Source organism: Pantoea sp. 22096 (genome assembly GCF_052045955.1).
In the GTDB taxonomy this organism is placed as follows: Bacteria; Pseudomonadota; Gammaproteobacteria; order Enterobacterales; family Enterobacteriaceae; genus Pantoea; species Pantoea alfalfae.
In genome coordinates this window covers 57,672-114,588 of record NZ_JBQEPW010000005.1, presented here as the reverse complement: position 1 = coordinate 114,588, position 56,917 = coordinate 57,672, and the positions used below count along the sequence as shown (strand labels likewise).

General features: G+C 55.5%; 54 protein-coding genes (1 of these 54 running past the window's edge). 21 read left to right on the top strand and 33 right to left on the bottom strand.

Annotated elements, in window-relative coordinates; genetic code table 11:
- Positions 1-59 precede the first annotated feature (59 nt).
- The 3 genes from secM to mutT all read left to right on the top strand — a co-directional run bounded on the left by secM (position 60) and on the right by mutT (position 3,896).
- Positions 60-566 (top strand): secA translation cis-regulator SecM, encoded by a 507-nt coding sequence (gene secM, locus ACTJKZ_RS16640; RefSeq protein ID WP_440829873.1) that lies wholly within the window; start codon positions 60-62, stop codon positions 564-566.
- 74 nt (positions 567-640) lie between these two features.
- Positions 641-3,346: a preprotein translocase subunit SecA gene (gene secA, locus ACTJKZ_RS16635; RefSeq protein WP_161731614.1), complete on the top strand. Its 2,706-nt coding sequence runs from the start codon at positions 641-643 to the stop codon at positions 3,344-3,346.
- Positions 3,347-3,500: 154 nt separating this feature from the next.
- A complete protein-coding gene (gene mutT / locus ACTJKZ_RS16630) occupies positions 3,501-3,896 on the top strand; it encodes an 8-oxo-dGTP diphosphatase MutT (RefSeq protein WP_161731611.1) in 396 nt (131 codons plus the stop codon).
- Between the two features lie 27 nt (positions 3,897-3,923).
- On the opposite strand, the gene yacG is transcribed toward mutT, so the two are convergent.
- From yacG to coaE, 3 genes are read right to left on the bottom strand one after another with little or no spacing between them, the layout of a single operon-like run.
- Positions 3,924-4,121: a DNA gyrase inhibitor YacG gene (yacG, locus tag ACTJKZ_RS16625; protein ID WP_161731609.1), complete on the bottom strand. Its 198-nt coding sequence runs from the start codon at positions 4,119-4,121 to the stop codon at positions 3,924-3,926.
- A gap of 8 nt (positions 4,122-4,129) precedes the next feature.
- On the bottom strand, positions 4,130-4,873 hold the full coding sequence (gene zapD / locus ACTJKZ_RS16620; protein WP_161731607.1) for a cell division protein ZapD: 744 nt from the start codon (positions 4,871-4,873) through the stop codon (positions 4,130-4,132).
- Positions 4,874-4,877: 4 nt separating this feature from the next.
- Entirely contained in the window at positions 4,878-5,486 is a 609-nt protein-coding gene (coaE, locus tag ACTJKZ_RS16615; protein ID WP_161731605.1) for a dephospho-CoA kinase, read from the bottom strand.
- 234 nt (positions 5,487-5,720) lie between these two features.
- Here coaE and ACTJKZ_RS16610 point away from each other — a divergent pair, with 234 nt between their 5' ends.
- Positions 5,721-6,761 carry a GMP reductase gene (locus ACTJKZ_RS16610; protein ID WP_161731603.1) on the top strand — a complete coding sequence of 347 codons (1,041 nt, stop codon included), beginning with the start codon at positions 5,721-5,723 and terminating at the stop codon, positions 6,759-6,761.
- A 25-nt stretch (positions 6,762-6,786) separates the two neighbouring features.
- On the opposite strand, the gene hofC is transcribed toward ACTJKZ_RS16610, so the two are convergent.
- The 4 genes from hofC to nadC all read right to left on the bottom strand — a co-directional run bounded on the left by hofC (position 6,787) and on the right by nadC (position 10,877).
- The gene (gene hofC / locus ACTJKZ_RS16605; RefSeq protein WP_161731601.1) at positions 6,787-7,986 is read right to left on the bottom strand and encodes a protein transport protein HofC; all 1,200 of its coding nucleotides are present in this window, start codon (positions 7,984-7,986) and stop codon (positions 6,787-6,789) included.
- Positions 7,979-9,364 (bottom strand): type II secretion system protein GspE, encoded by a 1,386-nt coding sequence (gene gspE / locus ACTJKZ_RS16600; RefSeq protein ID WP_161731599.1) that lies wholly within the window; start codon positions 9,362-9,364, stop codon positions 7,979-7,981. Before gspE ends, hofC begins: the two co-directional genes overlap by 8 nt.
- Complete coding sequence (gene ppdD / locus ACTJKZ_RS16595) at positions 9,351-9,806, bottom strand: prepilin peptidase-dependent pilin (protein WP_285086439.1); 456 nt, start codon at positions 9,804-9,806, stop codon at positions 9,351-9,353. The genes gspE and ppdD overlap by 14 nt, the downstream gene beginning before the upstream one ends.
- A gap of 174 nt (positions 9,807-9,980) precedes the next feature.
- Positions 9,981-10,877, bottom strand: a complete 897-nt coding sequence (gene nadC / locus ACTJKZ_RS16590) for a carboxylating nicotinate-nucleotide diphosphorylase (RefSeq protein ID WP_285088445.1) — start codon at positions 10,875-10,877, stop codon at positions 9,981-9,983.
- 197 nt (positions 10,878-11,074) lie between these two features.
- Here nadC and ampD point away from each other — a divergent pair, with 197 nt between their 5' ends.
- On the top strand, positions 11,075-11,626 hold the full coding sequence (gene ampD, locus ACTJKZ_RS16585; RefSeq protein WP_161731595.1) for a 1,6-anhydro-N-acetylmuramyl-L-alanine amidase AmpD: 552 nt from the start codon (positions 11,075-11,077) through the stop codon (positions 11,624-11,626).
- A gap of 16 nt (positions 11,627-11,642) precedes the next feature.
- A complete protein-coding gene (gene ampE, locus ACTJKZ_RS16580) occupies positions 11,643-12,497 on the top strand; it encodes a beta-lactamase regulator AmpE (RefSeq protein WP_161731593.1) in 855 nt (284 codons plus the stop codon).
- Here ampE and ACTJKZ_RS16575 read toward each other — a convergent pair.
- From ACTJKZ_RS16575 to aroP, 4 genes are all read right to left on the bottom strand, one after another.
- Positions 12,479-13,438: a glycoside hydrolase family 43 protein gene (locus tag ACTJKZ_RS16575; protein WP_161731591.1), complete on the bottom strand. Its 960-nt coding sequence runs from the start codon at positions 13,436-13,438 to the stop codon at positions 12,479-12,481. The genes ampE and ACTJKZ_RS16575 overlap by 19 nt on opposite strands.
- On the bottom strand, positions 13,435-14,847 hold the full coding sequence (locus tag ACTJKZ_RS16570; RefSeq protein WP_440829854.1) for a glycoside-pentoside-hexuronide (GPH):cation symporter: 1,413 nt from the start codon (positions 14,845-14,847) through the stop codon (positions 13,435-13,437). Before ACTJKZ_RS16570 ends, ACTJKZ_RS16575 begins: the two co-directional genes overlap by 4 nt.
- A gap of 177 nt (positions 14,848-15,024) precedes the next feature.
- Positions 15,025-15,270, bottom strand: a complete 246-nt coding sequence (locus ACTJKZ_RS16565) for a hypothetical protein (protein WP_222924547.1) — start codon at positions 15,268-15,270, stop codon at positions 15,025-15,027.
- A gap of 124 nt (positions 15,271-15,394) precedes the next feature.
- Positions 15,395-16,750: an aromatic amino acid transporter AroP gene (gene aroP, locus ACTJKZ_RS16560; protein WP_161731585.1), complete on the bottom strand. Its 1,356-nt coding sequence runs from the start codon at positions 16,748-16,750 to the stop codon at positions 15,395-15,397.
- A gap of 515 nt (positions 16,751-17,265) precedes the next feature.
- Here aroP and pdhR point away from each other — a divergent pair.
- The 4 genes from pdhR to lpdA all read left to right on the top strand — a co-directional run bounded on the left by pdhR (position 17,266) and on the right by lpdA (position 24,302).
- Positions 17,266-18,030 (top strand): pyruvate dehydrogenase complex transcriptional repressor PdhR, encoded by a 765-nt coding sequence (pdhR, locus tag ACTJKZ_RS16555; RefSeq protein ID WP_033731582.1) that lies wholly within the window; start codon positions 17,266-17,268, stop codon positions 18,028-18,030.
- A gap of 101 nt (positions 18,031-18,131) precedes the next feature.
- Positions 18,132-20,798, top strand: coding sequence for a pyruvate dehydrogenase (acetyl-transferring), homodimeric type (gene aceE, locus ACTJKZ_RS16550; protein ID WP_161731583.1), 2,667 nt, complete (start codon positions 18,132-18,134; stop codon positions 20,796-20,798).
- A 14-nt stretch (positions 20,799-20,812) separates the two neighbouring features.
- Positions 20,813-22,717 carry a pyruvate dehydrogenase complex dihydrolipoyllysine-residue acetyltransferase gene (gene aceF, locus ACTJKZ_RS16545; RefSeq protein ID WP_161731581.1) on the top strand — a complete coding sequence of 635 codons (1,905 nt, stop codon included), beginning with the start codon at positions 20,813-20,815 and terminating at the stop codon, positions 22,715-22,717.
- A 160-nt stretch (positions 22,718-22,877) separates the two neighbouring features.
- Positions 22,878-24,302, top strand: coding sequence for a dihydrolipoyl dehydrogenase (lpdA, locus tag ACTJKZ_RS16540; protein ID WP_010253950.1), 1,425 nt, complete (start codon positions 22,878-22,880; stop codon positions 24,300-24,302).
- Between the two features lie 261 nt (positions 24,303-24,563).
- Here the strand turns inward: lpdA and ACTJKZ_RS16535 are convergent, their stop codons facing one another.
- Both ACTJKZ_RS16535 and ACTJKZ_RS16530 read right to left on the bottom strand, forming a co-directional pair.
- A complete protein-coding gene (locus ACTJKZ_RS16535; RefSeq protein ID WP_222924545.1) occupies positions 24,564-25,199 on the bottom strand; it encodes a hypothetical protein in 636 nt (211 codons plus the stop codon).
- A gap of 142 nt (positions 25,200-25,341) precedes the next feature.
- Entirely contained in the window at positions 25,342-26,241 is a 900-nt protein-coding gene (locus ACTJKZ_RS16530) for a LysR family transcriptional regulator (RefSeq protein ID WP_253421093.1), read from the bottom strand.
- A gap of 105 nt (positions 26,242-26,346) precedes the next feature.
- On the opposite strand from ACTJKZ_RS16530, the gene ACTJKZ_RS16525 reads away from it, so the two are divergent.
- The 4 genes from ACTJKZ_RS16525 to yacL all read left to right on the top strand — a co-directional run bounded on the left by ACTJKZ_RS16525 (position 26,347) and on the right by yacL (position 31,390).
- Complete coding sequence (locus ACTJKZ_RS16525; RefSeq protein WP_010253965.1) at positions 26,347-26,856, top strand: phenolic acid decarboxylase; 510 nt, start codon at positions 26,347-26,349, stop codon at positions 26,854-26,856.
- 86 nt (positions 26,857-26,942) lie between these two features.
- On the top strand, positions 26,943-27,800 hold the full coding sequence (locus ACTJKZ_RS16520; RefSeq protein WP_440829853.1) for an MBL fold metallo-hydrolase: 858 nt from the start codon (positions 26,943-26,945) through the stop codon (positions 27,798-27,800).
- 424 nt (positions 27,801-28,224) lie between these two features.
- The gene (gene acnB, locus ACTJKZ_RS16515) at positions 28,225-30,822 is read left to right on the top strand and encodes a bifunctional aconitate hydratase 2/2-methylisocitrate dehydratase (RefSeq protein WP_161731573.1); all 2,598 of its coding nucleotides are present in this window, start codon (positions 28,225-28,227) and stop codon (positions 30,820-30,822) included.
- Between the two features lie 190 nt (positions 30,823-31,012).
- Complete coding sequence (yacL, locus tag ACTJKZ_RS16510) at positions 31,013-31,390, top strand: protein YacL (RefSeq protein ID WP_013356797.1); 378 nt, start codon at positions 31,013-31,015, stop codon at positions 31,388-31,390.
- A 48-nt stretch (positions 31,391-31,438) separates the two neighbouring features.
- Here the strand turns inward: yacL and ACTJKZ_RS16505 are convergent, their stop codons facing one another.
- From ACTJKZ_RS16505 to ACTJKZ_RS16485, 5 genes are all read right to left on the bottom strand, one after another.
- The gene (locus tag ACTJKZ_RS16505; RefSeq protein WP_202604838.1) at positions 31,439-32,110 is read right to left on the bottom strand and encodes an SDR family NAD(P)-dependent oxidoreductase; all 672 of its coding nucleotides are present in this window, start codon (positions 32,108-32,110) and stop codon (positions 31,439-31,441) included.
- 8 nt (positions 32,111-32,118) lie between these two features.
- The gene (locus tag ACTJKZ_RS16500) at positions 32,119-33,315 is read right to left on the bottom strand and encodes a sialidase family protein (RefSeq protein ID WP_222924544.1); all 1,197 of its coding nucleotides are present in this window, start codon (positions 33,313-33,315) and stop codon (positions 32,119-32,121) included.
- 1 nt (position 33,316) lies between these two features.
- A complete protein-coding gene (locus ACTJKZ_RS16495; RefSeq protein ID WP_161731567.1) occupies positions 33,317-34,732 on the bottom strand; it encodes a sodium:solute symporter family protein in 1,416 nt (471 codons plus the stop codon).
- 79 nt (positions 34,733-34,811) lie between these two features.
- Positions 34,812-35,696 carry a dihydrodipicolinate synthase family protein gene (locus tag ACTJKZ_RS16490; RefSeq protein ID WP_253421097.1) on the bottom strand — a complete coding sequence of 295 codons (885 nt, stop codon included), beginning with the start codon at positions 35,694-35,696 and terminating at the stop codon, positions 34,812-34,814.
- Between the two features lie 11 nt (positions 35,697-35,707).
- Positions 35,708-36,856, bottom strand: a complete 1,149-nt coding sequence (locus tag ACTJKZ_RS16485) for an iron-containing alcohol dehydrogenase (RefSeq protein ID WP_161731563.1) — start codon at positions 36,854-36,856, stop codon at positions 35,708-35,710.
- Between the two features lie 187 nt (positions 36,857-37,043).
- Here ACTJKZ_RS16485 and dtnK point away from each other — a divergent pair, with 187 nt between their 5' ends.
- From dtnK to ACTJKZ_RS16470, 3 genes are read left to right on the top strand one after another with little or no spacing between them, the layout of a single operon-like run.
- On the top strand, positions 37,044-38,303 hold the full coding sequence (gene dtnK, locus ACTJKZ_RS16480; protein ID WP_440829852.1) for a D-threonate kinase: 1,260 nt from the start codon (positions 37,044-37,046) through the stop codon (positions 38,301-38,303).
- A complete protein-coding gene (locus ACTJKZ_RS16475) occupies positions 38,296-39,276 on the top strand; it encodes a D-threonate 4-phosphate dehydrogenase (RefSeq protein ID WP_440829851.1) in 981 nt (326 codons plus the stop codon). The genes dtnK and ACTJKZ_RS16475 overlap by 8 nt, the downstream gene beginning before the upstream one ends.
- Positions 39,277-39,282: 6 nt before the next feature.
- Complete coding sequence (locus ACTJKZ_RS16470; protein WP_222924537.1) at positions 39,283-40,047, top strand: DeoR/GlpR family DNA-binding transcription regulator; 765 nt, start codon at positions 39,283-39,285, stop codon at positions 40,045-40,047.
- Between the two features lie 80 nt (positions 40,048-40,127).
- On the opposite strand, the gene ACTJKZ_RS16465 is transcribed toward ACTJKZ_RS16470, so the two are convergent.
- From ACTJKZ_RS16465 to ACTJKZ_RS16450, 4 genes are all read right to left on the bottom strand, one after another.
- Complete coding sequence (locus tag ACTJKZ_RS16465) at positions 40,128-41,420, bottom strand: glycoside hydrolase family 28 protein (RefSeq protein ID WP_440829850.1); 1,293 nt, start codon at positions 41,418-41,420, stop codon at positions 40,128-40,130.
- Positions 41,421-41,594: 174 nt separating this feature from the next.
- Positions 41,595-42,404: an adenosylmethionine decarboxylase gene (gene speD / locus ACTJKZ_RS16460; RefSeq protein ID WP_003854677.1), complete on the bottom strand. Its 810-nt coding sequence runs from the start codon at positions 42,402-42,404 to the stop codon at positions 41,595-41,597.
- A 28-nt stretch (positions 42,405-42,432) separates the two neighbouring features.
- The gene (gene speE, locus ACTJKZ_RS16455) at positions 42,433-43,296 is read right to left on the bottom strand and encodes a polyamine aminopropyltransferase (RefSeq protein WP_440829849.1); all 864 of its coding nucleotides are present in this window, start codon (positions 43,294-43,296) and stop codon (positions 42,433-42,435) included.
- Positions 43,297-43,398: 102 nt separating this feature from the next.
- Entirely contained in the window at positions 43,399-43,746 is a 348-nt protein-coding gene (locus ACTJKZ_RS16450; RefSeq protein ID WP_150010759.1) for a YacC family pilotin-like protein, read from the bottom strand.
- A 181-nt stretch (positions 43,747-43,927) separates the two neighbouring features.
- Between ACTJKZ_RS16450 and cueO the strand changes: the two genes are divergently transcribed.
- Positions 43,928-45,523 carry a multicopper oxidase CueO gene (gene cueO, locus ACTJKZ_RS16445; RefSeq protein WP_161731551.1) on the top strand — a complete coding sequence of 532 codons (1,596 nt, stop codon included), beginning with the start codon at positions 43,928-43,930 and terminating at the stop codon, positions 45,521-45,523.
- Here cueO and ACTJKZ_RS16440 read toward each other — a convergent pair whose 3' ends face one another.
- A complete protein-coding gene (locus ACTJKZ_RS16440; protein WP_253421104.1) occupies positions 45,524-46,807 on the bottom strand; it encodes a cystathionine gamma-synthase family protein in 1,284 nt (427 codons plus the stop codon).
- A 235-nt stretch (positions 46,808-47,042) separates the two neighbouring features.
- Here ACTJKZ_RS16440 and hpt point away from each other — a divergent pair, with 235 nt between their 5' ends.
- Positions 47,043-47,579: a hypoxanthine phosphoribosyltransferase gene (hpt, locus tag ACTJKZ_RS16435; RefSeq protein ID WP_105099563.1), complete on the top strand. Its 537-nt coding sequence runs from the start codon at positions 47,043-47,045 to the stop codon at positions 47,577-47,579.
- 81 nt (positions 47,580-47,660) lie between these two features.
- Here the strand turns inward: hpt and can are convergent, their stop codons facing one another.
- On the bottom strand, positions 47,661-48,317 hold the full coding sequence (can, locus tag ACTJKZ_RS16430; protein ID WP_260059222.1) for a carbonate dehydratase: 657 nt from the start codon (positions 48,315-48,317) through the stop codon (positions 47,661-47,663).
- Positions 48,318-48,425: 108 nt separating this feature from the next.
- Here can and ACTJKZ_RS16425 point away from each other — a divergent pair, with 108 nt between their 5' ends.
- Together ACTJKZ_RS16425 and ACTJKZ_RS16420 are read left to right on the top strand one after the other, a co-directional pair.
- Positions 48,426-49,355: an ABC transporter ATP-binding protein gene (locus ACTJKZ_RS16425; protein WP_161731547.1), complete on the top strand. Its 930-nt coding sequence runs from the start codon at positions 48,426-48,428 to the stop codon at positions 49,353-49,355.
- Complete coding sequence (locus ACTJKZ_RS16420; RefSeq protein WP_161731545.1) at positions 49,352-50,122, top strand: ABC transporter permease; 771 nt, start codon at positions 49,352-49,354, stop codon at positions 50,120-50,122. Before ACTJKZ_RS16425 ends, ACTJKZ_RS16420 begins: the two co-directional genes overlap by 4 nt.
- Positions 50,123-50,352: 230 nt before the next feature.
- Here ACTJKZ_RS16420 and panD read toward each other — a convergent pair whose 3' ends face one another.
- The 9 genes from panD to thpR form a co-directional block, all read right to left on the bottom strand.
- On the bottom strand, positions 50,353-50,733 hold the full coding sequence (panD, locus tag ACTJKZ_RS16415; RefSeq protein ID WP_013356815.1) for an aspartate 1-decarboxylase: 381 nt from the start codon (positions 50,731-50,733) through the stop codon (positions 50,353-50,355).
- A gap of 47 nt (positions 50,734-50,780) precedes the next feature.
- Positions 50,781-51,635, bottom strand: a complete 855-nt coding sequence (gene panC / locus ACTJKZ_RS16410; RefSeq protein WP_222924531.1) for a pantoate--beta-alanine ligase — start codon at positions 51,633-51,635, stop codon at positions 50,781-50,783.
- 15 nt (positions 51,636-51,650) lie between these two features.
- Positions 51,651-52,445, bottom strand: coding sequence for a 3-methyl-2-oxobutanoate hydroxymethyltransferase (gene panB, locus ACTJKZ_RS16405; RefSeq protein WP_161731541.1), 795 nt, complete (start codon positions 52,443-52,445; stop codon positions 51,651-51,653).
- A gap of 83 nt (positions 52,446-52,528) precedes the next feature.
- Positions 52,529-53,014, bottom strand: a complete 486-nt coding sequence (gene folK, locus ACTJKZ_RS16400; RefSeq protein WP_440829848.1) for a 2-amino-4-hydroxy-6-hydroxymethyldihydropteridine diphosphokinase — start codon at positions 53,012-53,014, stop codon at positions 52,529-52,531.
- Positions 53,011-54,429, bottom strand: coding sequence for a polynucleotide adenylyltransferase PcnB (pcnB, locus tag ACTJKZ_RS16395; RefSeq protein ID WP_222925499.1), 1,419 nt, complete (start codon positions 54,427-54,429; stop codon positions 53,011-53,013). Before pcnB ends, folK begins: the two co-directional genes overlap by 4 nt.
- Before the next feature lie 86 nt (positions 54,430-54,515).
- Positions 54,516-55,394 (bottom strand): tRNA glutamyl-Q(34) synthetase GluQRS, encoded by an 879-nt coding sequence (gluQRS, locus tag ACTJKZ_RS16390; RefSeq protein ID WP_161731535.1) that lies wholly within the window; start codon positions 55,392-55,394, stop codon positions 54,516-54,518.
- A gap of 73 nt (positions 55,395-55,467) precedes the next feature.
- On the bottom strand, positions 55,468-55,923 hold the full coding sequence (gene dksA, locus ACTJKZ_RS16385; protein WP_008925615.1) for an RNA polymerase-binding protein DksA: 456 nt from the start codon (positions 55,921-55,923) through the stop codon (positions 55,468-55,470).
- A gap of 247 nt (positions 55,924-56,170) precedes the next feature.
- Positions 56,171-56,875, bottom strand: a complete 705-nt coding sequence (sfsA, locus tag ACTJKZ_RS16380) for a DNA/RNA nuclease SfsA (RefSeq protein ID WP_253421112.1) — start codon at positions 56,873-56,875, stop codon at positions 56,171-56,173.
- Positions 56,853-56,917, bottom strand: partial view of an RNA 2',3'-cyclic phosphodiesterase gene (gene thpR / locus ACTJKZ_RS16375; RefSeq protein WP_440829847.1) — the 3' end only. Its footprint extends 493 nt past the window's final position; the window shows 65 of its 558 coding nt (coding positions 494-558); its start codon lies beyond the right edge, outside the window; the stop codon is at positions 56,853-56,855. Before thpR ends, sfsA begins: the two co-directional genes overlap by 23 nt.

The window sequence follows — 56,917 nt, the reverse complement described above, 5'->3', positions numbered from 1 at the left end:
CGGCTCGCGGCGGGTACCAGAAAACAAGAGCGCAACAGAGCATGCGCGATGGAAAGGTTGTGATCGGGATTCTTCTGCGCTGGCGACAATTAGGTAGACGCTACTTCTGGCCCCATCTCCTGTTAGGGATGGTAGCGGCCAGCTTTGGCCTGCCAGCCTGTGCGCAAAGCTCCGAACTCAACGCCTCGTCTGAATCGCCGGCCAGCAGTCTCTTTCTGGGCAATGCTACCCGCTTTGATCATTTAATCCGGCTTAAGGAAGCATCCCGGCGACCGAGCTTCAGCGTGGATTACTGGCATCAGCACGCCATCCGTACCGTTATCCGTCACCTCTCTTTCACGCTGGCACCTCAGGTGCAGGCGGAGCAACAGCAATTACCGCTGGCGGCACAAAAGCTGGCGCTGATTGACTCACTGCATAATTTACTGACATCACATTCTGCGCTGCACACTGCACCGCAGCAGATATCTGCCCCCCCTCTTTTCATGGCCGCTACCCGCTCATGGGTAGAATGGCATGCCAGTGTGCATGGCATTCGCGCCGGACCCGCCCGATTGTTCTGCTAATATTTTTGGTTTTATTCACTCTGTTTAGATTTCGCAGTCCGGAATGCGCCGGCTGAATTGAGAATATATTTACTATGTTAAGCAAAATATTGACCAAGGTTTTTGGTAGCAGTAACGATCGTACGCTGCGCCGTATGCGCAAAGTGGTGGACGTCATCAATAAGATGGAGCCCGATTTTGAGAAGCTCTCTGACGATGAACTGAAAGCGAAAACCGACGAGTTCCGCGAGCGCCTGAAAAAAGGTGAATCGCTGGAAAGCCTGATCCCTGAAGCGTTCGCGACCGTGCGTGAAGCGAGTAAACGTGTGTTCGGTATGCGTCACTTCGACGTGCAGCTGATCGGCGGCATGGTGCTGAACGACCGCTGCATCGCTGAGATGCGTACCGGTGAAGGTAAAACCCTGACCGCAACGCTGCCAGCCTATCTGAATGCACTCTCTGGCAAAGGCGTTCACGTCGTGACCGTCAACGACTATCTGGCACAGCGTGATGCGGAAAACAACCGTCCACTGTTTGAGTTCCTGGGGTTAAGCATCGGTATCAACATGTCGGGTCTGCCAGCGGTGGCGAAGCGTGAAGCTTACGCTGCTGATATTACCTACGGCACCAACAACGAATATGGCTTTGATTACCTGCGCGACAACATGGCTTTCAGCCCGGAAGAGCGCGTGCAGCGTAAACTGCACTATGCGCTGGTGGATGAGGTCGACTCCATCCTGATCGATGAAGCGCGTACGCCGCTGATTATCTCCGGTCCGGCAGAAGACAGTTCTGAGCTTTATACCAAAGTGAACAAAATCATCCCTCATCTGGTACGCCAGGATAAAGAAGATACCGAAACCCATCAGGGTGAAGGCGACTTCTGGGTTGATGAGAAAGCGCGTCAGGCTCATATGTCTGAGCGTGGTCTGGTGAAAGTGGAGGAGCTGCTGGTCAGCCAGGGCATCATGGAAGCAGGCGAGTCTCTCTACTCACCGACCAACATCATGCTGATGCACCACGTCACTGCGGCGCTGCGTGCGCACGCACTCTTTACCCGCGATGTTGATTACATCGTGAAAGATGGCGAAGTGGTGATTGTTGATGAGCACACCGGCCGTACCATGCAGGGCCGTCGCTGGTCCGATGGTCTGCATCAGGCGATTGAAGCGAAAGAAGGCGTTGAGATTCAGAACGAGAACCAGACGCTGGCCTCTATCACCTTCCAGAACTACTTCCGTATTTACGAGAAGCTGGCCGGTATGACCGGTACTGCCGATACTGAAGCGTTTGAATTCAGCTCTATTTACAAGCTCGACACCATTGTGGTGCCGACTAACCGTCCGATGGTGCGTAAAGATCTGGCCGACCTGGTCTACATGACCGAGAAAGAGAAGATCGATGCCATTATCGAAGATATCCGTGAGCGTACTGCCAACGGTCAGCCAGTGCTGGTGGGAACCATCTCGATTGAAAAATCAGAAGTGGTTTCTAACGAACTGACCCGTGCCGGTATCAAACATAACGTCCTGAACGCCAAATTCCACGCCCGCGAAGCGGATATCGTGGCGCAGGCCGGTCAGCCGGGTGCGGTCACTATTGCCACCAACATGGCCGGACGTGGTACGGATATTATGCTGGGCGGTAGCTGGCATGCCGAGGTGGCTGAACTGGAAGAGCCAACTGAAGCGCAAATCGAAGAGATCAAAGCGGCATGGCAGATTCGTCATGATGCGGTGCTGGCGTCAGGTGGTTTGCACATTGTCGGTACTGAGCGTCACGAATCACGTCGTATCGATAATCAGCTGCGCGGTCGTGCCGGCCGTCAGGGTGATGCCGGTTCTTCGCGTTTCTACCTGTCGATGGAAGATGCGCTGATGCGTATTTTCGCCTCAGACCGCGTCTCCAACATGATGCGTAAACTGGGCATGAAGCCAGGCGAAGCGATTGAGCATCCATGGGTCACCAAAGCGATTGCCAATGCACAGCGCAAAGTTGAAAGCCGTAACTTCGATATTCGTAAGCAACTGCTGGAATATGATGATGTGGCGAATGACCAGCGTCGCGCAATCTACAGTCAGCGTAATGAGCTGCTGGATGTGTCTGATGTTAGCGAAACCATTAACAGCATTCGTCACGATGTTTACAAAGTGACGATTGATACCTACATTCCGCCACAGTCGCTGGAAGAAATGTGGGACGTGCCAGGCCTGGAAGAGCGTCTGCGTGCTGACTTCGATCTGAACCTGCCGATTGCAGAGTGGCTGGATAAAGAGCCTGACCTGCACGAAGAAGTGCTGCGTGAGCGCATCATGACCCACGCCACGGAAAGCTACGCTGAGAAAGAGCAGATCGTTGGCGCAGAGATGATGCGCAACTTCGAAAAAGGCGTGATGCTGCAGACGCTGGATTCATTGTGGAAAGAGCATCTGGCGGCGATGGACTACCTGCGTCAGGGTATTCATCTGCGCGGCTATGCGCAGAAAGATCCTAAGCAGGAGTACAAGCGTGAATCCTTCGCCATGTTTGCTGCGATGCTTGAATCACTGAAATATGAAGTGATCAGTACGCTGAGCAAAGTGCAGGTGCGTATGCCAGAAGAAGTTGAAGCGATGGAGCAACAGCGTCGTGAGGAAGCTGAACGTCTGGCGCAGCAACAGCAGCTAAGCCATGTAGAAGAAGATCTGCTGGCAGCCGAGCCTGTGGCGGAGCAGAGTGGCGAACGCAAAGTCGGCCGCAACGACCCCTGCCCATGTGGTTCCGGCAAAAAGTACAAACAGTGCCATGGCCGTATTGCCTGAGACTGAATGCTGATGAAAAAGGAGCCAATGGCTCCTTTTTTTATGCGCTCTGCTAACGTAATCTCTGCGCCAGCGCTGAGCTAAAGCGGTTAACTTCCGCTCCGGCATGCTCTAGAATCAGCCTTCATTCACCTATGACGACCGGATAGTTTCCATGAAGCACCTGCAGGTTGCAGTTGGCATCATTCGCAATGCCAATAAACAGATTTTCCTTGCCCAGCGCGCGGCAAGCTCTTACATGGCGAACAAGTGGGAGTTTCCTGGCGGTAAGATTGAAGCGGGCGAAAGCGCCGAACAGGGACTGATCAGGGAGCTACACGAAGAGACCGGGATTGACGTCACTGAGGCGCGCCCGATTGGTCATGCAGACCACAGCTATGACGATCTGCGCGTAACGCTGCATTTCTTTCTGGTTGAAGGGTGGAACGGCGAGCCGTGGGGCAAAGAGGGTCAGCCACAGCGTTGGGTTGATCAGCATGCGCTGGTGGCGGAGGAGTTTCCACCCGCGAATCACCAGCTGATTGCGCGACTGGTCGCGGGCGAACTCTGACTGAATGGGGCAGTGCGCCCCATCTTATCAACGATCTTCTTCACTCCAGTTGTCACTGTCGTTCATGTCGTTGCTGCTGGGAATGCGTTTTTCTTCTGCGGCCCATTCCCCTAAATCGATGAGCTGGCAGCGCTTACTGCAAAAAGGGCGCCACGGGCTGAGCTCATCCCAGATCACATCTTTGCCGCACTGCGGACAGGAAACGGTCATCACTTCTTGCTGCATTTTTACCTCTAACAACAGGCCAGTTGAAAATTAAGGCGGGCCGGAACTTCACCACGCTCACTATCAAGCGGCATAAAACGAATGGCGTAGCGGCTTTTATGTCCGGACACCTGTGGATAGAGCGCATCCTCCAGCGACAACTGCAGTCGCAGCAGATCGGCGCCTTCGGCATTATCCTGATAAAAACCATTAAGGCTGGTCTGCACATGAAACGCGCCAGACTGGCGGATCAGATCCAGTATCATCGCCAGCGCATGATGCAGTGGCTCCAGCGTCAACATCCAGGCTTCGACCTGCGCATCGCGTGCTTCCTGCGGCAGATGGAGCCAGATGTGCAGGCCCGGCAAATCAAAGCTGCAGCATCCACCGGGGATGCTCAGACGCTGCCGCACCAGGGCAATCAGACGATCCTCGCGGAGTTGCTGGCCCATACGTGGGGCATTCATCAACTGCGTTGACTGAATTTTGATCTTATCGCGCAGGGCATCCACCAGCGTCATATCGACGCCGGGCACGTCAGCCCACGCCCGTAATTTTTGCTGCTGGCGCTCAAGCTCTTTCAACAGTTCTGTCCGCATATCGCCGCGCTCAAAAATATCGAGCAGCTCGCTAATCAGGCGAAAAAAGGTCAGCGCATTAACGGTTTTATCCAGTGGTGTCGTTTCATCTAACTGATTAATCAAAAACTCAACCCGTAACCAGGTTCGCATTTTTTCATTCAGTGGGTGTTCAAACAGAACGGGTGTGCTCATGGTATTAATCCTGTTTCGTTGCCGCCAGCCTGAGATAGCGCTGATGGAGTTCGGCAACCTGTGGCAAGGCGTCGTCGGGCTCGCCACTGTTATCAATAATGTCGTCGGCACAGGCGAGGCGCTGCTGGCGCGTGGCCTGTGCGGCAAGAATACGTTTCGCCTGTTCGACGGAAAGATGGTCACGTTGCTGGGTGCGCGCTAACTGCGTTGCCTCATCAACATCGACTACCAGCACCCGATCAGCCTGGTGCTGTAACTGATTTTCCACCAGTAATGGCACCACCCAGAGCACATAAGGTGAGGTGGCCTGGGCGATCAGTTCTCGTGTCCGGGCGTTAATCAGCGGATGGAGCAGCGCGTTTAACCAGCTTTTCTCTTCCGGCTGCTGAAAAATAATGTCGCGAAGCTGTTTACGATCAAGCATTCCCTGATCCGTCACGATTGACGCGCCATAGCGTGCCTGAAGAGCCTGCAAAGCGGGCGTGCCAGGTTCAACAACTTCTCGGGCGATCAGGTCAGCGTCAATAATTTCCACACCAGACGCGGCGAATGCCTGGGCAATCGTACTCTTTCCACTGCCGATTCCCCCTGTAAGCGCGACGATATAGGGCATGTTTCTCACCTGACTTCATATTCCGACATAGGTTCAGGGTAATGATCTGGCTAAAAAAGGCAAAAATGCGCGGCAGATCACACCGATAAAGCACAACTAAATTTAACGGATTGTAGCGTAAATAAAGTGTAATTCGCAGTCTTGTCGCGCAGCGAGAGGCGCGTATCATAACGTCACTGGAGCTGTGCTTACTTCGTGAACGACGATTCATTGCCACTTACCAGGACACTGTTTATGCGTATTGAAGAAGATTTGAAACTGGGCTTTAAAGATGTCTTGATCCGCCCCAAACGTTCAACGCTGCAAAGTCGCTCACAGGTTGAGCTTGAGCGCAGCTTTACCTTCAGACATTCAGGTCTCAGCTGGAGCGGCGTACCGATCATCGCCGCCAACATGGATACCGTCGGCACATTTTCAATGGCTGAGGCGCTGGCCAGCTTCAATATCCTCACTGCCGTCCATAAGCATTACAGCGCAGACGACTGGCGGGCGTTTATTCAGCGCGTCCCCGCGACGGTATTGAAACATGTGATGGTTTCAACCGGCACGTCAGAAGCCGACCTCACTAAACTGGTCGCGATTATGGCGCTGTCTGACGATCTGCAGTTTATCTGCATTGACGTGGCCAACGGCTACTCACAGCATTTTGTCGATTTCCTGCAGCGTGCACGTGAAACCTTCCCGACTAAAACTATCTGTGCCGGAAACGTGGTCACAGGCGAAATGGTAGAGGAGCTCATCCTCTCCGGCGCGGATATCGTCAAAGTCGGTATTGGCCCGGGTTCGGTCTGTACAACCCGGGTGAAAACCGGCGTGGGCTATCCGCAGCTTTCTGCAGTCATTGAGTGTGCCGATGCGGCGCATGGCTTAAGCGGACAGATTGTCAGTGATGGCGGTTGTTCCGTGCCGGGTGATATTGCCAAAGCCTTTGGCGGCGGCGCTGACTTTGTGATGCTGGGTGGCATGCTGGCAGCACATGATGAGTGTGAAGGGCAGGTCGTCGAAGAGAATGGCGAAAGCTTTATGCTCTTTTACGGCATGAGTTCCGAATCAGCGATGAAGCGTCACGTTGGTGGTGTCGCCCAGTACCGTGCCGCCGAAGGTAAAACGGTGAAACTGCCATTGCGGGGGCCGGTCGCTGACACCGCGCGCGATATTCTGGGTGGACTGCGTTCTGCCTGTACTTACGTCGGAGCGGAGCGCCTGAAAGAGCTGACCAAGCGCACGACCTTTATCCGCGTTAACGAGCAGGAGAACCGGGTCTTCAACCGATAGGCATCCGGGGCGCAGCCCGCGCCCCTTAATGCATTACATCCCCCAGCCCAAACACCGGCAGATACATTGCAATCACCAGCGTGCCGACAATGCCGCCAATCACCACCATCATTATCGGTTCCAGCGACGCCGCCAGTGTGTCAGCGCGCTCTCGTGTTTCTGCCTCATGCCATTCCGCCAGCCGGGCCAGCATCAAATCCAGTGCGCCCGCCTCTTCCCCAACCCGAACCAACTGACCACATAAGGGCGTGAACAGCGGATGCTGCATCAGCGCCTGATGCAGAGGACTCCCCTGGGCAATATGCTGCTGCAGTCCGGTCATCGCTTCTCGCCAGAGTAATGAGGAGAGCGTGACTTCAACAGCAGCCAGTCCCTGTAACAGCGTTAACCCGGCTCGCTGTGTCAGATTCAGAATGGTGTAGATCTGCGTCAGCTGCGTGCCACGCCATAACCCGGAAAGCAGCGGGATGCGCAGGAAAATCGCCTGCTCACGGCGTTGCCAGCCCACAGAGCGTCGTCGTAACTGATGCCAGGCCACCAGCATCAGCGATACGCCGATGGCTAACACCGCTCCCCACTCCTGAAGTGCGGCAGATAACTGCATGACCGTGGCTGTAAAAGCGGGCAGAGGCGCGTCAAAAGAGTCATACACCGCAACGAACTCTGGCAGCACGAACAGCAACATGCCGCAGGTGACAGCGATTGCCACCAGCAGAATGAAGAGCGGATAGCGTAACGCCTTTGCCACCTGATGCCATAACTGCTGCTGGCGGATCTGCTGCTGAGCCAACTCACTGCAGCAAACATCCAGCTGCCCCGTCAGTTCGCCCACTTCCATCAGCGCCGGGTAGAGCGGCGGAAAAATCTGCGGCCATTCACGCAAAGCCTGTGAAAAAGGGGCACCGCTGAGTACCCGATGATGAAGGGCGAGCATCAGAGCCCGCCAGCCTGCATGAGGATGCCCCTCAGCCAGTAAAGCCAGACTTTCTGCCAGTGGCAGGCCCGCTTTGAGCAGGGTAGCCAGCTGACGAATCAGATCGGTTTTGTGCTGCCACGTCCAGTCCCTCTGACGCCAGATTTTTTCCCGCTTCCAGCTCACCGGCAGAAGATCGCGCTGCTCCAGGATGAGTAGCAGGTTGTCAGTGTCGACAGCCAGTAGCTGACCACTGAGTAACTGGCCCTGGCTGTCGACCGCCTGCCAGCTGAATAAAGCTGCGTTAGCCATCGTCCAGCCCAATCACCCGTTGCATCTCTTCCAGCGAGGTATCGCCCCGGCTTACCGCTTCCAGGCCGGAAACCAGTAAAGTGCGCAATCCTTGCTGTTTCGCCAGATTGAGGAGATTCTCCAGCGGCATCTCGGCTGCAATCGCATTCTGCAGTCTGGCATTGATCGGCAGAAGTTCAAACAGCGCCAGCCGGCCAAAATAACCGGAAAAGCAGTGGTCGCACCCGGACGCCCGCCAGGTTTGCAGGGTGCCGGGCCAGAGTTCCGCAGGATAGTGCGCCACCGCCTCAGCGGGTTGACGGCAATGGGGGCAGAGGCGCCGCACCAGACGCTGCGCAACAATCAGTTTCAGCGCCGACCCCAGCAGATAACCGGGAATCCCCATCTGTCGCAGCCGGGTCAGCGTCTCGGCGGTGGAGTTGGTGTGCAGCGTTGACAGTACCAGATGCCCGGTCTGCGCCGCTTTCACCGCAATCTCCGCTGTTTCGGCATCGCGGATCTCGCCCACCATGATCACATCCGGATCCTGTCTCAGCAGCGCCCGCAGCACACGGTTAAAATCAAGACCGTTTTTAGTGTGGATCTGTGTCTGGTTAATGCCGGGCAGCGGAATCTCAATCGGATCTTCAACGCTGCACAGATTTTTTTCTGGTTTATTCAGGGCACTGAGTCCGCTATAAAGCGTAAACGTCTTGCCGCTGCCGGTGGGGCCGGTGACCAGGATCAGTCCCTGCGGCTGGGCCAGTGCGGCACAGAACCGACGCAACTGGGCAGCCGGTAAGCCGAGCTTATCCAGAGACAGCGCCGCGCTTTCACTCTGCAGCAGCCGGACCACCGCTTTCTCGCCACCATAGATGGGTAAGGTCGCCAGGCGAAAAGAGGCGGGTTTACCGGCAATCTCCATGCTGAACTGACCATCCTGCGGTAACCGGCGTTCGGCGATATCCAGCCCGCCAAGGATCTTCAGTCGTGCCAGCAACGCCGCAGGCTGAGTGAAAGGCAGTGAAGAGAGCGGATGCAGTACGCCATCAATACGCAGTCGCACACGCAGACCCTCGCGGCAGGGTTCGATATGCACATCGGAGGCCCGTCGCTCCAGTGCCTGACGCAGGATGAGCTGTGTCGCTTCTATTGCTGACTCGGTGGGTGTCTCTTCGCGCGCCACCAGCCCTTTATCAGCGTGCTGGAGCTGGTCAAGCCGGGCCTGCGGCCAGCATTCGATCTCAATCTGACACTGGCTGGCAAAATTGAGCGCTTCAGCCAGTCCGGGCGGCACGCTCTCCGCAACGGCAACGCGCAGCAGACTGGCATCATGGTGCAGAACCAGAGCGCGATAGCGCTGGCATAATGCCATAATCGTCTCATCAGGCTTGCTCATCGCTGGCTCCTTTATCCGCAAAGCGGAATTGTTCCCGGCAATTGTCCCGCAGGCTGGTGTTATTGCTGGTGCAGCTGCGTTGCCAGCTGATGCCGCCCTCTATGCTGTCCCAGATTGGCAACATTTCAACACTCAGGCCATTCAGACTCTCCTGGCCAGTCAGCGTAATCACCCCGTTGGTTACGCTCAGTGCCGAGACATAGCGCGATCCTCTGGCGGCAGGAATACCCGCTTTTCCGGCCTGGCACTGCGTCGGGCCGCCGCGCTCCATGGCGCAAAGCTCTACGGCGGTCTTAAAGGGCACCATGGTTTGCAGCATGTCGGTAAGGGCAGCACGCTGCAGATAATTTTGATAAGCGGGCAGGCCGATGGCACTTAAGATTGCCACAATACCCACCACAATCATCAGTTCAACCAGCGTAAATCCACGTTGATAATTCATCACATCGTCTCCGTATTAAGAAGGCGACAGGGTAAAAATCGGGGACGGTGAAAGACAGTCAGAGATCGGCGAACTGGAAAGCATGATGTGAAGAGATTTCAGACTTACAGCGCAGTCGAAACTGCGCCGGAAGCGGGATCGCAAAATCGCTGTGTTGAGTGACGGCGAGGCAGGCTATTTTTGTTTAAAGCGCATCGAGAGATCCAGCGCCCGCACATGCTTGGTCAGCGCACCGACCGAGACGTAGTCCACGCCGGTCAGGGCGATCTGTGGCAGGGTGGTTTCGGTGACGTTGCCGGAGACCTCCAGCAGCGTCCGCCCCTGGTTGAGTTCGACGGCTTCACGCATCGCTTCCAGGCTGAAGTTATCCAGCATCACGATATCGGCTTCCGCTTCCAGCGCCTGACATAACTCCTCCAGCGATTCCACCTCAACTTCAACCGGCACATCGGGCTGCAGCCATTGCGCTCTTTCCACTGCCTGCTGAATCGAGCCGCTGGCAATAATATGGTTCTCTTTGATGAGATAAGCGTCAGAGAGACCCAGGCGATGATTGCTGCCTCCGCCGCACAGTACCGCATATTTCAGCGCAGTCCGCAGTCCGGGCAGGGTTTTACGCGTGTCCAGCAGTTGCGTCTGGCTTCCCGCCAGCAGCGCGACATAGCGGCTGACTTCGGTGGCAACGCCTGAGAGCGTCTGCACAAAATTAAGCGCCGTTCGCTCGGCGGTCAGCAGCAGCCGGGCAGGCCCCTCGATTTCAAACAGCAACTGGTCAGCCTCGATCTGATCACCATCTTCAACATGCCAGATCAGGGTCGCGTGCGAGCCGAGCTGAATGAAGACCTCTTCAACCCAGCGTTTACCACAGAAAACACCGGCTTCACGGGTGATGACCTGCGCATGGGCCTGGGTTTCAGCAGGTAACAGCTGCGCAGTAATGTCGCGTTCAGCGTCGATTTTACCACCGAGATCCTCTTTTAACGCCAGCGCAACCGCATCCGGAATGTCACTTTCACTACGTTTAATCAGTGCGTGACGGCGATTGTCGGGATCATAACCACGGGATGACATAGGCATTTTACTCCAGAAACAGAAAGGACAGAGGCGGTCACAATAGCCTGAACCGGCATCAGGTTCCAGCAACGGATGGTATTTTGTTTAGTATCCTTAACAATGGGCTATTTAATGTCACCGGACCGACACACTAAGAGGCAAGAATCCTTTATTATTCATGCTATTCTCAGCCTGGTGATATAAGGAAAAGCGGTATGAAAATCAAACAGGGCTGGCTGACCGGTGTGCGTCACGTGCCGTCAACACACTGCAATGAACGCCCTGACAATGAGGTGCCTTCACTGCTGGTGATCCACAATATCAGCCTGCCACCCGGTGAATTTGGCGGACCCTGGATCGACAGACTGTTTACCGGCACATTACCGCCTGATGCCCATCCCTATTTTGCGGATATCGCCGCGCTGAAAGTGGCAGCACACTGCCTGATTCGTCGTGACGGGGAGATCGTGCAGTATGTCCCTTTTGACAAACGCGCCTGGCATGCAGGCATTTCGCAGTTCGAAGGACGTGAGAACTGCAACGACTTCTCCATCGGTATTGAGCTGGAAGGAACTGACAGCGAGCCGTATAGCGAGGCGCAATATCGGGCCTTGCAGCAGGTCACGCAGTTACTGCTGCAACACTATCCGGTAACGCCTGCACGTATCACGGGGCACAGCGATATCGCGCCGGTACGCAAAACCGATCCCGGGCCTGCTTTTGACTGGGACTACTACAAACAGCTGTTAACGCAGCAAAAATCCTGATTTTTGCGGAGTCAGTATGACGTTGTTTACCTTGTTGTTGGTTTTAGGCTGGGAGCGCCTGTTTAAACTGGGCGAGCACTGGCAGCTCGAACACCGGCTGGAGCCGATTTTTCGCCATCGTCGCCATTACTCCATGATGCGTACTTTGCTGATGACCCTACTGGCAATGGCGCTGACCGCACTGGTGGTCTGGAGTCTGAAAGGATTGCTGTTTGGCGTGCTGCAGTTGCTGTTCTGGATTGTTGCCGGACTGCTCTGTATCGGTGCCGGCTCAGTGCGTCAGCACTACCATAACTATCTGAAGGCGGCCAGCCATGACGACGACGCGGCACATCAAGCGATGGCGGCTGAGCTGACGCTGATCCATGGTGTGCCGGTGGAGTGTAGCGAGCGTGAGTTTCTGCGCGAGCTGCAGAATGCGCTGATCTGGATAAACTTCCGTTTCTATCTCGCCCCGATGTTCTGGCTGGTGGTGGGTGGCCCGTGGGGGCCGGTGCTGCTGGTGGGTTACGCGTTTCTGCGCGCCTGGCAAGGCTGGCTGGCAAAATTCGGCACACCAATGGCGCGAGCGCAATCAGGCGTGGATGCGATTCTGCATTTGCTCGACTGGATCCCGGTGCGGCTGGCGGGTGTCGCTTACGCGCTGCTGGGCCATGGCGAAAAAGCGCTGCCCGCCTGGTTTGCCTCGCTGACCGATCGTCACCGTTCTCAGTATCACGTGCTGACGACGCTGGCGCAGTTCTCACTGTCGCGCGATCCGCACACCGATAAAGTTGAAACGCCACGGGTGGCCGTGGCGTTAGCGAAACGGACTTCGCTGGTGCTGGTTGTTGCCGTCGCGTTGCTGACGATTTACGGCACGCTGGTGTAATCAGCAGGTGGCACGCCGAAATCAGGCGTGCCATCTTCCCGCCAGCTGAAATATTTCAGTCGGGTATGGCGGTTCGGATCCCATAACGGATCGCCTTCAATTTCAGTGTAGTTACGCGCGTGGTACACCAGTACGTCGCGTCCTGCCTCATCCTGGGTAAAACTGTTGTGGCCCGGCCCGTACTGGTGGTTGTCCCAGCTGGTCACAAATACCGGACGCGCTGATTTCTGCCAGGCTGCGACATCAAGCGGGTTGGCATTCGCGGCAATCGACAGTATCCCCAGACAGTAATTTTCATCGGTGGCGCTGGCGGAATAGGTCACAAACAGCCGATCGCCGTGACGGATAACCGCCGGTCCTTCATTAACGCTGAACCCTGCACACTCCCACTCATATTCCGGCCGGCTCAGCATTACGGGCGTACCTTTTAGCGTCCAGGGATTCAGCAGCTCATCCAGGTAGAGGTTAGAGTTGCCGGGAATCAGGGGATCTTTCTGCGCCCAGAGATACCAGTTTTTGCCCTGATGCACGAAGTGGGTTGCATCCAGTGAGAAGCTGTCCAGGTGGGTGAAGACCCTGCGGCAGGGCTGCCATTCGCCCTGCAACGGATCTGCCGCCTCACACACCAGCGCATACATCCGGTGCTGAAACAGTCCCTCTTTGATTTCGCGTGTGGGTGCTGCTGCGAAATAGATGACCCACTGTCCGTTAATGTAGTGCAGCTCAGGTGCCCAGATTAACTCGCTAAAGGGGCCGCTCTCGGGCTTGCGCCAGACGACCACCGGCTCGGCGCTGCGCAGGCCGGCCAGCGTCGTGGCGCGACGGATCTCCAGCCGGTCATACTCAGGCACCGATGCCACAAAGTAATAGTACTGTTCATGACGCAAAATAAAGGGGTCGGCACGCTGCTCGATAAAAGGATTCGGCAAGATTGCGGTCATTTAACATCTCCGGTTGGCGTGACAACACCGTCGCGCAGGCGAACAGTGTGTAACTCATGGAAGTTTTCGCGGCGCAGCGCGAGATCCTGCTGGATGGTAATCATCATTTTGCGGTCGACCTTCATCAGTCGTACCACACCTGCGGTAATCAGATAGCCGACGCCAGGAATAATGGTGAAGAGCAGCATGATGCCGTTAATCGCCTCAGGTGACTGCTGCTTAGCGCCCGCATTGTAGCCATAGATCGACAGCAGAAAGCCGACCATCGCACCGGCCACTGCCAGCCCTACCTTAAGGAAAAAGAGGTTGCCGGAAAAGCTGATACCGGTAATGCGTTTGCCGGTTTTCCATTCGCCGTAGTCATCCACATCGGCCATCAGTGACCAGTGCAGCGGAGAGGGGATTTGATGCAGAATGTTCAGCACAAAATAGGCGACCACCACCATCACGGTAGCGTGGGGATCGATCCAGTAGAAGGCGCTGGAAAAAAGGGCCAGTGCGATATTGGTCCAGAAGAAGACTTTGAGTTTGCACCAGCGATCGGTGAGCAGTTTTGCCAGCGTGCTGCCGACCATCATGCCAATGACTCCCAGGCTGATAAACAGCGTGGCAAAGTGCGTTGACTGGCCCATGACCCAGGTCACGTAATACATGGTGGCCGCCATGCGGATGAAGCCAGGGCAGACGTTACAGAAGGTGAGCAGCAGAATGCGCACCCATTGGTCATTTTTCCAGACATCACGCAGATCTTTCTTCAGATCATCATTACTCGGCACGGCCGGGCGGATACGTTCACGTACCGTGGCAAAGCAGAACAGAAACATTGCCAGGCCAATGGTTGCCAGTACCGCCATCGCCATCTGGTAGCCGCGCGCTTTGTCTTCGCCACCGAACCACTCTGCCATCGGCAGCAGGGACAGAGAGAGTATCAGCGTGGCGAGGCCGACCATGACAAAGCGATAAGACTGACAGGAGACACGCTCACCGGGGTCGTTGGTAATCACGCCGCCCAGAGAACAGTAAGGAATGTTAATCGCTGTGTAAGTTAGCGACATCAGGAAATAGGTGACGAAGGCCCAGATCACCTTGTTGTGGTAAGTCCAGTCTGGCGTGGTGAACATCAGTACGCTGAAGACCACATAGGGCACGGAAACCCACAGCAGCCAGGGACGAAAACGGCCCCAGCGACTCTGGGTGCGATCGGCGATGGCACCCATAATCGGATCGGTGACTGCATCGAGCACCCTGACCGAGAGCAACAGAGTTCCCACCAGCGCCGGAGCCAGCCCGAAAACATCGGTATAGAAGTAGTTCAGGAACAACATGATGGCACCGCCAATCATGTTGCATCCGGCATCGCCCATGCCATAACCCAGCTTTTCTTTAAATGAGAGTGCTGCGGGCTTCATTTTGCTTCTCCTGCAAACCGTGAAGCCAGTGATTATTAGGGTCGAAGCCGTCTGTGACGCAGCAGCAATTGGTTACAAAGATGGACAAAACAGGCGGGCGCAAAAAAATGTGAACTGGTACGCACCAGCGAGCCAGTTCACATTAGTTTATAGAGGGTATTTTTAACGAAAGGGTGTTTACGCAGCGCTTTTGTTCTGGCCTTCAACCAGTCCGCCAACGAAGCTGCCGAGCCAGCCACCAATATTGCCAAAGAGAGTGCTGGCAACAGAACCTACTAAACCGGAAATAAATGGCACCGGGATCAGGGAGCCGAGTATGTTACCGATTAATGAACCGGCCTGCTTACCCACGGTGGTAGTAATATCCTGAATCATGCCACAGCCACTTACGGCCAAAATTTCTGATGGTGCGAGTTCCCGCATAATAATTTTTTCCTTAATCAGGTTAGAAGCAGGAAAAAATTACCATCTCAAGCCAGTAATAAAAATAGTAATAGAGCTAAAGTGGCCGGTGCGCCTGACAGCGCGCACCGGATGAGCAAAAAGATCAGGCTTTCTGCGTCTGGTTCTTAATAAAGTAACCAATACCCAGAATGACCAGCCAGACCGGGATAAGCCAGACAGAGATCGCCATGCCCGGCGTGGTCACCATCAGCACCAGAATCGCCGCCAGGAAGACCAGGCAAATCCAGTTACCCGCCGGATAGAGCAGCGCTTTGAAGCGGGTGGTGACGCCCTGCTGATCTTTCTTACGACGGAACTTGAGGTGCGCCAGGCTGATCATTGCCCAGTTGATGACCAGCGCGGAGACGACCAGCGACATCAGCAGGCCAAACGCTTCGCCCGGCATCAGGTAGTTGATCAGCACGCACAGTGCAGTGGCAACAGCCGAGACCAGAATCGTTAACACCGGCACACCGCGACGATCGACTTTCAGCAGCGCTTTCGGCGCATTGCCCTGCTGTGCCAGACCAAACAGCATACGGCTGTTGCAGTAAACGCAGCTGTTATAGACCGACAGGGCCGCCGTCAGGATCACCACGTTCAGCGCATTCGCCACCATGGCATCGCCCAGCTCGTGGAAGATAAAGACAAACGGGCTGACTTCTGACGTGACACGACTCCACGGCATCAGAGACAGCAGCACTGCCAACGAACCAATGTAGAAAATCAGGATACGCCACAGCACCTGGTTAGTTGCTTTTGGAATGCTCACTTCCGGGTTATCAGCCTCTGCTGCGGTGATACCTACCAGCTCCAGTCCGCCGAACGAGAACATGATAATTGCCATGACCGCGACGAGACCGCCGATGCCATGCGGGAAAAAGCCGCCCTGTTCCCACAGGTTGCGCACGGTCGCCTGCGGACCCGCGTGACCGCCGAACAGCAGCCAGCCACCGAACAGAATCATGCCGATGACCGCAACCACTTTAATGATGGCGAACCAGAACTCCATCTCACCGAACACTTTCACGTTGGTCAGGTTGATGGCGTTGATCATCACGAAGAAGATGGCGGCTGAGGCCCAGGTAGGAAAGTCTGGCCACCAGAACTGGATATATTTACCAACGGCAGTAAGTTCTGCCATGGCAACCAGTACGTAAAGGACCCAGTAGTTCCAGCCTGAGGCGAACCCGGCAAAGTTGCCCCAGTATTTATACGCGAAGTGGCTGAAGCTGCCGGCGACCGGCTCTTCCACCACCATTTCACCCAGCTGACGCATGATTAAAAAGGCAATAAAACCGGCAATCGCATAGCCCAGAATAACGGCCGGTCCGGCGGATTCAATGACCGATGCGCTGCCCAGAAACAGCCCGGTTCCCACTGCACCACCCAGCGCGATGAGCTGAATATGGCGGTTCTTAAGACCACGTTTCAGCGCTTCGCCTTGCTGTTGTTCCATACAAACCTCGTGATGTTTTTATTCTTCGTTCGCAGCGCAGTCCGCTGTAATGAAGTAGTTACAATAACGTATTGATTATTTTACGGTATCCGGCGTGCTGAATGCTGCCATCTGCTACCCTGGCGACAAGAATAGTGATAAGCGGATCGCTTTGCACCTGCTTTCGCCTTTCGTGCTGAGAGTTGACTGAAAAAACGCCGTCCTGGTCACGTCTGCCCACAGCAACTTCTGCCATGAAATGCCGTTAATGACGAATAGGTTTCACTTATGCCTGCCGCTGCGCTAACGCGCTAAGCGGGTGTAAGGTTTGGTAAAAGTGAAATTATTTAACATTTGTGGCAACGCGAATTTTTCATTTTTTTAACCGCAAGTTAGCGCCAGCACAGGCTTTGGGGGCAGGTGAATGTCGCAGACACCATATAGACACAAGGTGAATACTTTGTTACTTTACCGGCACCTCTTTGCAATTGGTATTACCAATTTACTCCGGACGATTGGCTTAATAAGAAGGGACGATGGCTTACAGTAAGATTCGCCAACCTAAGCTCTCCGACGCTATCGAGCAACAGCTCGAATCGCTGATTATGGAAGGGACCCTGCGTCCGGGAGAGAAGCTGCTGCCTGAGCGCGAACTCGCTAAACAATTCGATGTCTCACGTCCGTCCCTCCGCGAAGCGATCCAGCGCTTAGAAGCCAAAGGATTATTGCTGCGCCGACAGGGTGGCGGAACATTTGTACAGGAGCATCTCTGGCAAAGCATGAGCGATCCCCTCGTTGAGCTTCTCGCCGACCATCCGGAATCACAGTTTGATCTGCTGGAAACGCGCCATGCCTTAGAGGGCATCGCGGCTTATTACGCGGCACTGCGCGGCACAGAGGAAGACCTGCTGCGCATTCGCGACTGCCATGTGAATATCCAGCAGGCGCAGGACAGCGGCGACTTAGACGCCGAAGCGGACGCAGTGATGCAGTATCAGATCGCTGTCACAGAAGCGGCCCATAATGTTGTGCTTTTACATTTGCTACGCTCAATGGGCCCTATGCTGGAACAAAACGTCCGTCAGAATTTCGAATTGCTCTACTCGCGCCGGGAAATGCTGGCAAAAGTGAGCGGTCACCGCGCCAGAATCTTTGAGGCGATTGTGGCCCGTGAGCCAGAAAAAGCGCGCGAGGCTTCACACCGTCACCTGGCGTTCATAGAGGAAATCTTGCTGGACAGAAGTCGGGAGCAGAGCCGTCGGGAACGCTCCCTGCGTCGTTTACAGCAACGTAAGGAATAACGTGCGACAAAGATCGTACTGACATCAGACGAGCCTGCCGGCATCTGCTTTAACAGGCTCCCGATTATTCAACGTATTAGACACAGATAAGGAACACACCCATGTCAGAACGTTTACACAATGACGTGGATCCGATTGAAACTCGTGACTGGCTACAGGCGATCGAATCGGTCATCCGTGAAGAAGGTGTTGAACGTGCACAGTATCTGATTGATCAGGTACTGGGTGCAGCCCGCAAAGGCGGCGTAAAAGTGGCTGCAGGTTCGTCTGCAATCAGCAACTATATCAACTCTATTGCCGTTGAAGATGAACCCGATTATCCGGGCAACACCTCTCTTGAACGTCGTATCCGTTCCGCAATCCGCTGGAACGCCATCATGTCGGTGCTGCGCGCGTCGAAGAAAGATCTGGAACTCGGTGGCCACATGTCCTCCTTCCAGTCTTCTGCGACGATTTATGAAGTGTGCTTCAACCACTTCTTCCGCGCGCGCAGTGAGAAGGATGGCGGCGATCTGGTCTATTTCCAGGGCCACATCTCTCCGGGTATCTATGCCCGTGCGTTCCTTGAAGGTCGCCTGACCGAAGATCAGATGAATAACTTCCGTCAGGAAGTTGATGGCAAAGGCCTCTCTTCTTATCCGCACCCGAAATTAATGCCGGAGTTCTGGCAGTTCCCGACCGTATCAATGGGTCTGGGTCCATTGTCAGCGATCTATCAGGCGAAGTTCCTGAAGTATCTGGAACACCGTGGCCTGAAAGACACCTCTGCCCAGACCGTTTACGCCTTCCTGGGTGACGGTGAGATGGATGAGCCGGAATCAAAAGGTGCGATCACCATCGCCACCCGTGAAAAACTGGATAATCTGGTCTTCATCATCAACTGCAACCTGCAGCGTCTGGATGGCCCGGTAACCGGTAATGGCAAGATCATCAACGAGCTGGAAGGCATCTTTGCCGGTGCTGGCTGGGAAGTGATCAAGGTCATCTGGGGCGGTCGCTGGGACGAGCTGCTGCGCAAAGATACCAGCGGTAAGCTGATTCAGCTGATGAACGAAACCGTTGACGGTGACTACCAGACCTTCAAATCCCGTGATGGTGCCTACGTGCGTGAGCACTTCTTTGGCAAGTATCCGGAAACCGCGGCGCTGGTTAAAGATATGTCCGATGATGAAATCTGGGCATTAAACCGTGGCGGCCACGATCCGAAGAAAATCTATGCGGCACTGAAAAAAGCGCAGGATACCAAAGGCAAGCCAGTACTGATCCTGGCGCATACCATCAAAGGTTATGGTATGGGCGACACCGCGGAAGGCAAAAACATTGCCCACCAGGTGAAGAAGATGAACATGGATGGCGTACGCTATATCCGTGATCGCTTTAACGTGCCGGTTGCTGACGATAAAATCGAAGAACTGCCGTACGTCACCTTTGAGAAAGGCTCAGAAGAGCATACTTATCTGCACGGTCAGCGTGAGAAGTTAGGCGGTTACCTGCCAACGCGTCAGCCGAAGTTCACTGAAAAGCTGGAAATGCCAGCACTCGAAGAGTTCAGTGCGCTGCTGGATGAGCAGAACAAAGAGATCTCGACCACTATCGCCTTTGTGCGTGCCCTGAACGTGATGCTGAAGAACAAGTCGATCAAAGATCGTCTGGTTCCGATCCTCGCCGATGAAGCGCGTACCTTTGGTATGGAAGGTCTGTTCCGTCAGATCGGTATCTACAGCCCGAACGGTCAGCAGTATACCCCGCAGGACCGCGAGCAGGTTGCCTACTACAAAGAAGACGAGAAAGGCCAGATTCTGCAGGAAGGGATCAACGAGCTGGGCGCAGGTTCATCCTGGCTGGCTGCGGCGACCTCATACAGCACCAACAACCTGCCGATGATCCCGTTCTACATTTATTACTCGATGTTCGGCTTCCAGCGTATTGGCGATCTGATGTGGCTGGCGGGCGACCAGCAGGCGCGCGGCTTCCTGGTCGGCGGTACCTCAGGCCGTACGACGCTGAACGGCGAAGGTCTGCAGCATGAAGATGGTCACAGCCATATTCAGTCTCTGACTATCCCGAACTGTATCTCTTACGATCCATCTTACGCTTATGAAGTCGCAGTCATCATGCATGACGGTCTGGTGCGTATGTATGGCGAAGCGCAGGAGAACGTTTACTACTACATCACCACGCTGAATGAAAACTACCATATGCCAGCAATGCCGCAGGGCGTTGAAGAAGGTATCCGTAAGGGTATCTATAAGCTGGAAACGGTAGAAGGCAGCAAAGGTAAAGTGCAGCTGCTGGGCTCAGGTTCTATCCTGCGTCACGTGCGTGAAGCTGCGCAGATCCTGGCGAAAGATTACGGTATCGGCTCTGATGTCTACAGCGTGACCTCGTTCACCGAGCTGGCGCGTGATGGCCAGGATTGTGAGCGCTGGAACATGCTGCATCCGACTGAAGAAGCGCGCGTACCTTACATCGCTCAGGTGATGAACGACGCACCCGCTGTTGCTTCAACCGACTACATGAAACTGTTCGCTGAGCAGGTTCGTAGCTATGTCCCGGCCAGCGATTATCGCGTACTGGGTACCGATGGCTTTGGTCGCTCTGACAGCCGTGAGAATCTGCGTCATCACTTCGAAGTGGATGCATCTTATGTGGTGGTTGCCGCGCTGGGTGAGCTGGCTAAACGCGGCGAGATCGAGAAGAAAGTGGTGGCCGATGCGATCACCAAATTCAATATCGATGCCGATAAAGTTAACCCGCGTCTGGCTTAAGAGGTAATAGAGTAATGGCTATCGAAATTAAGGTACCGGATATCGGGTCTGACGAAGTTGAAGTCACCGAGATTCTGGTGAAAGTTGGCGACAAGGTGGAAGCCGAGCAGTCGCTGATCACCGTGGAAGGCGACAAAGCCTCAATGGAAGTGCCGTCGCCACAGGCTGGCGTAGTGAAAGAGATTAAGATCTCTACCGGTGACAAAGTTGAGACCGGCTCACTGATCATGGTGTTTGATGCTGAAGGCGCTGCGGAAGCAGCACCAGCACCGGCCGCAGAGAAAAAAGCGGACGCGGCGCCTGCGCCAGCCGCTGCTGCGGCGACGGCCAGCAAAGAAGTGGCTGTGCCGGATATCGGCGGTGATGAAGTCGAAGTCACTGAGATTCTGGTGAAGGTTGGCGACAAAGTTGAAGCCGAGCAGTCACTGATTGTGGTGGAAGGTGATAAAGCCTCAATGGAAGTTCCGGCTCCGTTCGCGGGTGTGGTCAAAGAGATCACCATTGCGACCGGCGACAAAGTCAGCACCGGTTCAGCCATCATGGTCTTTGAAGCAGAAGGCGCAGCACCGGCCTCTGATGCGAAGCCAGAAGTGAAAGAAGAAGCAGCATCGGCACCCGCTGCTGCTGCAGGCGCAAAAGAGGTCAACGTTCCGGATATCGGCGGTGATGAAGTCGAAGTTACCGAGATCCTGGTCAAAGTTGGCGACAAAGTTGAGGCTGAGCAGTCACTGATCGTGGTTGAAGGCGACAAAGCCTCAATGGAAGTCCCTGCGCCGTTTGCAGGTACTGTCAAAGAGCTGAAAGTCGCCACGGGCGATAAAGTCAGCACCGGCTCACTGATCATGGTGTTCGAAGTCGAAGGTGCTGCTCCGGCCGCCCCTGCGGCCGCGAAACAGGACGCCGCTCCGGCGCCTGCTGCGAAATCTGAGGCTAAGCCAGCCGCCGCGGCGCCAGCAGCCAAAGCCAACAGCAAAGGTGAGTTCGCAGAGAACGACGCTTACGTTCACGCGACCCCGGTGATCCGTCGCCTGGCGCGCGAGTTCGGTGTTAACCTGGCGAAAGTCAAAGGCACCGGCCGTAAAGGTCGCATTCTGAAAGAAGACGTGCAGACTTACGTGAAAGAGGCCGTGAAACGCGCTGAAGCAGCGCCTGCTGCGGCAAGCGGCGGTGGTCTGCCGGGCATGCTGCCATGGCCGAAAGTTGATTTCAGTAAGTTTGGCGAAATCGAAGAAGTCGAACTGGGTCGTATCCAGAAAATTTCTGGCGCGAACCTGAGCCGTAACTGGGTGATGATCCCGCACGTTACGCATTTCGACAAAACCGATATCACCGATCTGGAAGCGTTCCGTAAGCAGCAGAATGCTGAAGCAGAGAAGCGTAAGCTGGATGTGAAATACACGCCTGTCGTGTTCATCATGAAAGCGGTCGCGGCGGCGCTTGAGCAGATGCCACGCTTCAACAGCTCGCTGTCTGAAGATGCGCAGAAACTGACGCTGAAGAAATATATCAACATCGGTGTGGCGGTTGATACGCCAAACGGCCTGGTTGTTCCGGTCTTCAAAGACGTGAACAAGAAAGGCATCACCGAGCTGTCGCGTGAACTGATGGCAATTTCGAAGAAAGCGCGTGACGGTAAGCTGACAGCGGGCGACATGCAGGGCGGATGTTTCACCATCTCCAGCCTGGGCGGCCTGGGTACCACACACTTCGCGCCGATCGTTAACGCGCCGGAAGTGGCTATCCTGGGTGTCTCTAAATCGGCGATGGAGCCGGTGTGGAATGGTAAAGAGTTTACGCCGCGTCTGATGATGCCGATTTCTCTCTCCTTCGACCACCGCGTGATCGACGGTGCTGATGGTGCGCGATTCATCACCATTATCGGCAATATGTTGTCTGACATTCGTCGTTTAGTTATGTAAATGTGAAGAAGGCCGGCGGATGCCGGCCTTCCTTTAACGATTCGTCGCGCCGCTGTTGGCAGTTTGTTAACAATTCTGTAAACTCTTGCGGTGAAAGTCCCGGTGGAATAAGGGCATTATAAGAACGTCTGACCCGCCGGATATCAATTAAGAGGTCATGATGAGTACAGAGATTAAAACCCAGGTCGTGGTACTTGGGGCAGGTCCTGCAGGTTACTCTGCAGCCTTCCGTTGTGCGGATTTAGGTCTGGAAACCGTACTGGTAGAGCGTTACAGCACCCTCGGTGGTGTTTGTCTGAACGTCGGTTGTATCCCATCTAAAGCGCTGCTGCACGTTGCTAAAGTGATTGAAGAGGCAAAAGCCCTTGAAGAGCACGGCATTGTGTTTGGCCAGCCATCTACTGATATCAACAAGATTCGCAGCTGGAAAGAGAAGGTTATCAACCAGTTGACTGGCGGCCTGTCAGGTATGGCAAAAGGTCGTAAAGTCACCGTGGTGAATGGCCTGGGCAAATTCACCGGTGCTAACACCCTGGTGGTTGAAGGAGAAGGCGGCGCGACCACCATCAACTTCGATAATGCTATCATCGCTGCGGGTTCACGCCCAATCGAACTGCCATTCATTCCACATGAAGATCCACGCGTCTGGGACTCTACCGATGCGCTGGAACTGAAAGAAGTGCCGAAGCGTCTGCTGGTCATGGGCGGCGGTATCATCGGTCTGGAAATGGCGACGGTCTATCACGCGCTGGGTTCAGAGATCGATGTGGTTGAGATGTTCGACCAGGTTATCCCGGCTGCGGATAAAGACGTGGTGAAAGTCTTTACCAAGAAAATCAGCAAGAAATTTAACCTGATGCTGGAAACTAAAGTGACCGCCGTTGAAGCAAAAGACGATGGCATTTACGTTTCAATGGAAGGCAAAAAAGCACCAGGCGAAGCGCAGCGTTATGACGCGGTGCTGGTTGCTATCGGTCGTGTGCCGAACGGTAAAGGTCTGGATGCCGGTAAAGCGGGCGTGGAAGTGGACGATCGCGGCTTCATCCGCGTCGATAAACAGATGCGCACCAACGTGCCACACATCTATGCTATCGGCGACATCGTCGGTCAGCCAATGCTGGCGCACAAAGGCGTGCATGAAGGCCACGTAGCGGCTGAAGTGATCTCTGGTCTGAAGCACTACTTCGATCCGAAAGTGATCCCTTCAATTGCCTATACTGAGCCAGAAGTTGCCTGGGTCGGTCTGACCGAGAAAGAAGCGAAAGAGAAGGGCATCAGCTACGAGACCTCCACCTTCCCGTGGGCTGCCTCAGGCCGTGCTATCGCTTCTGATTGTGCAGACGGCATGACCAAGCTGATTTTCGACAAAGAGACGCACCGTATTATCGGTGGCGCGATTGTCGGTACTAACGGCGGCGAGCTGTTAGGCGAAATCGGTCTGGCGATTGAGATGGGTTGTGATGCGGAAGATATTGCGCTGACCATCCATGCTCACCCTACCCTGCATGAGTCAGTCGGTCTGGCTGCAGAAATCTTCGAAGGTAGCATCACCGATCTGCCTAACGCGAAAGCGAAGAAGAAGTAAGTTTCTGCTGCTGCAAAGAGAAAGCTCCCGTTATGGGGGCTTTTTTTTCGCTGTCATTTTGATCATAAGTGTCAGTAGATTCTGCCATTCATTCCTCTGACAGACACGTTAGGCCGAGGGAAAATCGCCCGGAATCGCACTTCAATATTACTGATATTCAGCCTTTGTGCTGCCGGACTAGCAATGACAGTAAGCCGTTAACCCCTAACCGTGAAGCGGTGTGTCAAAAAGCCCGGCAGGGGATGTGGGGCATCAGAACGGCTATATAGATTTAAGAGAAGGCATGTTACCTGCCAGAAATGTGCGGATGGCATTATCGATGACTTCACGCGTCAGCTCTGACTCTGCGACGATAATTTGCAGACCAATACCACTACGATAGCCGTGCTGGATGCGATAACCAGGGGTGATTACGGGTGGGGTGTCGCGGAGAATATCTGCCACGCGCTTGTTAATGTAATCATGATATGTCATCCCGCCGAACTGGGGATAAGCAACGCGGGTGCGTTTGACCTGCTTATAGCTGACAATCTTTCCTTTCGCGTCATAGCTGGACACTGTCTCTAAACGGAATTCATCCTCCAGTTGGGTCTGGTCAAGCATTGCAGTGGCCTCATTGAGTACCCGGTTTTCGATGATATCCATGCGAGCGACATCAGCAGTAACGATCTCAGCGTTCCAATAGATGGTGGGATCTTGATCATCCAGGAAAAGTACATCACTCCAGGTCCAGACCCAGCCCGCCGCAATAGCCTCTGCGTTTTCAGAATCACAATCATCGTAATGTAGCCCACCGCAGCGCTCACGCTCGCGATGGATAAGATTTTTGATGTGCTGAACACGCGTGCGACGGTGGCGGCGGGAAAGTGAGGTGAAAGGCTTGAATTTGCGGGTCATGGATTACTCTGCGCAATTTATGCTGGGAGGAATCCAGCCCCGCAGTTTAGCGAAAGGAAATGATGAGAGCTAGCGAAATAGCGGGGTTATAAGGAGCGAGCGGCCAGAAAGAGCTGCTGTACGCGTGCCCTTCGATTTACGTTCAGCGACGCACTTCCCACGCCGCCACCCGTTCAACAAACATCTGCGCCAGTTCAGCAATAGCGCTGTTGCCGGGCAGCCTCTCTTCATTGATGTACATCACCAGCGTACTACTGCGCCGGCGACCCTGGAGCAGCGGCAGGGGACGGAGTTCACCGCTCTCTAAGAGCCCCGCGATATTCTGTTCCGGCAGCCAGCCATAGCCTAGCTGGTGCTGGACCGCTTCAATTGCTGCCGACAGGGTAGTGAATGACCAGTTTTCTGCCTGATCGCCACTCACCTCTGACTGCTGCTGTTGCTGGCGATCCAGAATGGTAATACAGGGCCAGCGCGCCAGTGTGGCAGCATTAAGCGGGGCAGGTTCACTGTGCAGCGGGTGATGGCGATGTGCCACGGCAACGAAATCGACGCTCATCAGGCTTTCGCCAGCCAATGGTTCAGCGCCATATTGCGCCACCAGCCAGAGATCGGCCTGTTGTTCCGCCAGCCTGTCTGGCGTTTCGCTGCGGACAATTTCGCTGAACCAGATGCGCACATGTGGATAGCGTTGCTGAAATATACTGAGCACGTCGAACAGCAGAGGTTTAGGAAAAGTAGCATCTACCATTAAATCAATGCGCGAACGTTCACCCCGTCTCAGGGCACTGGCCTTAGCTTCGAGCGCGCTAAATCCTTCCAGCAGTGGACGTACCTGCGCAAGTAACTGATGTCCTTCAGCACTCAGAACGGCACGGCGTCCCACCTGCTCCAGCAGTTCCATGTCCAGCCGTTGTTGAAGCAGACCCAGCTGATAGCTTAATGAGGACTGGCTACGATTATTTTTCTCCGCTGCCAGCGCAAAACTCCCTTCCTTTACGACGGCGTCGAGCAGATACCATTGTTCCAGCGTTGTTTTGTACATGACAACCCATCTAAAAATTGAATTATTTAGTGCTAAAAATAGCGTTATTCATCGCTTTTGTAACGCGCAATAATCACCTCAAGGAAAACAAATGAGGAATTCATTATGAGCACTTTTGATAAACATGACCTGTCTGGCATCGTTGGCAAACATCTGGTTTACACCTATGACAATGGCTGGAATTACGAGCTTTACATTAAAAATGCCAGCACCATCGACTATCGCATTCACAGTGGCATGGTCGGCAATCGCTGGGTTAAAAACCAGCATGTTTATGTGGTTCGCCTGGCACAGGATGTCTATAAAGTTTCCTGGACTGAACCCACCGGCACTGATGTCAGCCTGGCCGTCAATCTGGCGGATAAAATTTTCCACGGCACCATCTTTTTCCCACGCTGGGTCATGAATAATCCGGAAAAAACCGTCTGCTTCCAGAATGATCATCTGGAAGAGATGGCGAAATTCCGCGAAGCGGGCCCGGCTTATCCAACCGAAGTGATTGATGAGTTCGCGACGCTGACCGTAATCCGCGATGTCGGTGAAAACAACGAAAGCGTCATTGACTGTCCGCCTGATCAGCTGCCCGCCAATTTTCCGGAAAACCTGAAAAATTAAGAGTGAACAGAAGAGGTCATCATGACCTCTTCTGCTTAGTTGTTTCTGACGTGCAGCTTCTGATGTGTAACGTATGAGGACGAAAAATGGATTTATCGACGAAGGTTTTTATCAGCAGCGATCAGCACGACGGTTTCGGTGTCAGTTCCACCATCATCATGGGCGAGAAAGAGGCGATGTTAGTCGACGCCCAGTTCACGCTGGCGAATGCGCATCGTTTAGTCGCTGAGATTATCGAAACCGGTCTCGACCTGAAACGCATCTTTATTACCCATCTGCATCCCGATCATTTTCTGGGTCTTGAAGTGATTAAGTCGGTTTTTCCGGCTGCTGAAATTCTCTCTTACAGGCAGGTCGCCGAAGACGTTAATGACGCCTTTGATTTCAAAATTGATTACTGGGGTAAGCAGGTTTTAAAAGAGAACGGTGCCCGCACTAAGTTTGCGATCACCGAACTGGAAGAGGATACGATCTGGCTGGAAGGGCAGGAGATTAAAATCCTGAGCGATCTCAGTGGCGATTGCATCCGGGTGACACCGCTCTGGATCCCCTCGACGAAAACATTGATCGCCTCCGATGTGGTCTTCGCGGATGCACATGTCTGGATTGCCGATATGCGCACGCCGGAGCGCATGGCGAAATGGATGGGCAGTCTGGATAAACTCGAAGCGCTGGCGCCGAAAGTCCTGATCCCTGGCCATTCGCGAACGACGCCATCGCTTAGCCCCTCAGCAATAGGCTTTACCCGCACCTATATCAACGATTTCATTAAGACGCTGCACAAGGTCAAAAACAGCGAAGAGCTGGTGCAGGAGATGGGGCGAATCTATCCCAACCTGCCGGTGAAAATCTGTCTCGACTACAGTGCGCGGATTCTGAAAGATCACTACGTCTGGCCGGGTGACTGGCCGGTATCACTGCGGGAAATGAAAACCACGTTGTAATCCTCTGACGCGAGAAGAGCACCAGGCTGATTTGCAGCCTGGTGTTGATCTGCTCCCGAACCCTCCTCTACTGTACACCAGACGCCTGCTGTTTCTATTCCTGCCAGTTATCTATTTCACTGAATCATTTCGTTAAAACCGCGGCAAAGCTGACGTCCTCGCGCTGTCATTTGAGCGGAATGCGGTACGCTGCTGAGAGAGCCAATCAGCTGACTTAGCTGGCTGATGCGGGATAATAAGCGGGTAAAATGGGCGCAGTGGATTATGTTGTATTTTTGTAAACAGATTAACAAACAGACGAAATCCTGCTATTCTGCCCTCCGCGAAACCGGGCACCTCAACCTGGACGAGAAAGGGAAGTGTGTTCTCCATAAGTGAGCAAGGTGGTCGGAAAGCCCTACATAATGAGAGCGAGGATAACGTCGTGCTAGAAGAATACCGTAAGCACGTTGCCGAGCGTGCTGCCCAGGGAATTGTACCTAAGCCTTTAGAGGCTTCCCAGATGGCCGCGCTGGTTGAACTGCTGAAAAATCCACCTGCGGGTGAAGAAGAATTTCTGACCGATTTATTGGTCAACCGCGTCCCACCTGGCGTCGATGAAGCGGCGTATGTCAAAGCCGGTTTCCTGGCGGCTGTCGCCAAAGGCGAAGCAACCTCTCCTCTGATATCTCCTGAAAAAGCGGTTGAACTGCTTGGCACCATGCAGGGCGGTTACAATATTCATCCGCTGATTGAGGCGCTGGACGATAGCAAACTGGCTCCGATTGCCGCGAAAGCCCTTTCACACACGCTGCTGATGTTCGACAACTTCTATGATGTCGAAGAGAAAGCGAAAGCGGGTAATGAATACGCGAAGCAGGTGATGCAATCCTGGGCAGATGCGGAATGGTATCTGTCACGGCCTGAACTGGCAGAGAAGATCACGGTTACAGTGTTTAAGGTCACTGGCGAAACCAACACCGACGATCTCTCTCCGGCCCAGGATGCCTGGTCACGTCCAGACATTCCTCTGCACGCCCTGGCGATGCTGAAAAATGCCCGTGAAGGCATTGAGCCTGATGAAGCGGGCAATATCGGCCCGATCAAACAGCTCGAAGCTCTGAAGACCAAAGGCTTCCCGCTGGCCTATGTCGGTGATGTTGTCGGAACCGGTTCTTCACGTAAATCCGCCACCAACTCGGTGCTGTGGTTTATGGGCGACGACATCCCGAACGTGCCAAATAAAAAAGGCGGCGGCGTGGTGCTGGGCAGCAAAATTGCACCCATCTTCTTCAACACCATGGAAGATGCGGGCGCACTGCCCATTGAAGTGGACGTAAACAACCTGAACATGGGCGATGTGATCGACATCTATCCATTCAAAGGCGAAGTCCGCAACCACGAAACCAATGAGCTGCTGGCCAGCTTCGAGCTCAAAACCGAAGTAGTGATTGACGAAGTGCGCGCCGGTGGCCGTATTCCGCTGATCATCGGTCGCGGTCTGACCACCAAAGCGCGCGAGTCGCTGGGTCTGCCGCACAGCACCGTATTCCGTCAGGCGAAAGATGTCGCGGAGAGTACCCGTGGGTTCTCGCTGGCGCAGAAAATGGTTGGCCGCGCCTGTGGCGTAACCGGCGTTCGTCCGGGTGCCTATTGCGAACCTAAAATGACCTCGGTTGGCTCGCAGGATACCACCGGCCCGATGACCCGTGACGAGCTGAAAGATCTGGCTTGCCTGGGCTTCTCGACCGATCTGGTGATGCAGTCCTTCTGTCACACCGCCGCCTATCCTAAGCCTGTGGATGTGAGCACGCACCATACACTGCCAGACTTCATCATGAACCGTGGCGGTGTGTCACTGCGTCCGGGTGACGGCATTATCCACAGCTGGCTGAACCGTATGCTGCTGCCGGATACCGTGGGTACCGGTGGTGATTCCCATACCCGTTTCCCTATCGGCATCTCTTTCCCGGCGGGTTCAGGCCTGGTGGCGTTTGCGGCAGCGACGGGCGTTATGCCGCTCGATATGCCGGAATCAGTGCTGGTGCGCTTCAAAGGTAAGATGGAGCCAGGCATTACCCTGCGCGATCTGGTTCACGCCATTCCGCTGTATGCCATCAAACAGGGTCTGCTGACCGTTGAGAAGAAAGGTAAGAAGAACATCTTCTCTGGCCGCATCCTTGAGATTGAAGGTCTGCCGGATCTGAAAGTCGAGCAGGCGTTTGAGCTGTCCGATGCGTCAGCCGAGCGTTCCGCTGCGGGCTGTACTATCAAGCTGGATAAAGCGCCGATTATCGAATACCTGAACTCCAACATCGTGCTGCTGAAGTGGATGATCGCAGAAGGCTACGGCGATCGTCGTACGCTTGAGCGTCGCGTTGAAAGCATGGAGAAATGGCTGGCCGATCCTCAGTTGCTGGAGCCGGACGCGGATGCTGAATATGCTGCCGTGATCGAAATCGATCTGGCTGAAATCAAAGAGCCGATCCTCTGTGCGCCAAACGATCCGGACGATGCCCGTCTGCTCTCTGACGTTCAGGGCGAGAAGATCGACGAAGTGTTCATCGGTTCGTGCATGACCAACATTGGTCACTTCCGTGCTGCCGGTAAACTGTTGGATAGCCACAAAGGCCAGCTGCCAACCCGTCTGTGGGTGGCTCCGCCAACCAAGATGGATGCGGCACAGCTGACCGAAGAGGGCTACTACAGCGTATTCGGCAAAAGCGGTGCGCGTATCGAGATCCCGGGCTGTTCACTCTGCATGGGTAACCAGGCACGTGTGGCTGATGGTTCGACGGTGGTGTCCACTTCGACCCGTAACTTCCCGAACCGTCTGGGTACCGGTGCTAATGTCTACCTGGCGTCAGCGGAGCTGGCTGCAGTCGCGTCTCTGCTTGGTAAACTGCCAACGCCGGATGAGTATCAGCAATTTATGGCGCAGGTCGATAAAACGGCCAGCGACACGTATCGCTATCTCAACTTCGACCAGCTGACGCAGTACACCGACAAAGCTGATGGCGTGATTTTCCAGACCGCGGTCTGATTCTTCACCTGTCAGTTATGACTAAGGGGCGATGATTCGCCCCTTTTTTACGTCTGTACATGGGGTAGAGAGACGATCAAAAGCTGGCTTTCGGCAGGCAGCCTGTAATAATGCGCGACGTGTCACACTGTGCCGCGAGAGCAGCACGAACACTTACCAGGTGACGCGATGACGTTAAGAGGAACGGGCGATGGAATATGAATTTTTACGCGATGTGACCGGACAGATTAAGGTTCGTATGTCGATGGATCATGAAGCGGTCGGCCACTGGTTCAACGAAGAGGTGAAAAACGATCCAGGATTGCTGGATGAAGTGGAAGCCGCAATCGAAGACGTCAAAGGCAGCGTGCGTCAGTGGCAGCGCATCGGCAGCGAGTACACCATCCTGCTGGATGAGGAAGAGGTGATGATTCGCGCTAATCTGCTGGCACTGGAAGATGACGGCATGGAAGAGGGGATGAATTACTACGACGAAGAGAGCCTCTCCTTCTGCGGTATTGAAGATTTTCAGCTGGTGATTGCCGCTTATCGCCAGTTTGTGAACCAGTATGGTAAACCCGTACGGTAATTTTTACGCTAATACAGGCCGGGCCACCTGAGCTGCCCGGCCTGCTAATTAATTCAGCGACGCACCACCGCACATCACCAGCTGCTGACCGGTGATCGCCGCTGCCGCCGGCGAAAGCAGGAAGCCGACCAGCCCGGCCACTTCCTGCGGCTGAATATAACGCCCGATTGGCGGCAAGCGCGGTGGTGAACTGGCCCGGCCCGGCTGTTGCAGCATCGGCGTTTCGGTGGCGCCTGGCGCTACAATATTTGCCGTAATGCCGAGCGGTGCCAGCTCTGCCGCCCAGCTGCGCACCATGCCGATCATCGCCGATTTGGTGGCCACATACTGACTGCGGCCCGACGCACCGCCTGACGTGCGGCTGCCCAGCAGCACGATTCTGCCACCCGCGCTCATCCGGGGCGCAAAATGATTGGCCAGCTGTTCTGCAGCGGCAACATGCAGTTGCCACAGGCGTGTGCTGGCGTTCAGATCCAGCTCCCCGAGCGGCGCGGCCTGCATCATTCCCGCTGCATGGATCACCGCCTGCGGCACCGGCAGTTTGTCCAGTAAAGCCTGCAATGCTGCGCTGTCGCTGATGTCGACCTGATGGCTCTGCCAGCCCGCGTCTGCCCGATTTATCGCCGAGCGGCTCAGGCCGGTAACCTGCCAGCCCTCATCAAGCAGGCGGTCCACAATCGCCTGACCGATGCCGGAGCTGGCTCCGGTCACCAGCGCCATCTTTTCAATCACGCATCACCCCCCCGCACCCAGGACTCGTCGACCCGCACATACTTGATCGCCTGGCGATACCAGGTGTAGGCGATATGTAGTTCGCCGTTTACGCCCTGTTTGATGCTGGGGTAAGAGAACTCACGGTTTAACTTTTGCTGAGAGTTATTGGTCATGCAGTAGCCATCGCCTTCGTCCAGATTGCGCTGTAGCGGCCAGCTTTTGCCGCCATCCGTTGAGATAGCCAGCGTCATGGGCGCACGTGGCGCGCCCCAGAAGGCGGTCCGCCCGCTGTGCACCACCGGCTCGGCGGCAACCGCAACGTCACTGTCCTCTTCATCATCTTCAATTTCGTCATACAGCGACAACCGGCGCTCGCTGGCACCTTCGGCGCTCATGGCATTGAACACCAGCGCCAGATGACCGTTGCGCAGCGTTGTGACCTGAATGGACGAGTTATTGTTGGGCAGCGACAGCGGCTCAGGCGCACTCCAGCTTTCACCCTGATCAAACGAGCGGCTCTGGTAGATATGGTCGGCCCAGCGACTGCGGTAGAGAGCCAGCAGCGAACCATCATCCAGCAGGGTGACGTTCATATGAACGCAGCCGGTGCTGTCAGGCACGCTGACGTCGCGCCAGCTCTGGCCTTTATCTTCCGAGATTTTTACCGCGCTGACGTCATAACTGCCGACCCACTTTTCGCCGGGCTGCGTCAGGCAGTAGAACACCGGCAGCAACCAGTTGCCGTTGGGCAACACCACAATCGGCTGGCGGATAAAGGTGCCGGGCTTATCCAGCAGCGTTTTGATCTCGCCCCAGTGCTTGCCGAAATCGTGAGACTGGCGATAGCGCACAATCGCGGTGTCCTGATTGCCCGATTTCTGTGCCGTCCACAGCAGCCACAGTATCTGGTCCGGATCGAGAAACAGCACCGGGTTCTGTTCTGAACGACCCGGATCGTCAGACAGCTTCTGCGCGTCACTCCAGCGATCGCTGCCTTTTGTCAGCCGGGAACACCAGACCGAGATATCGGCAATCCCTTCCTGCGTGCCACCAAACCAGACGCAAAGCAGATCGCCATCGGGCAGCGGCAGCAGGTTAGCCGCGTGGTTTTGCGGGCAGGAGGAGGGCAGCATCGCAATCTGCTGGGCGCTATCCTGCGGGTGCGGCGCAACCAGGCCGGTGCGTTCTGCGGTGACGGTTTCCTGAGTCATATTAGGCTCCACTATTTTGTGCATTGTGTTGCGGTTGAGGCTGAGACTGGCGTGACGGGATACAGCGGTCAATTACCATAATGATGGCCGGTGTAATCAGCGCCACATACATATTGTCGATACCGAAGGGGTTACCCATCAGGAACCAGACGGATGTGACCACGCAGGCACCAATCAGACCGGCGTTGGCACCGCGCGTGCTCTTAAACCATGGCAGATAGAACGCCATAATCGCTACCACGGTGATCGACAGGCGAATCGCGCGGGTAAAGAAGGAGAGCTTCAGCACTTCAGGGAAGAACAGGACAAACAGCAGCGGGAAGAAGCCGATGCCAATCGAAATCCAGCGCGTCATTTTGAATTCGCGCTCTGGCGTCGGGTTACGCCAGGGCACGTAAAAGTCTTTTACGACCAGCGAGGCGATGGCCAGCGCAACGGTGCCGACGCTGACGAAAATCGAGGCCACCAGCGAGGTGGTGACAATGCCTGCCAGCCACGGTGACATATCCTGCAGAAACACAGGCAGCGCATAGAGGCTCTTGATATCGGGGTGCGCAAACTTCGCCGCCACACCAATCAGCGCCATCGCCAGACCGATCGGCAGGCAGAAGATGAAGGCAACCCAGGTAGCGCGTTTCGCTGACTTCACATCTTTGGTGGATGAGATCGCCTGGATCACAAACTGCGTACAGAAGATCGAACCCACGGTCCCGATCAGCCAGGCCACAATGGTGCTGGCCCCGACGTGGCCATCCCACGTCCAGTAGAACGCCGGCATTTTCTCGATCATCGGAGCGACGCCGCCGGTCATCTTCAGTGCCACATAGAGGATGATCAGAATCCCCATATACTTGATGGCGCTGTGCAGCAGCGTAACCCACGCAACGCCTTTCATGCCGCCAAATGCAAAGTAGAAGGTACTTACCACTGCGGTAATAAAGGCCGCCTGCGTCAGGTCGATCTTCAGCACGGTTGAGATCGCCGCCGCACCGCTGATGTAGTTCCCGACGTTCACCAGCAGCAGCGCATAGATCATGATCAGCGAGATAATGTTCCTGGTCGAACGGCCATATTTCTCGGCGATAGCACCAGAGATCGTGATCTTCCCGGTGTTATAAATGCGTTTGACCAGAATCAGGCCAAACAGCGGAAAACCTATCGCGGCACCGATGACCGACCAGGAAGCGGCGAAGCCATCCTCAAAGGCTGCCTGCGCCGTGCCGATGGTCGATTTTGCCCCGATATACTCTGACATCAGCATGATGCCGACGATAAAGGCCGGCATGGCGCGGGAGCCTTCCATAAAGTCGCCGCTGGTTTTACTGCGTAAGCGCCATGTCAGCCAGGTGGTGAACAGGATATAGGCGACCACCATGCCGACGATCAGTAAGGTGCTCTCAGTTGAGAATGCTTTCATCGTAACCTCGATTGTTCTGGCAGATGGCGACCATCAGGTTCGTTCTCATCTGACCGATAGGGTGCAAAGGCGATGGACGTTATTGCAGGTAGTGGTTCACAATTTGACGGATCTGCTGCTGTTCGTCGGCGCTGAACTGCACCGCATAGCGGCTTTCACCCACTTCAAAGCCCTGCAGGCTGACCGCTTTTTTCACGGCGGCCGGTGAGAAACCGATGCTGTACAGCGCGGTGCGCAGGCCGGTAACGTTCTCCTGTGCCTGATGCGAACCGGCAATGTCACCGGCACTGAAGCGCGCCCAGATGGCGTTAATTGCTTCCGGTGCCACGTTTGCCAGCCCGGAAATGGAGGCGGAGCAGCCATCAACGAATCCCTGATGAATCAGTGAGTCAGGGCCGTTTAGCACATCAAAGCCCTCACAGTCGGCGGTAGCCTGCAGAAAACCGCTCAGACTTTCATAGCTGCCTGCGGAGTCTTTAATGCCGATGATGTTCGGGTGCGCGGCCAGCGTACGAACGGTCTCTGGCTGCAGGGTATTGCCGGTTCGCGCCGGAATGTTGTAGAGGAACAGCGGCACCGTCAGCGCGTCAGCCACGCGCTGATAGTGGTCGATCAGCTCCTGCTGCTTCAGCGGCACAAACCATGGCGTGATCGCCGAGACGGCATCCACGCCAAGGCGGGCGATCTGTTTGCCGAGCCGGATCGTTTCACGGGTCGAAATCTCGCCGATATGCGCCACGACGGCTGCACGGCCATTGACTTCATCGACGCAGGTGGTGGTAACGGCGATCTTCTCCTGCTCGTTCAGCACAAAGAACTCGCCGTTGGTGCCGCCACAGAAGATGCCGTTTCCGGCGTTGATCTGGCGTCTGACCTGCTCACGCTGCCTTACCGGGTCAAAGGCACCTTCACGGTCAAAGGTGGTGACGATGGCGGTCAGTACGCCGTTGATTTTCTTATTCATGACAATCCTCATTACGCCTGGCAGGAAGGGAACAGCGTCAGGTAGACGGCGCGCACATCATCGGCGGTGACCGCCATCGGCACGTTTTTCATGAGGCGCTGCACGTCGAGTGCCGCTTCCACTAAATAAGGCAGGTGATCCGGGCCGATGCCCAGCGCTTCCAGGCTGGCAGGCAACTGCAGCCGCGCAACCAGCGCGGTGAAGTAGTCGACCAGCGCGTGTGATTTCTCTTCATCGCTTAAACGGACGTCAGCGTCGGGCAGCAGGTCATAGGCCTGAGCGAATTTGCTCACTGCGGCCGGACGGACAAAGCGCATGCAGGGGGCTAGCAGAATGGCGTTGGCAACGCCGTGTGGCAGGTGATATTTGCCGCCAAGCGGATAGGACATCGCATGCACCAGATGCGTCCCGGCATGGGCAATCGATGCGCCGCCATAATAAGAGGCCCAGAGCATCTCGAGCCGTGCCTGCAAATTCTCCGGCTCGCGCAGCGTGGTTTCGAGATTCGCGAACAGCTTCTTCATCCCAATCAGCGCATAGTTGTCGCTGACCGGATTGGCAACGTTGGCGGTGAAGCACTCAATCAGGTGACACAGGGCATCAATGCCGGTAGACGAGGCGATGTGCGGCGGCATGCTGGTGGTGAGTTCCGGCACCAGCGCCACCACATCGGGCAGCATCACCGGTGAAATAATGCCGACTTTGGTCTCTTTCTCCGGGATCGCCAGAATCGCATTCGGGGTCGCTTCAGAGCCGGTGCCAGCAGTGGTCGGGATGAGCATTGAACGGGTGCGACGCTGCGGTTTTTCGCCTGCCAGCAGGGCGTCCAGCGACGGTGCGCCGTTGATGCACAGCACCGAGAGCAGCTTCGCCACATCCAGTACGCTGCCACCGCCGATGCCAATCACCATGTCGGCCTGGCGCTGCGAGAGCGTTTCTATAATCGCGGCCACATCATGCTGGCTCGGTTCAGGTGGAACGCTGTTGACCACGCTGATACGCGGGATCTGATCCCGGAGTTGCCCCATCAGCGCCTGTACCGCCGGAATCGCCTCAATGTTCCGGTCAGTGACCACGACTGCCGTCGCTATCCCATCCAGCAGATAGCGCATGTCGTTTAACGCCTGATAACCGCTGATCACCGTGCTGTTAATGTTCATTTCATACCCTTATTTCTGTCATGTCTGAGCAGATGATTAATTTTGCTCAGCGCAATGCGATGTCAGTCACTCTCTGTGGCTAATTTTATAAGGCATATCGATTTCGATTAATTTGAACTTGCTCACATATAATCAATCATGATTGAATATAATCAAATACAGCGGCAATAGCCTGACAGGAGTGAGGATGGGCTCATCAGTATGGAAAACCCCGGTGCTGGTTATCGCCGATGACTTTACCGGTGCCAACGATGCAGGTAGTGGACTGGCACAGGCCGGTGCCCGTGTACATGTGCTGTTCGGCTCCGCAGCAACGTTACCCGACGAGGCGGCGGATGTACTGGTAATCAGCACCGACAGCCGGGCTGTCAGTGCCACTCAGGCTGCAGAGCGCGTTACGCAGGTGGTGCAGCATTACGCGGCACAGCTTCAGCAGGGCTGGCTGTTTAAAAAGATAGACTCCACGCTGCGCGGCAATATCGGGGCTGAAACGGTGGCGGCACTGCGCGCCAGCGGCAAAAGGCTGGCGCTGGTGGCACCGGCCGTACCGCTTCTGGGCCGCATCACACGTGAGGGCAGCGTGTGGGTCAATCAGCGGTTACTGACAGACACCGAATTTGCCAGCGATCCTAAAACCCCGATCCGCAGCGCCCGCGTCATTCATCAGATGCAGATCGACGGCATGGAGATCGATCTCGCGACGCTGCATAGCGATCGGCTTGATGCTGTGTTAGCCGAAGCAGATGGCGTCGTGGTAGTGGATGCCGAAACGGAGGCCGACCTGGCGCGACTGATAACCGCTGCGTCGCGGCTGAGTGAGACGCCCCTGCTGGTCGGGGCCGCCGGATTAAGCGATGCGCTGGGCGCTGCGCTCTCCGTTCGCCCGTCGCAACCTGTGCTGGCGGTGGTGGGATCGATGAGTCGTCAGGCAGAGCAGCAGATCGCCGCGCTGCGTACTCAGCGCGCCGTTGAGGTCGTCGATGTCGATATCCGTCAGCTGTTTCAGCAGTCCGCCTGGCCTGAGCGGGATCGCTGGATCGAACAGGCGGCCACCGCACTGCGTGCCGGTCGCCATACGGTGATCCGCACCTGCCAGCATGCATCCCAGCGGCACGAGATCGAGGATCTTTGCCAGCAGCACCGCGTGACGCGCCAGCAGCTGGGTGAGGCGATCTGTCAGCTGCTAGGCGAAATCACCCTGAGTCTGTGTCGGGCACGGCTGCCGCATGCGCTCTATCTGTCAGGCGGCGACGTGGCGATTGCCGTCGCGCAGGCGCTGGGGGCCAGCGGCTTTAAAATTCAGGGTCTGGTGGCGGGCTGTGTGCCGCACGGGGTCCTGCTTAACAGTGAATTTACTCTGCCGGTGATGACCAAAGCGGGTGGCTTTGGTGATGAAAATACCCTGGTAGCAGCCATTAGTTTTATTGAGGAGAAGTCGAGTGAGTAAAATTATTGCGATCACCATGGGCGATCCGGCGGGCATCAGCCCGGAAATCATCATCAAAGCGCTCTCTGAAGGTGAGCTGAATGGCATCCCTGCCGTGGTGATTGGCTGTGCCAGTACGCTGCGCCGCATTATGGCGATGAACATCACCCCACAGGCCGAGCTGCGGGTGCTGGATCGGGTAGCCGATGCGCGCTTTGCGCCCGGCATTATCAATGTGATCGATGAGCCGCTGGCCGCTCCCGACGCGCTGAAACCTGGCGTGGTACAGAAAGAGGCGGGGGATCTGGCGTGGCGCTGCGTGAAGCGTGCTACCGAACTGGCACTGGCCGGTGACGTGCATGCGATTGCTACCGCGCCGCTGAATAAAGAGGCGATGCACGCGGCGGGCCACCTCTACCCGGGTCACACCGAACTGCTGGCGCATCTTACCGACACCAAAGATTACGCTATGGTGCTCTATACCGATAAGCTCAAGGTGATTCATGTCACGACCCATATTGCGCTGCGTAAGTTCCTCGATACGCTCAACCAGACACGTATCAAAACGGTGATTGGTATGGCGGACACCTTCCTGCGTCGTGTCGGTTACAGCGCACCACGCATCGCCGTCGCGGGTGTCAATCCGCACGCCGGTGAGAACGGGCTGTTTGGCGATGAGGAGATCACCACCGTTGCTCCCGCGATTGAAGCGATGAAAGCGGAGGGGATTGATGTCTTCGGGCCTTGCCCGCCGGACACGGTATTCCTGCAGTGCCAGGATGGACGCTATGACATGGTGGTGGCGATGTACCACGATCAGGGACACATCCCGCTTAAACTGCTGGGCTTCTATGATGGCGTGAACATTACCGCAGGCCTGCCGTTTATCCGCACCTCTGCTGACCACGGCACGGCATTTGATATCGCCTGGACAGGTAAAGCGAAGTCTGACAGCATGGCGATCTCGATTAAACTCGCGATGCAGCTCGCATAGGGAAATATGAAGGGACAGAGCCGTCTTGACCAGATTATGGATTACCTGAAAAGCCATAATCTGGTGACTGTTGAGCAACTGGTCAGTGCGATTTCCGCCTCACCCGCCACGATTCGACGTGATTTAATTAAGCTGGATAAAGAGGGCGTGATCAGCCGCAGTCATGGCGGCGTCACCCTGAATCGTTTTATTCCTGCCCAGCCGACCACGCTGGAGAAAATGCAGCGGAACCTGGCCGAGAAGCAGGCGATCGCGGAGTGCGCCGCCAGCTTTGTCCGGGCGGGGGATGCGGTGGTACTGGATGCCGGTACGACTATGCTGGAGCTGGCGCGACAGCTCACGCATCTGCCGCTGCGGGTGATTACCGCCGACCTGCACATTGCGCTGTTTCTGTCTGAGTTTAAGCAGATCGAAGTAACGATCATTGGCGGGCGGATTGATGACTCCAGTCAGTCCTGCGTGGGCGAACATGGACGGCGGTTGCTGCGCAGCATCAATCCGGATATCGCGTTTGTCAGCTGTAACTCATGGAGCCTTGAGCGCGGCATTACCACGCCGACTGAAGAGAAAGCGGGGCTGAAACACGATCTGCTGGCCAATGCGGCGCGCCGGGTCCTGCTGGCGGACAGCAGTAAATATGGCTCCTGGTCGCTGTTCTGCGCCTCACCGGTTGATGACCTGACCGATGTGGTGACCGACAGCCGGTTAGATCAGGAGGTGTGCCGCACGCTGCGCGAGCGTGGCATTACGCTGGCGCTGACTTCCACCTGAACTGAACGCGCCGTGCTTCTCTGACCTTATCCTGAAGCAGGGCGCGAGCAGCACCGCGCGTTTATCTTCTGCAATTGCCGCTAACGCGCGTAGGCGTCATGCTCTTCGCGCGTCATTGCCGGCGCGTCTACCGTAACCCGTTCAAAACTCAGATTCCTTACGCCCGCTATTTTGCCAAACTCCTGCGCCTGCAGTGTGATGTCGCTGAAACTCAGCCGTTCAATCGGATTTTCCGGCGTGCCTTCAATAAAAAAGGCGCGGGAAAACGCCGCAGGCTCAGTCAGGCTGCTGCTGATATGACTGATACTGATATTCTCAACCCGCGTCAGGCCAGCATCACCTGTGACGCCCGATGCCAGCTTACGCCAGTGTGGCGGCTGTTCGGTGTCGGCGGGCTGCTCACTGTAGCTATACTGCGGGAACCAGTTCAGCTGCAGCATAAACGGATAACAGACATCCTCCATCTTCAGATGGCGAACCACGATGTTTTTGATCCAGCCGCCGCGATTACGGGCTGACTTGATGCGAAAGCCGACACCCGTGCCGGAGAAACGGTTGTGTTCGATGATGACATTTTCGATACCGCCAGAGGTTTCGCTGCCCAGGGTAATGCCCGAGCCTTTCAGCAGAATGCAGTCGCGAATAATGATATCGCGTGCGGTTCTGCCGAGCTGCTGTGCTTCCGCGCCGCGACCCGATTTCACGCAGATATTGTCGTCATTGCAGGAGACCGTACAGCCTTCAACGCGAACCAACTGGCTGGAATCAATATCAATGCCGTCGGTGCTGGGTCCGGTAGCGTTCATCACACGTAGCCGCTGCAAATTAACCTGTTTCGAATAACAGACGTGCAGGTTCCAGAAGCCGGAATCCTGTGAGGTAAAGTCCTCCAGCGTCACGTATTCACTCTGATAAACCACCACGTTACGTGGACGTTTGCAGTCGTAATCCACCACCCAGCGCAGGCCGCGACGGGTATAGTCCGCCAGCATCCCGCTGTTTTCGTCTTCGCCCCAGAATTTATGCCACCAGACGGCACCGTGTCCGTCGAGCGTGCCATTGCCGCAGACAGTGACGTCGCGGCAATGATTGATGTTAAGCATCGCCGCGGGCCAGACCATATCAATCCCCGCCACGCGCGTAGCGATATCTGGGTAATCCTCCAGCCGCTCGCTGCCGAGCAGCACGGCATCTTTCGCCAGCTCCAGCGTCATCTCACTTTTCAGAAACAGCGCGCCCGTCAGAAAGCGGCCTGCCGGGATCAGCACCGTGTCGCCTGCTGATGCGCTATCAATCGCGCGCTGTATCGCCTGAGTGGAAAGTGAGGTGGCGTCCGGGACGGCAGCGAAATCAATAATGTTAATTCTTGCCATTTTTTTGCCTGTAGTCGATGAAGAAATAAGCGTTCAGCGCTGAAAGTAGCACGCTCTGACAGGCAAATTATTGCTGACGATCAGGGAATGCCGGCGGTTACCGTGATGAGAAGTCGGAGGGATAAGCGGGAAGAGACGCGCAGGTTATGGGGTGTCACGCTGCGCGTCTGATAATCAGAGGGTCTTCAGGCCCACTGAGGGGATATTTCTGCCGTAGTAGATCTCACGCATCTCTTTCCACAGCAGGTCAGTAATACGCTTATGCTCCTGCGGGCTGAGATCTTCCGGGCGGGTGTTAAACAGATAGTGTTTCAGGTCAAACTCTTTCAGCAACATCTTGGTGTGGAAGATGTTCTCCTGATAGACATTCACATCCACCATGTCATACATCGCTTTCATATCGTCGGACATGAAGTTCTGAATCGAATTGATCTCGTGATCGATAAAGTGCTTCATCCCTTTCACGTCACGGGTAAAACCGCGCACCCGGTAATCGACGGTAACAATGTCTGACTCCAGCTGGTGGATCAGGTAGTTCAGCGCCTTGAGCGGTGAGATCACGCCGCAGGTTGAGACTTCAATGTCCGCGCGGAAGGTGCAGAGCCCGCCTTCAGGATGGCTTTCCGGATAGGTGTGCACGCAGATATGGCTTTTATCCAGATGCGCCACCACCGAATTGGGCAGCGGGCCAGGATGCTCGGAGTTATCGATATCTTTGGGATCGATCGGCTCTTCGCTGACCAGAATCGTGACGCTGGCTCCCTGCGGTTCATAATCCTGGCGTGCAATATTAAGCACGTTAGCCCCGATAATGGAGCAGGTTTCGGTCAGGATTTCCGTCAGACGGTTGGCGTTATATTGTTCATCAATGTAGGCGATATAACCATCGCGTTCAGCTTCAGTATTCGCATAGCAGATATCGTAAATACAAAAACTCAGGCTTTTCGTCAGGTTGTTGAAGCCATGTAGTTTTAGCTTTTGCAATTTTGTTCACCCCCTTAAAAATGCACTGTCAGCACGCGGCCGATAGCGCATTTAACAGATATTGCGGCAGGGCAAAGCTGCCGGTATGGATCGCTGGTGTGTAGTAACGACACGCCAGGCCAGCGGCCTCGAAACGCACCTGCAGGGTGGCGGTATTGAGCTGGCGCAGCGCCGGATTATCGCTCGCCCAGGCAAAGGTCATGATGCCGCCGTAATAGGTCGGAATCGCCGCCTGATAGAAACTGACATCCGAAAAGTAATGGCCCAGCTTGCGATGGCTGTTTACGGCCTCATCCTGCTGCAGGAAGCAGACGCCATTCTGCGCCACGAAGATGCCATTTTCATTAAGGGCCGCTTTACAGCCGGCATAAAATTCGGAGGTAAACAGGCTCTCGCCCGGACCAATCGGATCGGTGCAGTCGGAGATGATGACATCGAACTTTTCCTGCGTCTGATTAACGAAGTTAACCCCGTCATCGATCACCAGCGTAAAGCGCGGATCGTCATAGGCACCTGCGCTGTGGTTCGGCAGATACTGGCGACAAAAGGTCACCACGCCTGCATCGATTTCCACCATGGTAATCTTTTCGATTTCCGGATGACGTGACACTTCGCGCAGCATTGCGCCGTCACCGCCGCCGATGATCAGGACGCTCTTCGCCGCGCCGTGCGCCAGCAGCGGAACGTGGGTCATCATTTCATGGTAGATAAATTCGTCGCGTTCGGTGGTCTGCACCACGCCGTCCAGCGCCATTACGCGGCCCATCGCGGCATTTTCGAAAATGATTAAATCCTGATGCGCAGTTTTTTCACGGTACAGCTCTTTATCTACCGTGAAATACTGGCCAAAACCGGCATGAAGGGTTTCATACCACGTTTCATTGTGGGCCATGGTGCTCTCCTCTGATGACATCGCCATGAAGATGGGCGGCACATGATAGCTAACACTGACCGTGGTTGCACGGTCAATGTCCGGCAGCAGAGGGCAGAGTAATTACCTGACGTAGGCCAGCAGGCTCAGTGAATCACGGGCCAGTGACTTGCACTTTTTGTCATTGGTGATGGCGATGCCGCTGAGATCGCGATAGCTGTCTTCACCCAGCGCTTTCATGTTGTAGTTGCTGTAGTTGCTTAAATCCCAGCGGTTCTGCTGAGCAAAAAAGACCAGCGCTTTGCGAATCTGTGCGTCCGGTAAATCCTGATAGCCACAATCATTTTTCAGATAGACGAAAACCGCCGTGAGATCGGCCAGATCTTCCGCTTCGGATTCGCTTAGGGCAAAACTGGTGGAGGAGAAGCCAAGGAGTCCCGTCAGCAGCAGGATCTTGATGCTTTGCTTCATAGTCGTTCTCTTCAATGGATATTGCTCATGACGTTAGCACAGTTATTCTCAGGTTTTCGATTAATTTGGCGCTGTGAGCCGCTGCACCGCCTTTTTTCATCAGATTCTCACGGCTAACACTTGACCTTCCCATAAGGTCAGGGTTTAGGCTGTGCGCTCTGATGTCACAAGGATGATCACCATGCAACGTCGTCACTTCCTGAAACTTACCGCCGCACTGAGTGCAGCCGGAGCCTTGCCGCTCTGGAGCCGTTCGCTGATGGCAGCCACCCGTCCGCTGCTGCCGATTCCATCACTGCTGGAAGCGGATGCCAGGGGCAGCTACAGCCTTACCGCGATGCAGGGCACCTCGCAGTGGAATGGCAAAGCCGTGCCGACCTGGGGCTATAACGGCAGCCTGCTGGGACCGGTGCTGAAGTTGCAGAGTGGCAAACCGGTGACGGTGAACATCCATAATCGACTCAGCGAAGCGACTACCCTGCACTGGCACGGGCTGGAAATCCCCGGCGCGGTAGATGGCGGTCCGCAGGCCGTGATTGCGCCTGGTGCTTCGCGTCAGGTCTCTTTTACCCCTGACCAGCCCGCCGCAACCTGCTGGTATCATCCGCATCTGCATGGCAAAACCGGGCATCAGGTCGCACACGGACTCGCGGGACTGATTTTGCTGGAAGATAAGGAGAGCGGCACACTGCGCCTGCCTGTGCAGTGGGGCGTGGATGATGTGCCACTGATTTTCCAGGATAAGCAGCTGAGTAAAGATGGCGGCCGGATCGATTATCAGCTCGACGTAATGCGCGCAGCCGTGGGCTGGTTTGGCGACATGATGCTGACCAACGGCGTGCAGTATCCGCAGCATGCGGTGCCGCGCGGCTGGCTGCGTCTGCGTCTGCTGAACGGCTGTAATGCCCGTTCGCTGCACGTTGCCGCCAGTGATAAACGTCCTCTTTATGTGATCGCCAGCGACGGTGGCCTGCTGGCTGAACCGGTGAAGCTCGGCGCACTGCCGATGCTGCCGGGCGAGCGTTTTGAGGTGATGATCGATACTTCTGACGGTAAAGCGTTTGATCTGGTTACGCTGCCGACCGAACAGATGGGCATGACGCTGCCGCCGTTTGACCAGCCGCTGCCGCTGGTACAGATCCTGCCGCTGCGGGTGATGGCCAGCGCCACGCTGCCGGATAAGCTGGCGACGCTGCCTGCGCTTCCCGCCACCGACGGACTGACGACACGCTGGCTGCAGCTGATGATGGACCCGCAGCTGGACCAGCAGGGGATGCAGGCGCTGATGCAGCGCTACGGCGAGAAAGCGATGGGCAAGGGCGGTCATCATTCGATGCCGGAGAAAACGGCTGCCGGGCCGATGCCGCCGATGGAAAACATGGAAGGGATGGATCACAGCATGCACGGCATGGCGAAGCCCGCCAGTTACGATTTCCGCAATGGCAATAAGATCAACGGCCAGGCTTTTGATATGACAAAGCCGTCATTTGCGGTGAAGCTGGGTGATTATGAGAAGTGGACGATTTCAGGAGAAGGCGACGCCATGCTGCATCCCTTCCATATTCACGGCACCCAGTTCCGCATTCTCTCCGAGAACGGCAAACCGCCCGCCCCGCATCGGCAGGGCTGGAAAGATATGGTGAATGTCGACGGCTGGCGCAGTGAAGTGCTGGTGCGCTTCAACTATGTCGCTGCCGCCGAGCACGCTTACATGGCCCACTGTCATCTGCTGGAGCATGAAGATACTGGCATGATGCTGGGCTTTACCGTGAGCTGATTACGCCTGATCCAGCGCCAGTCTGATGTCTTCAATCAGGTCACCGGCGTTCTCGATGCCAATCGACAGCCGCACCGTGGCGTCAGTAATACCAATACGCTGACGCACCGCCTGCGGCACGCCGGAGTGAGTGGTGCTGCCAGGATGGCTGGCCAGCGACTCGGTTCCGCCCAGGCTCACCGCCTGTTTGAACAGCGACAGCGCATTGAGAAAACGGAACGCAGCGGGCTGATCGCCGACGATATCGAACGAGAAGGTCGAACCCGCGCCGCTGCACTGCTCGCGATAGGTTTTCCCTTCGGCGCTCTCCGCATCCAGATAGGGCAGCCAGTGCAGCTTCGCCACTTTCGGGTGATCGCGCAGAAAGGCCGCGACCGCTTCTGCATTGTGAAAGGCTTTCTCCATCCGCAGCGACAGCGTTTCCAGCGAGCGGCTGAGCATCCAGCTTGAGTGCGGGTCCAGCTGCGTACCAATGGCGCTGCGCAGGGCGCGCACTTTCGCCATCAGCGCTTTACTGCCCATCGCGGCACCCGCAATCAGGTCAGAGTGACCGCCAACATATTTGGTCAGTGAGTAGAGTGACAGATCCGCGCCCAGCGTCAGCGGCTGCTGGAACAGCGGGCCGAGCAGGGTGTTATCACAGGCGATAATCGGTCGTGAACCCTGTTGCTGGTCAATTTCATCGGCAATGCGCGCCATCAGGCGGATATTGACCAGGCTGTTAGTCGGATTTGCGGGTGTTTCAATCAGGATGACCGCCACCCGGCCCTGGGCCATCGCCTGCTGAGCGGCTTCGCGCACCCTGACTTCATCATTCCCGTCGCTGAAACCAACTGCTTTAATATCCAGATTGTGCAGTGTTTTGCTGAGCAGCGTTTCGGTGCCGCCATACAGGGGCTGGGAGTGCAGGATCACCTCGCCCGGGCGGGCAAACGTCAGCAGGGCCGTGGAGATAGCGGCCATCCCGGAAGAGAAGAGTGAACAGCTCTCTGCCTGCTCATAGACCGCCAGCCGGTCTTCAACAATTTCGCTGTTCGGATGGTTAAAGCGCGAATAGACCAGCCCGCCCGATTTGCCTTCCGGCGGCTCACGACGACCAGAGACGTAATCAAAGAAATCCCGTCCCTCTTCGGCGCTGTCAAAGACAAAGGTCGATGTCAGAAACACCGGCGGCTTTACCGCACCTTCAGAGAGGCGGGGATCATAGCCATAGTTCAGCATCTGGGTTTCGGGGTGCAGCGGCCTGTCGCCGATATGCGTCTTTTTGCTTGATGATGAAGTCATTGTGATCTCCGGCCAGCGGCGCGAGTAGGGTAACGATCTGTTGGATAAAGGCTACCACGCAGCGAATCATGCTGGTAAATGCCAGAATGTTCTAAGGTAATGCGCCTTTCAGTGACTTAAAGGCCACAGGTAATAATTTTTGCGACGTAATCGTTTGCATACAGGGTCGCACAGTCGTCGCTGCGGCGTCTGTGATAGACTTCGGGGCTTTTCTGACGTAACCGGGCTGAACGCAATGAAACACACTGTTGAAGTGATGATCCCTGAACAGGCAATCGCCACGCGCATCGCTGAACTGGGGAAAGAGATTAACGAGCACTACCGCGACAGCGGCAGCGATATGGTGCTGGTGGGGCTGCTGCGCGGCTCATTCATGTTCATGGCTGATCTCTGTCGCGCCATTGATGTGCCGCATGAAGTCGACTTTATGACGGCGTCCAGTTACGGCAGCGGCATGTCCAGCACGCGTGATGTGAAAATCCTGAAAGATCTGGATGAAGACATTCGTGGCAAGGATGTGCTGATCGTCGAAGATATCATCGACTCCGGTAACACCCTGAGCAAAGTGCGTGAGATTCTGCAGCTGCGTCAGCCAAAATCACTGGCGATCTGTACTCTGCTGGATAAGCCTGAGCGCCGTGAAGTTGAAGTCAATGTCGAGTATGTCGGCTTTGCGATTCCGGATGAGTTTGTGGTGGGCTTTGGTATCGACTACGCTCAGCACTATCGCCATCTGCCTTACATCGGCAAAGTGGTGCCGCTGGAATCCTGATACTGCTCTGACCGCACATTCTTCCAAGGCCTGCACCGATTGCCTGGTGTAGGCTATGTCGCGCTTTACGCCGCGATCGGCTCAGGCCTGGCCGTTCATCTGCAGATTAGCAATGCCGTGACGATAGCGCTGTTCAAGGATCTCCCGGCTGTTTGCCGTGACATCCAGGTTACGCAGGCAGCCATCCTGAATGCCGTAAACCCAGCCGTGCAGGGAGACATCCTTGCCACGTTTCCAGGCAGATTGCAGAACGGTCGAGTGCCCCAGGTTATAGACCTGTTCAATAACGTTGATTTCGCACAGTTTGTCCAAACGCTTATCCGGCGGGAGTTCCCCCAGCAACACGCTATGCTTGTACCAGAGGTCGCGGATGTGCAGCAGCCAGTTGTCGATTAATCCCAGCTCCGGGTTATCCATCGCCGCCTGCACGCCGCCGCAGCCGTAGTGGCCGCATACGATAACGTGTTCCACTTCCAGCACTTCGATAGCGTACTGCACCACGGACAGACAGTTCAGATCGGTGTGGATTACCAGATTGGCGACGTTGCGGTGAACAAAGAGTTCGCCTGGTTCCAGTCCGGTCAGACGTTCGGCAGGGACACGGCTGTCAGAACAGCCAATCCACAGGAAGCGCGGTTTTTGTGCCTGGGCGAGCCGCTCAAAAAAACTGGGATCTTCTTCAACCAGCAGTTTTGACCATTCGCGGTTGTTTCTGATCAGGGTATTGATGTCTGTCATGGCGTTGAGCGACCGGTTACTGCGCAAAGTGCGCGCGCGTACTATATGCCAGGGCCTGATAAATTTAAACGGCATTGCAATGCCATCAAAACAGGGTATGGATGCAGAATGACTTATGCACTGGAACTTTCCCGGCTGACTAAGACCTATCCCGGCGGCGTGCAGGCGCTGAAGGGCATTGATCTTAACGTTGAAGCGGGTGACTTTTATGCGTTGCTGGGGCCAAACGGTGCCGGTAAATCGACCACCATCGGGATTATCAGTTCGCTGGTAAACAAATCCGAAGGCAGCGTGCGGGTGTTTGGCTACGATCTGGAAAAAGATGTGGTGAATGCCAAGCGCCAGCTCGGGCTGGTGCCGCAGGAGTTTAACTTCAACCCGTTTGAGACGGTGATGCAGATCGTCGTGAATCAGGCGGGTTACTACGGCGTTGAGCGTCGTGAAGCCAATGAGCGTGCGGAAAAGTATCTGAAGCAGCTCGACCTGTGGAGCAAACGCACTGAGCGTGCGCGCATGCTCTCCGGCGGGATGAAACGCCGCCTGATGATCGCCCGTGCACTGATGCACGAGCCAAAACTGTTGATTCTGGATGAGCCAACGGCTGGCGTGGATATCGAACTGCGTCGCTCAATGTGGGTGTTCCTGAAAGATCTCAATGCCAAAGGCACTACCATCATTCTCACTACCCACTATCTGGAAGAAGCCGAGATGCTGTGCCGCAACATCGGCATCATCCAGAGCGGTGAGCTGGTGGAAAACACCTCGATGAAAGAACTGCTGTCCAAGCTCAAATCAGAAACCTTTATCCTGGATCTGGCGCCGCGCAGTCCGCTGCCCAGGCTGGAGGGGTTCCAGTACCGGCTGACCGATACTTCAACGCTGGAAGTGGAAGTGCTGCGTGAGCAGGGCCTTAACAGCGTGTTCAGTCAGTTAAGTGCGCAGGGTGTGCAGGTGCTGAGTATGCGCAATAAAGCCAACCGTCTTGAAGAGCTGTTCGTTGGCCTGACGACGCAGGGAAAAACAGGAGCAAAAGCATGACACATTTGTACTGGGTGGCGCTGAAAAGCATCTGGGCCAAAGAAGTTAACCGTTTCGCCCGTATCTGGATCCAGACGCTGGTGCCGCCGGTCATCACCATGACGCTCTATTTCATCATCTTTGGCAACCTGATCGGGTCGCGCATTGGTGAGATGCACGGCTTCAGCTATATGCAGTTTATTGTGCCGGGATTGATCATGATGGCGGTGATCACCAATGCCTACGCCAATGTGGCATCGTCCTTCTTCAGTGCCAAGTTCCAGCGCAACATTGAAGAACTGCTCGTTGCACCCGTGCCGACCCACATTATCATTGCCGGCTATGTGGGCGGCGGTGTGGCGCGTGGCGTCTGCGTCGGCATTCTGGTGACGGCTATTTCGCTGTTCTTTGTGCCGTTCCACGTGCACTCCTGGTCGATGGTGGCGATTACGCTGCTGCTGACCGCGATTCTGTTTTCACTGGCCGGTTTGCTCAACGCCGTCTTTGCGCGCACCTTTGACGACATCAGCCTGATCCCGACCTTTGTGCTGACGCCACTGACCTATCTGGGCGGCGTATTCTATTCGCTGAGTCTGCTGCCGCCAATCTGGCAGGCTATCTCTAAACTGAATCCAATCGTTTATATGATTAGCGGATTCCGTTATGGCTTCCTGGGCATTAATGATGTGCCACTGGTGTTTACGCTCTCGGTACTGGTGGCCTTTATTCTGGTATTCTACTGGCTGGTCTATGCGCTGATTCAGCGCGGACGCGGACTGCGCACCTGACAATACATTGAATAGTAAGGGCCACGCTGCGATAAGGGCGTGGCTTTTTTTTGGTGAGTGAAAAACAACCCGAACGACGGTTCTCCCTGGCCTCGAAATCATCCTGAAACCTGCCTGCGATGAAAAAGTCATCGAAGCCGATGACAACCAAAGCGGTTTAATTGCAGAAGCAGAAATAAAAAGGGCCGCCCATTTTAATGGCGGCCCTTTTTTGTCAGCTGATCGATTACTCAGGCGATTTGTACCGGCAATGCTTTCGCCAGACGCTTCATCTGGTTGTCACCTTCAAAATAGGCGACCTTAGGCTGCCATTGACGCGCGACGGCATCCTCAACCTGCACATACGAGCAGATAATTAAAATATCGCCTTCGCAGGCGCAGCGGGCAGCAGCACCGTTGACCGAAATAATTTTCGAGCCACGCTCAGCCGCGATAGCGTAGGTAGAGAAGCGCTGACCGTTAGTGACGTTATAAATATCGATCGCTTCATATTGCAGAATGCCGGAAGCATCCAGGAAATCCTGATCGATAGCGCAGGAGCCTTCGTAATTGAGGTCCGCCTGCGTCACTTTTACGCGGTGCAATTTGCCTTGCAGAACTGTGCGAATCATAGCCAGAAACCTTATCAGAGAAATAAAATAACCTGCAGCGGGCGTACTTACAGCGTCAGGTCAACAGTTTGATTATCAATCAGTCGGGCTTTACCCAGCCAGGCGGCCATCAGCACCACCGCACGCTGGCTGTCCACCGTCAGCGGCTGCAACGTGTCCGCATCACAGATTGCCAGGCCATCAGGACGCAATCCCTGTGCCAGCAGTGTCTCGCGGGCTGCCTCAATAATCTCTTCAATGTGACGCTCGCCGTTCTCAAGTTGCTGAGCCATCTGATGCATCACCTGGCTCAGCACCGGTGCCAGCTTACGCTCATCGTCTGTCAGGTAGCCGTTGCGCGAACTCAGCGCCAGGCCATCTTTGGCCCGCACTGTTGGCACGCCAACAATCTCAATGTCGAAGCCCATATCAGCTACCATCTTACGAATGATAGCCAGCTGCTGAAAATCCTTTTCACCGAAACAGGCAATATCGGGCTGCACCAGATTAAACAGTTTGCTGACGATGGTCGCCACGCCGCGAAAATGGCCTGGACGCGTCGCGCCTTCCAGCAGGGAAGAGAGCACCGGCACCTCAACAAAGGTCTGATTCTGCGCGCCCTGCGGATAGACTTCAGCCGGTGACGGGGCAAAAACCACGTCAACCTGGTGACGGTTCAGCTTTTCACAATCTTCCTGCAGGGTGCGCGGGTAGCGGGCTAAATCATCGGCGCGATCGAACTGCATCGGATTGACGAATATCGAGACAATGACGATGTCCCCGCGCGACCGGGCTTCATCCACCAGCGTCAGATGGCCTTCATGCAGGTTGCCCATGGTCGGCACCAGCGCAATGCGTTTACCCTGCTGACGCCAGCGACGGACTTCCTTGCGCAGCATCAGCAGCGTTTCAATAATCAACACGGTGACTCTCCTGAATTACTGGAAACTGTGCTCTGCCGCCGGATAGGTTCCGGCCTCGACTTCGGCGATATAGTGGCGAATCGCCGCGCGAACATCGCCGGTCTCCGCCAGGAAATTTTTGGCAAATTTGGGAATGTGGCCGCCGGTCACGCCCAGCGCATCATGCATCACCAGAATCTGACCATCGGTGACGTTACCGGCACCGATGCCGATCACCGGGATAGTGAGCGCCTCGGTGATCCGCTGGGCCAGCGACACCGGCACGCACTCCAGCACCATCAGCTGTGCGCCTGCCGCTTCCAGCGCCAGCGCATCGGCCAGCAGCTGATCGGCACCGGCTTCATCACGGCCCTGCACTTTATAGCCGCCAAAGATATTGACCGATTGCGGGGTCAGGCCAAGATGACCGCACACCGGCACGGCGCGTTCGGTCAGCATCTGTACGGTCTCAGCCAGCCAGCTGCCGCCTTCCAGTTTCACCATATTGGCACCGGCACGCATCAGCTGTGCGGCACTCTCAAAGGTCTGCTGTGGCGTGGCATAACTCATAAAGGGCAGATCGGCGAGCAGCAGGGCCTGTGGCGCACCACGGCGCACGGCAGCGGTGTGATAGGCGATATCGCTGACCGTGACCGGCAGGGTGGAGTCGTGCCCCTGTACCGTCATCCCTAAGGAATCACCAACCAGCAGCACCTGAATGCCTTCATCGGCAAACAGACGGGCAAAACTGAAATCGTAGGCGGTCAGCGTCGCGAATTTTTTACCGCTGGCTTTCGCCTGACGCAGATGTGAAATCGTGGTGGGTTTCATGGCGCTCTCAACTCAGGAATTCTGATGGGCGCAGTTTACTGGATAGCGTGAAAGAGCGGAATCAGAGATGTGCGTTTGTCTGATCAGCCATGCCACAGCGTGATGCTACGACTGTCCAGGGTGGCCAGAACGGAGCTGAGTGCGCGGCCATCGGGCAGGCGGGCATCGGGCGCAATCGCCAGCAGTGGTACCAGCATAAAGGCGCGATTCAGCAGGTCGTAGTGCGGCACAATCAGCCGCTCAGTGTTGATTGCTTCGTCGCCAAACAGCATCAGATCGATATCCAGCGTGCGCGGCCCCCAGCGTTCCGCCTTACGCACCCGCCCATGATCCCGCTCAATCTGCTGGGTATGGTCAAGCAGGGTTTCTGCGCTGAGATGGGTCTCCAGCGCCACGGCGGCATTGAGAAAATCGGGCTGGTCGGGCGGGCCATAAGGCGGTGTACGGTAGAACGGCGAGGTCGCGATGCGTTGCGTCTGCGGCAACGCATCCAGTGCCGTCAGCGCTGCATCAACCTGATGCAGCGGGTCGGCCAGATTACTGCCTAATGCGAGGTAAACTCGTGTCATGACACGTTTTGATTGTCACGACGTGGTGCGGAAGAGCGGCGGCGCGGACGGCGTGATTTATTGCGCGGCACCGGATCGTCACCCAGATTATTCAGCATGTTTTTCTGATGCGGCGGTGCAGCCACCTGGAATTCCCCCCACCACTGGCTCAGACGCAGCAGTTCCGGGTTATTTTCCACTTCTGCACGCAACGCCAGCAGATCGTAAGCAGCGCGGAATTTCGGATGCTCCATCAGCTTCCAGGCGCGTTTACCGTGACGGCGTGACATGCGCAACTGCAGCAGCCAGATATCGCGGATCAGCGAGGTAATACGTTTTGGAATTGCCAGCGCACGGCAGGCTTCGTCCAGCGTATCGTTCATCGCCATCGCAAAGGCTTCGAAGTAGGTCAGGCCACTCTCCTGCGCAATGCGTTCGGCCGCTTCAAGCTGCGGATACCAGAACATCGCAGCAAACAGGAACGCCGGATTCACGCGCATATCATTATGAATGCGGTTGTCGGTGTTTTTCAGCACCTGTGCCAGCATCCGCTCCATGTGGCTGTCACTGTTTTCCGTGAAGTTGCGCGCCAGCGTCGGGAAGAGCGGCTGGAACAGCTGATATTCACACAGCTTGAGATAAGTACTGTAGCCATAACCTGCCTGCAATAGCTTCAGCGACTCTTCAAACAGACGCGCGGGCGGAATATCACGCAGCAGCGAGGCCAGACGTGGAATCGGCTCGGCGGTTTCCGGCGCAATGCTCATATTGAGCTTGGCGGCAAAGCGTGCGACGCGCAGCATGCGAACCGGATCTTCGCGGTAGCGGGTTTCCGGATCGCCAATCAGGCGAATGATGCCCTGTTCGAGATCGCTGATGCCACCAACGTAGTCACGTACGCTGAAATCAGCCACGCTGTAGTAGAGGCTGTTGATGGTGAGATCGCGGCGCTGGGCATCATCTTCAATAGAGCCGAAGATATTATCGCGCAGCAGCATACCGCTCTGGGCGCGCTGCGAACTGTTACGATCTTCTGCGATCTCTTCAACCTGATGATGGCCACGGAAGGTAGCGACTTCGATCACTTCCGGGCCAAACATCACGTGAGCCAGACGGAAACGCCGACCCACCAGGCGACAGTTGCGGAACAGCTTACGCATCTGCTCAGGCGTGGCGTTGGTGGTCACATCGAAATCTTTAGGTTTTTGCCCCAGTAGCAAATCGCGCACGCCACCGCCTACCAGATAGGCTTCATAACCGGCTTTATTCAGGCGATAGAGCACTTTGAGGGCATTTTCGCTGATGTCTTTACGTGAGATGTTGTGGCTTTCACGAGGGATAATGGCCATCAGACGTTCTGGTTCAACCTCTGCAGGGGCTTCCTCTTCATCACGCTTCAGGACTTTTCGGCAAAAATTAGCTACTCGGGTAAAAATGGGACACCTCGACAGTGGCAATTAGGGTGTAGGTAAAATCAGCGGCTAATCATAGCCTGTTGAGAACCGTTTGAGAATGCTGTTGTCTATGCATCCGGTTTCAGGGCGTTCTGTTGCGGCATCAAAGCGATATTCCACTGTGCTACCGCATCAGACAGCAGTTTGTCCTGCGTTAAGTCCTGCCAGCCACCTGAAACAGGCTGCCCGAGGAAGCGTAATGCCGCTACCAGCAGGGGTCTGGCATCGCCATCAGGCAGGGAAGGAGCATGATTCTGCTTCGATAACTTATTGCCATCGTGATTAAGCGCCAGAGGCAGGTGCAGCCAGGCCGGCACCGGCCAGCCAAACTGCTGATAAAGTGCAATCTGCCGTACCGTCGGCTCAATCAAATCTGCGCCGCGCACCACTTCGGTAATGCCCTGAAAATGATCGTCGACGACCACCGCCAGGTTGTAGGCAAACAAACCATCACGACGGTGAATAATAAAGTCTTCCTGTGCCAGACGTCTGTCCGCCTCTACGCACCCGCGTAATCGGTCTTCAAACGCAAAGACCGGCGCATGCTGGCGTAAACGCAGCGCGGCATTCTCTGGTCCGCGTTGCCGTTCACGGCAGTAACCATCATAGAAACCGCCAATCTCCTGAATGCGACGTCGGGGACAGGTGCAGAAATAGCTCTGACGATGCTGCTGCAGCCAGGCGAGCGCGTCACGGTAGGCCTCATGACGTTGCGACTGCCACAGCACTTCGCCATCCCACGTCAAACCATAGTGTTCCAGCTGATGCAGGATGCGGCTGGCGGCACCCGGCACTTCCCGCGGCGGATCGATATCTTCAATTCTCACCCGCCAGATGCCGTTTTGCGCGCGCGCGCTCAGGTAACTGCCCAGGGCAGCAATCAGCGAGCCAAAATGAAGTTCACCAGAGGGAGAAGGGGCGAAGCGACCAATGCAGGAGGATGACATAGGATTCAGAAGTGACCACGCAGTGGACAAAAAAGTCATTGTTCCACTGCGCGGTAACAGGATGGACGCGGCATCAGCCGGCCATTTGTTTCTCACGAATTTCTGCTAACGTCTTACAGTCGATGCAGAGATCGGCAGTAGGACGTGCTTCGAGACGGCGGATACCAATCTCAACGCCACAGGAATCGCAATAGCCGAAGTCGTCATCTTCAACTTTCTTCAGCGTCTTCTCGATCTTTTTAATCAGTTTACGTTCGCGATCGCGGTTACGCAGCTCCAGGCTGAACTCCTCTTCCTGCGCGGCACGGTCAACCGGGTCCGGGAAGTTAGCAGCTTCATCCTGCATATGCGATACGGTACGATCGACTTCGTCCCGCAATTGATTACGCCAGGCTTCCAGAATCTTGCGAAAATGGGTCAGCTGCGCGTCGTTCATATACTCTTCGCCAGGTTTAACCTGATAAGGCTCAACGCCAGCGATAGCGAGAATACTCAGGGACGATGTTTTACGGTTTTGACCTTCTTGCATGTTGCTTCTCCTGGATAACACGCACTATACCCTCTGACTGACGTCCCGCAGGGGCGTTGCTGCCGGCCTGCATCTGACGTCTGCGGGGTACATCGATCCCCCATTGGGGAAAAAAACAGGCCGCTATAAATAACAGAAGCAGTCAGGGTTGGCAATTCTTCATGAACACACCTTGACAAGCCTGTGAGGAACAGCGTAATCAGCCCTTAGCTCAGAACATTCTTACCACATAAAATTGCAAAAGATATTACAAGGTTACGTTGATCGGCGATTTAAGAAACATTCCCTCCGCCGATAAGTCTGCCTGATACGCTAAAACCTCTACACCTTCCCGTTGCGCCTGAGCCAGTTGTTCTGCATACGCCGCATCAATGTGGCGTGCCGGGGAAACGTCCTCAATCCCCGAGTGCAAAACGGCAAACAACAAAACGGCCCGATGACCCTCTGCCGCCACTGTCGCCAGCTCGCGCAGGTGTTTCTGTCCTCGAATCGTCACCGCATCCGGAAAATAGCCTTTACCTTCATGTAAAAGGGTTACGGATTTCACCTCAATATAGCAGTTGCGCCGTGCCTCTGCTTTGAGCAGGAAATCAATTCTGCTTTTTTCACTGCCATATTTTACTTCTGCCTGTCGATGCGAATAACCAGCCAGCGATGGCAACCGATCCTGGTCCAGCGCTTCAGCCACCAGCTGATTCGCGCGCAGGGTATTCACGCAGATCCAGTGGCCCTGCTGCGTTTCGGTCAGCTCCCAGCTGTGGGGATATTTGCGCGTCAGGCTGTCGGACGTGGAATACCAGACCCGATCGCCCGGCGTGGCGCAGCCGGTCATGGCACCGGTGTTGGCGCAATGAATCGTCAGCACCTCGCCCTCAGGCGTCTCGACATCGGCCAGGAAACGTTTGTAACGGGCGATCAGGCGGGCGGATTTAAGGGGCGGAGAGAAGTGCATGCGGATCCTGAGACGTTAACGGCCAGCTGGCCAGAGCGCGAT

Excerpts from the sequence above, each read along its gene's own strand:
- secA (WP_161731614.1), top strand. The coding sequence starts at position 641 with ATGTTAAGCAAAATATTGACCAAGGTTTTTGGTAGCAGTAACGATCGT.
- mutT (WP_161731611.1), top strand. The coding sequence starts at position 3,501 with ATGAAGCACCTGCAGGTTGCAGTTGGCATCATTCGCAATGCCAATAAA.
- yacG (WP_161731609.1), bottom strand. The coding sequence starts at position 4,121 with ATGCAGCAAGAAGTGATGACCGTTTCCTGTCCGCAGTGCGGCAAAGAT.
- zapD (WP_161731607.1), bottom strand. The coding sequence starts at position 4,873 with ATGAGCACACCCGTTCTGTTTGAACACCCACTGAATGAAAAAATGCGA.
- coaE (WP_161731605.1), bottom strand. The coding sequence starts at position 5,486 with ATGCCCTATATCGTCGCGCTTACAGGGGGAATCGGCAGTGGAAAGAGT.
- ACTJKZ_RS16610 (WP_161731603.1), top strand. The coding sequence starts at position 5,721 with ATGCGTATTGAAGAAGATTTGAAACTGGGCTTTAAAGATGTCTTGATC.
- hofC (WP_161731601.1), bottom strand. The coding sequence starts at position 7,986 with ATGGCTAACGCAGCTTTATTCAGCTGGCAGGCGGTCGACAGCCAGGGC.
- gspE (WP_161731599.1), bottom strand. The coding sequence starts at position 9,364 with ATGAGCAAGCCTGATGAGACGATTATGGCATTATGCCAGCGCTATCGC.
- ppdD (WP_285086439.1), bottom strand. The coding sequence starts at position 9,806 with ATGAATTATCAACGTGGATTTACGCTGGTTGAACTGATGATTGTGGTG.
- nadC (WP_285088445.1), bottom strand. The coding sequence starts at position 10,877 with ATGTCATCCCGTGGTTATGATCCCGACAATCGCCGTCACGCACTGATT.
- ampD (WP_161731595.1), top strand. The coding sequence starts at position 11,075 with ATGAAAATCAAACAGGGCTGGCTGACCGGTGTGCGTCACGTGCCGTCA.
- ampE (WP_161731593.1), top strand. The coding sequence starts at position 11,643 with ATGACGTTGTTTACCTTGTTGTTGGTTTTAGGCTGGGAGCGCCTGTTT.
- ACTJKZ_RS16575 (WP_161731591.1), bottom strand. The coding sequence starts at position 13,438 with ATGACCGCAATCTTGCCGAATCCTTTTATCGAGCAGCGTGCCGACCCC.
- ACTJKZ_RS16570 (WP_440829854.1), bottom strand. The coding sequence starts at position 14,847 with ATGAAGCCCGCAGCACTCTCATTTAAAGAAAAGCTGGGTTATGGCATG.
- ACTJKZ_RS16565 (WP_222924547.1), bottom strand. The coding sequence starts at position 15,270 with ATGCGGGAACTCGCACCATCAGAAATTTTGGCCGTAAGTGGCTGTGGC.
- aroP (WP_161731585.1), bottom strand. The coding sequence starts at position 16,750 with ATGGAACAACAGCAAGGCGAAGCGCTGAAACGTGGTCTTAAGAACCGC.
- pdhR (WP_033731582.1), top strand. The coding sequence starts at position 17,266 with ATGGCTTACAGTAAGATTCGCCAACCTAAGCTCTCCGACGCTATCGAG.
- aceE (WP_161731583.1), top strand. The coding sequence starts at position 18,132 with ATGTCAGAACGTTTACACAATGACGTGGATCCGATTGAAACTCGTGAC.
- aceF (WP_161731581.1), top strand. The coding sequence starts at position 20,813 with ATGGCTATCGAAATTAAGGTACCGGATATCGGGTCTGACGAAGTTGAA.
- lpdA (WP_010253950.1), top strand. The coding sequence starts at position 22,878 with ATGAGTACAGAGATTAAAACCCAGGTCGTGGTACTTGGGGCAGGTCCT.
- ACTJKZ_RS16535 (WP_222924545.1), bottom strand. The coding sequence starts at position 25,199 with ATGACCCGCAAATTCAAGCCTTTCACCTCACTTTCCCGCCGCCACCGT.
- ACTJKZ_RS16530 (WP_253421093.1), bottom strand. The coding sequence starts at position 26,241 with ATGTACAAAACAACGCTGGAACAATGGTATCTGCTCGACGCCGTCGTA.
- ACTJKZ_RS16525 (WP_010253965.1), top strand. The coding sequence starts at position 26,347 with ATGAGCACTTTTGATAAACATGACCTGTCTGGCATCGTTGGCAAACAT.
- ACTJKZ_RS16520 (WP_440829853.1), top strand. The coding sequence starts at position 26,943 with ATGGATTTATCGACGAAGGTTTTTATCAGCAGCGATCAGCACGACGGT.
- yacL (WP_013356797.1), top strand. The coding sequence starts at position 31,013 with ATGGAATATGAATTTTTACGCGATGTGACCGGACAGATTAAGGTTCGT.
- ACTJKZ_RS16505 (WP_202604838.1), bottom strand. The coding sequence starts at position 32,110 with ATGGCGCTGGTGACCGGAGCCAGCTCCGGCATCGGTCAGGCGATTGTG.
- ACTJKZ_RS16500 (WP_222924544.1), bottom strand. The coding sequence starts at position 33,315 with ATGACTCAGGAAACCGTCACCGCAGAACGCACCGGCCTGGTTGCGCCG.
- ACTJKZ_RS16495 (WP_161731567.1), bottom strand. The coding sequence starts at position 34,732 with ATGAAAGCATTCTCAACTGAGAGCACCTTACTGATCGTCGGCATGGTG.
- ACTJKZ_RS16490 (WP_253421097.1), bottom strand. The coding sequence starts at position 35,696 with ATGAATAAGAAAATCAACGGCGTACTGACCGCCATCGTCACCACCTTT.
- ACTJKZ_RS16485 (WP_161731563.1), bottom strand. The coding sequence starts at position 36,856 with ATGAACATTAACAGCACGGTGATCAGCGGTTATCAGGCGTTAAACGAC.
- dtnK (WP_440829852.1), top strand. The coding sequence starts at position 37,044 with ATGGGCTCATCAGTATGGAAAACCCCGGTGCTGGTTATCGCCGATGAC.
- ACTJKZ_RS16470 (WP_222924537.1), top strand. The coding sequence starts at position 39,283 with ATGAAGGGACAGAGCCGTCTTGACCAGATTATGGATTACCTGAAAAGC.
- ACTJKZ_RS16465 (WP_440829850.1), bottom strand. The coding sequence starts at position 41,420 with ATGGCAAGAATTAACATTATTGATTTCGCTGCCGTCCCGGACGCCACC.
- speE (WP_440829849.1), bottom strand. The coding sequence starts at position 43,296 with ATGGCCCACAATGAAACGTGGTATGAAACCCTTCATGCCGGTTTTGGC.
- ACTJKZ_RS16450 (WP_150010759.1), bottom strand. The coding sequence starts at position 43,746 with ATGAAGCAAAGCATCAAGATCCTGCTGCTGACGGGACTCCTTGGCTTC.
- cueO (WP_161731551.1), top strand. The coding sequence starts at position 43,928 with ATGCAACGTCGTCACTTCCTGAAACTTACCGCCGCACTGAGTGCAGCC.
- ACTJKZ_RS16440 (WP_253421104.1), bottom strand. The coding sequence starts at position 46,807 with ATGACTTCATCATCAAGCAAAAAGACGCATATCGGCGACAGGCCGCTG.
- hpt (WP_105099563.1), top strand. The coding sequence starts at position 47,043 with ATGAAACACACTGTTGAAGTGATGATCCCTGAACAGGCAATCGCCACG.
- can (WP_260059222.1), bottom strand. The coding sequence starts at position 48,317 with ATGACAGACATCAATACCCTGATCAGAAACAACCGCGAATGGTCAAAA.
- ACTJKZ_RS16425 (WP_161731547.1), top strand. The coding sequence starts at position 48,426 with ATGACTTATGCACTGGAACTTTCCCGGCTGACTAAGACCTATCCCGGC.
- ACTJKZ_RS16420 (WP_161731545.1), top strand. The coding sequence starts at position 49,352 with ATGACACATTTGTACTGGGTGGCGCTGAAAAGCATCTGGGCCAAAGAA.
- panD (WP_013356815.1), bottom strand. The coding sequence starts at position 50,733 with ATGATTCGCACAGTTCTGCAAGGCAAATTGCACCGCGTAAAAGTGACG.
- panB (WP_161731541.1), bottom strand. The coding sequence starts at position 52,445 with ATGAAACCCACCACGATTTCACATCTGCGTCAGGCGAAAGCCAGCGGT.
- folK (WP_440829848.1), bottom strand. The coding sequence starts at position 53,014 with ATGACACGAGTTTACCTCGCATTAGGCAGTAATCTGGCCGACCCGCTG.
- gluQRS (WP_161731535.1), bottom strand. The coding sequence starts at position 55,394 with ATGTCATCCTCCTGCATTGGTCGCTTCGCCCCTTCTCCCTCTGGTGAA.
- dksA (WP_008925615.1), bottom strand. The coding sequence starts at position 55,923 with ATGCAAGAAGGTCAAAACCGTAAAACATCGTCCCTGAGTATTCTCGCT.
- sfsA (WP_253421112.1), bottom strand. The coding sequence starts at position 56,875 with ATGCACTTCTCTCCGCCCCTTAAATCCGCCCGCCTGATCGCCCGTTAC.